Origin of the sequence: Hahella sp. CR1 (genome assembly GCF_029813005.1) — a bacterium.
Lineage (GTDB): Bacteria > Pseudomonadota > Gammaproteobacteria > Pseudomonadales > Oleiphilaceae > Hahella.
In genome coordinates, this window is record NZ_JAPELK010000004.1 from 56607 (window position 1) to 114277 (window position 57671).

At 49.5% G+C, this 57671-nt stretch carries 55 protein-coding genes (1 of these 55 only partly in view); 28 read left to right on the forward strand and 27 right to left on the reverse strand.

The annotated features are described in order from the left end of the window. Both ONV78_RS10850 and ONV78_RS10855 read left to right on the forward strand, forming a co-directional pair. Window positions 1-881, forward strand: the 3' portion of a protein-coding gene (locus tag ONV78_RS10850; RefSeq protein ID WP_279503149.1) for a DUF1302 domain-containing protein. The gene continues 922 nt to the left of window position 1, outside the view; the window shows 881 of its 1803 coding nt (coding positions 923-1803); the start codon falls outside the window, past its left edge; the stop codon is at window positions 879-881. Between the two features lie 39 nt (window positions 882-920). Further along, a complete protein-coding gene (locus tag ONV78_RS10855; protein ID WP_279503150.1) occupies window positions 921-2297 on the forward strand; it encodes a DUF1329 domain-containing protein in 1377 nt (458 codons plus the stop codon). Between the two features lie 132 nt (window positions 2298-2429). Here ONV78_RS10855 and ONV78_RS10860 read toward each other — a convergent pair whose 3' ends face one another. The 7 genes from ONV78_RS10860 to ONV78_RS10890 all read right to left on the reverse strand — a co-directional run bounded on the left by ONV78_RS10860 (window position 2430) and on the right by ONV78_RS10890 (window position 11183). After that, entirely contained in the window at window positions 2430-3332 is a 903-nt protein-coding gene (locus ONV78_RS10860; protein ID WP_279503151.1) for an acyltransferase, read from the reverse strand. 163 nt (window positions 3333-3495) lie between these two features. Further along, complete coding sequence (locus ONV78_RS10865) at window positions 3496-3912, reverse strand: YkvA family protein (protein ID WP_216735037.1); 417 nt, start codon at window positions 3910-3912, stop codon at window positions 3496-3498. Between the two features lie 107 nt (window positions 3913-4019). Further along, window positions 4020-4712, reverse strand: coding sequence for a glucosaminidase domain-containing protein (locus ONV78_RS10870; RefSeq protein ID WP_279503152.1), 693 nt, complete (start codon window positions 4710-4712; stop codon window positions 4020-4022). 266 nt (window positions 4713-4978) lie between these two features. Then, entirely contained in the window at window positions 4979-7303 is a 2325-nt protein-coding gene (locus tag ONV78_RS10875) for a hypothetical protein (RefSeq protein ID WP_279503153.1), read from the reverse strand. A gap of 212 nt (window positions 7304-7515) precedes the next feature. Beyond that, a complete protein-coding gene (locus ONV78_RS10880; RefSeq protein ID WP_127969011.1) occupies window positions 7516-8079 on the reverse strand; it encodes a YfaZ family outer membrane protein in 564 nt (187 codons plus the stop codon). 200 nt (window positions 8080-8279) lie between these two features. After that, window positions 8280-9281, reverse strand: coding sequence for a DUF3187 family protein (locus ONV78_RS10885; protein WP_279503154.1), 1002 nt, complete (start codon window positions 9279-9281; stop codon window positions 8280-8282). 114 nt (window positions 9282-9395) lie between these two features. Next, window positions 9396-11183 carry a sodium:proton antiporter gene (locus ONV78_RS10890; RefSeq protein ID WP_216735032.1) on the reverse strand — a complete coding sequence of 596 codons (1788 nt, stop codon included), beginning with the start codon at window positions 11181-11183 and terminating at the stop codon, window positions 9396-9398. Window positions 11184-11545: 362 nt separating this feature from the next. Between ONV78_RS10890 and ONV78_RS10895 the strand changes: the two genes are divergently transcribed. Continuing rightward, window positions 11546-13822 (forward strand): response regulator, encoded by a 2277-nt coding sequence (locus ONV78_RS10895; protein WP_279503156.1) that lies wholly within the window; start codon window positions 11546-11548, stop codon window positions 13820-13822. A 494-nt stretch (window positions 13823-14316) separates the two neighbouring features. After that, window positions 14317-14673: a PilZ domain-containing protein gene (locus ONV78_RS10900; protein ID WP_279503666.1), complete on the forward strand. Its 357-nt coding sequence runs from the start codon at window positions 14317-14319 to the stop codon at window positions 14671-14673. Here ONV78_RS10900 and tsaA read toward each other — a convergent pair. The 7 genes from tsaA to pilB all read right to left on the reverse strand — a co-directional run bounded on the left by tsaA (window position 14663) and on the right by pilB (window position 21244). Then, entirely contained in the window at window positions 14663-15379 is a 717-nt protein-coding gene (gene tsaA / locus ONV78_RS10905; RefSeq protein WP_279503157.1) for a tRNA (N6-threonylcarbamoyladenosine(37)-N6)-methyltransferase TrmO, read from the reverse strand. The genes ONV78_RS10900 and tsaA overlap by 11 nt on opposite strands. 9 nt (window positions 15380-15388) lie before the next feature. Next, window positions 15389-16258 carry a hypothetical protein gene (locus ONV78_RS10910; protein WP_279503158.1) on the reverse strand — a complete coding sequence of 290 codons (870 nt, stop codon included), beginning with the start codon at window positions 16256-16258 and terminating at the stop codon, window positions 15389-15391. A 227-nt stretch (window positions 16259-16485) separates the two neighbouring features. Continuing rightward, the gene (yacG, locus tag ONV78_RS10915; RefSeq protein ID WP_279503159.1) at window positions 16486-16722 is read right to left on the reverse strand and encodes a DNA gyrase inhibitor YacG; all 237 of its coding nucleotides are present in this window, start codon (window positions 16720-16722) and stop codon (window positions 16486-16488) included. Next, window positions 16712-17338, reverse strand: a complete 627-nt coding sequence (gene coaE / locus ONV78_RS10920) for a dephospho-CoA kinase (protein WP_279503160.1) — start codon at window positions 17336-17338, stop codon at window positions 16712-16714. The genes yacG and coaE overlap by 11 nt, the downstream gene beginning before the upstream one ends. A 19-nt stretch (window positions 17339-17357) precedes the next feature. Further along, the gene (locus ONV78_RS10925; protein ID WP_279503161.1) at window positions 17358-18236 is read right to left on the reverse strand and encodes an A24 family peptidase; all 879 of its coding nucleotides are present in this window, start codon (window positions 18234-18236) and stop codon (window positions 17358-17360) included. Window positions 18237-18304: 68 nt separating this feature from the next. Continuing rightward, the gene (locus tag ONV78_RS10930) at window positions 18305-19525 is read right to left on the reverse strand and encodes a type II secretion system F family protein (protein WP_279503162.1); all 1221 of its coding nucleotides are present in this window, start codon (window positions 19523-19525) and stop codon (window positions 18305-18307) included. Window positions 19526-19528: 3 nt separating this feature from the next. Beyond that, complete coding sequence (gene pilB, locus ONV78_RS10935; protein WP_279503163.1) at window positions 19529-21244, reverse strand: type IV-A pilus assembly ATPase PilB; 1716 nt, start codon at window positions 21242-21244, stop codon at window positions 19529-19531. 319 nt (window positions 21245-21563) lie between these two features. Here pilB and ONV78_RS10940 point away from each other — a divergent pair, with 319 nt between their 5' ends. The 7 genes from ONV78_RS10940 (at window position 21564) to ONV78_RS10970 (ending at window position 29483) form a co-directional block, all read left to right on the forward strand. Next, on the forward strand, window positions 21564-21989 hold the full coding sequence (locus ONV78_RS10940; RefSeq protein WP_279503164.1) for a pilin: 426 nt from the start codon (window positions 21564-21566) through the stop codon (window positions 21987-21989). Window positions 21990-22162: 173 nt separating this feature from the next. Then, window positions 22163-24094, forward strand: a complete 1932-nt coding sequence (locus tag ONV78_RS10945) for a hypothetical protein (protein ID WP_279503165.1) — start codon at window positions 22163-22165, stop codon at window positions 24092-24094. A gap of 35 nt (window positions 24095-24129) precedes the next feature. Continuing rightward, complete coding sequence (locus tag ONV78_RS10950) at window positions 24130-25077, forward strand: glycosyltransferase family 2 protein (RefSeq protein WP_279503166.1); 948 nt, start codon at window positions 24130-24132, stop codon at window positions 25075-25077. After that, window positions 25078-25956 (forward strand): hypothetical protein, encoded by an 879-nt coding sequence (locus tag ONV78_RS10955; protein ID WP_279503167.1) that lies wholly within the window; start codon window positions 25078-25080, stop codon window positions 25954-25956. Beyond that, a complete protein-coding gene (locus ONV78_RS10960; protein WP_279503168.1) occupies window positions 25953-27095 on the forward strand; it encodes a glycosyltransferase in 1143 nt (380 codons plus the stop codon). Before ONV78_RS10955 ends, ONV78_RS10960 begins: the two co-directional genes overlap by 4 nt. Next, window positions 27095-28906, forward strand: a complete 1812-nt coding sequence (asnB, locus tag ONV78_RS10965) for an asparagine synthase (glutamine-hydrolyzing) (RefSeq protein WP_279503169.1) — start codon at window positions 27095-27097, stop codon at window positions 28904-28906. The genes ONV78_RS10960 and asnB overlap by 1 nt, the downstream gene beginning before the upstream one ends. A 1-nt stretch (window position 28907) precedes the next feature. After that, window positions 28908-29483: a class I SAM-dependent methyltransferase gene (locus ONV78_RS10970; RefSeq protein ID WP_279503170.1), complete on the forward strand. Its 576-nt coding sequence runs from the start codon at window positions 28908-28910 to the stop codon at window positions 29481-29483. On the opposite strand, the gene ONV78_RS10975 is transcribed toward ONV78_RS10970, so the two are convergent. The 4 genes from ONV78_RS10975 to ONV78_RS10990 all read right to left on the reverse strand — a co-directional run bounded on the left by ONV78_RS10975 (window position 29476) and on the right by ONV78_RS10990 (window position 32446). Beyond that, window positions 29476-30594, reverse strand: coding sequence for a DegT/DnrJ/EryC1/StrS aminotransferase family protein (locus tag ONV78_RS10975; protein WP_347815411.1), 1119 nt, complete (start codon window positions 30592-30594; stop codon window positions 29476-29478). The genes ONV78_RS10970 and ONV78_RS10975 overlap by 8 nt on opposite strands. A gap of 5 nt (window positions 30595-30599) precedes the next feature. Then, a complete protein-coding gene (locus ONV78_RS10980; RefSeq protein WP_279503171.1) occupies window positions 30600-31175 on the reverse strand; it encodes an N-acetyltransferase in 576 nt (191 codons plus the stop codon). After that, the gene (locus ONV78_RS10985; protein ID WP_279503172.1) at window positions 31172-32140 is read right to left on the reverse strand and encodes a Gfo/Idh/MocA family oxidoreductase; all 969 of its coding nucleotides are present in this window, start codon (window positions 32138-32140) and stop codon (window positions 31172-31174) included. Before ONV78_RS10985 ends, ONV78_RS10980 begins: the two co-directional genes overlap by 4 nt. 105 nt (window positions 32141-32245) lie before the next feature. Continuing rightward, window positions 32246-32446, reverse strand: coding sequence for a SlyX family protein (locus tag ONV78_RS10990; protein WP_279503173.1), 201 nt, complete (start codon window positions 32444-32446; stop codon window positions 32246-32248). A 401-nt stretch (window positions 32447-32847) separates the two neighbouring features. Between ONV78_RS10990 and ONV78_RS10995 the strand changes: the two genes are divergently transcribed. Next, a complete protein-coding gene (locus tag ONV78_RS10995) occupies window positions 32848-33324 on the forward strand; it encodes a cold-shock protein (RefSeq protein WP_279503174.1) in 477 nt (158 codons plus the stop codon). A gap of 45 nt (window positions 33325-33369) precedes the next feature. Here ONV78_RS10995 and ONV78_RS11000 read toward each other — a convergent pair whose 3' ends face one another. The 8 genes from ONV78_RS11000 to map all read right to left on the reverse strand — a co-directional run bounded on the left by ONV78_RS11000 (window position 33370) and on the right by map (window position 41633). Further along, window positions 33370-33765, reverse strand: a complete 396-nt coding sequence (locus tag ONV78_RS11000; protein WP_279503175.1) for a hypothetical protein — start codon at window positions 33763-33765, stop codon at window positions 33370-33372. Window positions 33766-33768: 3 nt separating this feature from the next. Continuing rightward, complete coding sequence (locus tag ONV78_RS11005; RefSeq protein ID WP_279503176.1) at window positions 33769-34071, reverse strand: hypothetical protein; 303 nt, start codon at window positions 34069-34071, stop codon at window positions 33769-33771. A gap of 31 nt (window positions 34072-34102) precedes the next feature. Continuing rightward, a complete protein-coding gene (dapE, locus tag ONV78_RS11010) occupies window positions 34103-35254 on the reverse strand; it encodes a succinyl-diaminopimelate desuccinylase (RefSeq protein WP_279503177.1) in 1152 nt (383 codons plus the stop codon). A gap of 116 nt (window positions 35255-35370) precedes the next feature. Beyond that, window positions 35371-36396, reverse strand: a complete 1026-nt coding sequence (dapD, locus tag ONV78_RS11015; protein WP_279503178.1) for a 2,3,4,5-tetrahydropyridine-2,6-dicarboxylate N-succinyltransferase — start codon at window positions 36394-36396, stop codon at window positions 35371-35373. Between the two features lie 75 nt (window positions 36397-36471). Continuing rightward, window positions 36472-36822 (reverse strand): ArsC family reductase, encoded by a 351-nt coding sequence (locus ONV78_RS11020; RefSeq protein WP_279503179.1) that lies wholly within the window; start codon window positions 36820-36822, stop codon window positions 36472-36474. Window positions 36823-36887: 65 nt separating this feature from the next. Further along, window positions 36888-38081: a succinyldiaminopimelate transaminase gene (gene dapC / locus ONV78_RS11025; RefSeq protein WP_279503180.1), complete on the reverse strand. Its 1194-nt coding sequence runs from the start codon at window positions 38079-38081 to the stop codon at window positions 36888-36890. A gap of 44 nt (window positions 38082-38125) precedes the next feature. Then, window positions 38126-40846, reverse strand: a complete 2721-nt coding sequence (locus ONV78_RS11030; RefSeq protein WP_279503181.1) for a [protein-PII] uridylyltransferase — start codon at window positions 40844-40846, stop codon at window positions 38126-38128. 16 nt (window positions 40847-40862) lie between these two features. After that, on the reverse strand, window positions 40863-41633 hold the full coding sequence (gene map, locus ONV78_RS11035) for a type I methionyl aminopeptidase (protein WP_279503182.1): 771 nt from the start codon (window positions 41631-41633) through the stop codon (window positions 40863-40865). A 365-nt stretch (window positions 41634-41998) separates the two neighbouring features. Between map and rpsB the strand changes: the two genes are divergently transcribed. The 16 genes from rpsB to ONV78_RS11115 all read left to right on the forward strand — a co-directional run bounded on the left by rpsB (window position 41999) and on the right by ONV78_RS11115 (window position 57170). Next, a complete protein-coding gene (gene rpsB, locus ONV78_RS11040; protein WP_216735005.1) occupies window positions 41999-42760 on the forward strand; it encodes a 30S ribosomal protein S2 in 762 nt (253 codons plus the stop codon). 84 nt (window positions 42761-42844) lie between these two features. Next, window positions 42845-43705, forward strand: a complete 861-nt coding sequence (gene tsf, locus ONV78_RS11045) for a translation elongation factor Ts (protein WP_216735004.1) — start codon at window positions 42845-42847, stop codon at window positions 43703-43705. Window positions 43706-43840: 135 nt separating this feature from the next. Continuing rightward, window positions 43841-44575 (forward strand): UMP kinase, encoded by a 735-nt coding sequence (gene pyrH / locus ONV78_RS11050; RefSeq protein WP_011398989.1) that lies wholly within the window; start codon window positions 43841-43843, stop codon window positions 44573-44575. A gap of 4 nt (window positions 44576-44579) precedes the next feature. Further along, a complete protein-coding gene (gene frr, locus ONV78_RS11055; RefSeq protein WP_216735003.1) occupies window positions 44580-45137 on the forward strand; it encodes a ribosome recycling factor in 558 nt (185 codons plus the stop codon). Between the two features lie 33 nt (window positions 45138-45170). Next, complete coding sequence (gene uppS, locus ONV78_RS11060) at window positions 45171-45995, forward strand: polyprenyl diphosphate synthase (RefSeq protein ID WP_279503183.1); 825 nt, start codon at window positions 45171-45173, stop codon at window positions 45993-45995. Window positions 45996-45997: 2 nt separating this feature from the next. Beyond that, entirely contained in the window at window positions 45998-46828 is an 831-nt protein-coding gene (locus ONV78_RS11065) for a phosphatidate cytidylyltransferase (RefSeq protein ID WP_279503184.1), read from the forward strand. A gap of 4 nt (window positions 46829-46832) precedes the next feature. Further along, a complete protein-coding gene (gene ispC, locus ONV78_RS11070) occupies window positions 46833-48044 on the forward strand; it encodes a 1-deoxy-D-xylulose-5-phosphate reductoisomerase (RefSeq protein WP_279503185.1) in 1212 nt (403 codons plus the stop codon). Window positions 48045-48086: 42 nt separating this feature from the next. Next, complete coding sequence (rseP, locus tag ONV78_RS11075) at window positions 48087-49439, forward strand: RIP metalloprotease RseP (RefSeq protein WP_279503186.1); 1353 nt, start codon at window positions 48087-48089, stop codon at window positions 49437-49439. Between the two features lie 44 nt (window positions 49440-49483). Then, complete coding sequence (gene bamA / locus ONV78_RS11080) at window positions 49484-51802, forward strand: outer membrane protein assembly factor BamA (RefSeq protein WP_279503187.1); 2319 nt, start codon at window positions 49484-49486, stop codon at window positions 51800-51802. Between the two features lie 192 nt (window positions 51803-51994). Continuing rightward, window positions 51995-52507 (forward strand): OmpH family outer membrane protein, encoded by a 513-nt coding sequence (locus tag ONV78_RS11085; RefSeq protein ID WP_127969051.1) that lies wholly within the window; start codon window positions 51995-51997, stop codon window positions 52505-52507. Between the two features lie 19 nt (window positions 52508-52526). Further along, window positions 52527-53573 carry a UDP-3-O-(3-hydroxymyristoyl)glucosamine N-acyltransferase gene (lpxD, locus tag ONV78_RS11090; RefSeq protein WP_279503188.1) on the forward strand — a complete coding sequence of 349 codons (1047 nt, stop codon included), beginning with the start codon at window positions 52527-52529 and terminating at the stop codon, window positions 53571-53573. Between the two features lie 104 nt (window positions 53574-53677). After that, window positions 53678-54112, forward strand: a complete 435-nt coding sequence (gene fabZ, locus ONV78_RS11095) for a 3-hydroxyacyl-ACP dehydratase FabZ (RefSeq protein WP_011398979.1) — start codon at window positions 53678-53680, stop codon at window positions 54110-54112. Beyond that, window positions 54112-54885, forward strand: coding sequence for an acyl-ACP--UDP-N-acetylglucosamine O-acyltransferase (gene lpxA / locus ONV78_RS11100; RefSeq protein WP_279503189.1), 774 nt, complete (start codon window positions 54112-54114; stop codon window positions 54883-54885). Before fabZ ends, lpxA begins: the two co-directional genes overlap by 1 nt. A gap of 9 nt (window positions 54886-54894) precedes the next feature. After that, complete coding sequence (gene lpxB, locus ONV78_RS11105; RefSeq protein WP_279503190.1) at window positions 54895-56085, forward strand: lipid-A-disaccharide synthase; 1191 nt, start codon at window positions 54895-54897, stop codon at window positions 56083-56085. A gap of 1 nt (window position 56086) precedes the next feature. Beyond that, the gene (gene rnhB, locus ONV78_RS11110) at window positions 56087-56695 is read left to right on the forward strand and encodes a ribonuclease HII (protein WP_279503191.1); all 609 of its coding nucleotides are present in this window, start codon (window positions 56087-56089) and stop codon (window positions 56693-56695) included. A gap of 31 nt (window positions 56696-56726) precedes the next feature. Continuing rightward, window positions 56727-57170, forward strand: a complete 444-nt coding sequence (locus ONV78_RS11115) for a DUF4124 domain-containing protein (protein ID WP_279503192.1) — start codon at window positions 56727-56729, stop codon at window positions 57168-57170. Between the two features lie 69 nt (window positions 57171-57239). Here ONV78_RS11115 and fdxA read toward each other — a convergent pair whose 3' ends face one another. Beyond that, entirely contained in the window at window positions 57240-57563 is a 324-nt protein-coding gene (gene fdxA / locus ONV78_RS11120; protein WP_011398974.1) for a ferredoxin FdxA, read from the reverse strand. Window positions 57564-57671 lie beyond the last annotated feature (108 nt).

Sequence of the window (57671 nt, forward strand, 5' to 3'; positions counted from 1 at the left end):
TTGGGATTGCTGCGCGCTGGTATGCCGCTGATCTTGGCGATACTGAGTTCGGCTTTTACTTTGTGAATTATCACAGCAGATTGCCCTACGCGTCGTTTCTTGTTCAGGATGCATCGACAGGGCAAGGCGCTAAATACTTTATTGAGTATCCCGAAGATATACAGTTGTTTGGCATAAGCTTTAACACTAGCACTGACAGCGGCTGGTCTATCGGTGGTGAAATTACTCACAGGCCAAACTTGCCTATTCAGAAAAATACTTTTGAATTAACCGCCGCCAGTCGTCAAGCTCCGTTTAGCGCTTTTGCTGATGAGGCGGTAGCAGGGCAGGTGCTGCGTGGCTACGATGAATTCGCTGTCACTCAAGCGCAAGTAACCTTTATCAAGTTTATTGATCAGGTTCTGGGCGCAAGCCGGTTGACGTTTGTGTCTGAAGTTGGCGCTGTGTTTGTACATGATTTACCGAATGACTCCCGCTATGGGCGGGATAGCACATATGGAATCGGGCCAGTGAAGAATGGTTCAGGGCTCAGTTGTGAGAACCCTGCGGTGAACCTGAATCCCAGCTTTTGTGAAGATAAAGGATATGTCACTGACTTCTCCGCAGGCTATCGCATGCGCTTCACGCTTGATTATCCGAATGTTTTCGCAGGCATTAACTTAGAGCCGTCACTGGCGTGGAGTCACGACGTTAAAGGTTATGCGCCGGAACCCGGAGCGCCTTTCAAAGAAGGCTCTAAAGCGGTAGGTCTGACTCTGAAGGGCGTCTATCTGAACAAATACTCCGCCTCCATTGGCTACACCAACTACTTCGGGGGCGAGCCGTACAATTACCTCAATGACCGGGACAACGTTTCTGCAAGCGTATCGGTATCATTTTAGGGTTTAGACAAGTTATTTAAGGTTTATGAGGTAGCCTCAATGAGATTGAATGCAATAATAAAACTCAGCGCATTAGCGCTGGCGATATCGTCTTCTCTCGCCTGGGCCAAAGTCCCAGCGGGCGAAGCCTCTAAATTGGGCGATACGTTGACGCCTGTCGGTGCGGAAAAAGCGGGTAATGCTGATGGAAGCATTCCAGCCTGGGATGGTGGGTTAAAGACAATTCCTGCTGGTTATGACGGCGTTGATTACATTAATCCGTTCGCGGCTGAAAAGCCCAAGTTCGTGATAAGCGCGTCGAATGCTGATCAGTATAAAGATCACCTGTCCGCCGGCCAGATGGCGATGCTGAAGAAATACCCGGGCAGCTACAAGATCAAGGTGTATCCCACCCATCGTACTTCCGCCTATGATCAGAAGGTCTATGATGCGGCGAAGAACAACGCGACTTCTGTAGAGCTGGTGGCGGACGGCAACGGCATCACTGACTACCAGATGGCGGTGGCGTTTCCTATCTTGAGCGGCAGCTCATCTGATCAGGCCAAACAGATTATCTGGAACCACATCACCCGTTGGCGCGGCGGCTCGTTGAGTCGACGCGTGGCGCAGGTGACGCCTTTGGCGAACGGCGATTTCACGCCAGTTATCTTCTCCGAACAGTTAAGTTATGTGAGCTCGTTGTCTGACTACAAGTCAGGCGCGGACCCCAACGTTATTTTCTATTTCAAGCAGGAAATAGAATCTCCCGCGCGACTGGCGGGCAATGTACTGTTGGTGCATGAAACACTGAACCAGGTCAAGGAGCCCCGTCGCGCGTGGATCTATAACGAAGGCCAGCGTCGAGTACGCCGCGCCCCTCAGGTCGCCTACGACGGCCCGGGCACCGCTTCCGACGGCCTGCGCACCACTGATAACTTCGATATGTTCAACGGTGCGCCGGATCGTTATGACTGGAAAGTGCTGGGCAAGAAGGAAATTTATCTGCCTTACAACGCCTACGATCTCAGCTCGAAAAAAGTGAAGTATTCTGAACTGGTGCAGCCTGGCCATTTGAATCAGGATATGGCGCGTTACGAATTACACCGCGTATGGGTGGTGGAAGGTACTTTGAAGTCAGGCGCCAGACATATCTACGCGAAACGCGTTTTCTATGTTGACGAGGATACCTGGCAAATCGGCCTGGCGGATCATTATGACGGCCGTGGCGAGCTATGGCGCGTTGCGGAAGGACACCATGTGTACTTCTACGATCAGAAGATTTCCTGGTTCTCCGCAGAAGTGTTGTATGACCTGCTTTCCGGACGCTATTTGGCTCTGGGTTTAACCAATGAAGAGCCGAAGGGGTATGAGTTCAATCTGGACGCCAGCTCACAGGACTTTACTCCTGCGGCGTTGAGACGGTCGGGAAGGAAATAAACTCGTCATACGTGGCATGAGGCAGTATTAGAAAAAGGAGGGATATCCCTCCTTTTTTGGTTTTTAGTGTTCGCTGTGAAAGTGAATAATCGCGTTCAGATTATTCACTTTCACAAAGTCTATTTGCTGGCTTCAAGATGCGTATTGCTGGTGAAGCTGCTCCAACTGCTCGTCTTTTCTTCGCCATAGCTGTGCGATCCACTCCTGAAATTCTGAGCGAAACTCCTCATCGTTCATATAGTCCCGGCTGAGAAACTGATCAGGAATACGGATTTTCTCAATGCGTATCACGACCTTTTTGATTCGCCCTGACGCTAGCCCCCAAAATCCAAGCGCTTTGCCGGGGTAATGAATGGTGATATTGAGCATCGTATGCAGGTGTTCTCCCATCGCCCCCAAAACAAACGCGGCGCCGCCGGCTTTGGGCTTTAGCAGGTGCTTATAGGGCGATTTTTGATGATCGTGCTTGGCTTGGGTAAAGCGCGTGCCCTCCAGGAAGTTGAACACGGTGACAGGAGTGTATTTAAACTTCTCACAGGCTTTTTTGGTAGTTTCCAGGTCTTTGCCTTTCAATGCGGGGTTGCGCTCAATTTGTTCCCGGGAGTAGCGCTTCATAAATGGAAAATCCAGCGCCCACCAGGCCACGCCAATTAACGGCACCCAAATCAGCTCCTGCTTAAGGAAAAATTTCAGCATCGGAACCTTGCCGTTCAGCACCCGCTGTACAATGGGAATATCAGCCCAGGTTTGGTGATTGCAGGTAACCAAATACCAGTCATTGGGGTTGAGGTCGCCATCCCCCTCCACATCCCACTGAATGTTGTGAAGAAGATACAGCAGCCCATTATTGATATTGATCCACAGTCCAGCGATGCCGATCAGCATGATGGTGCAGTATTTACGTGTAACGCTAATCGGTATCAGCAGCTTGATAAAGGCCAGCGCCAGCACGAAAGGAAATAAAATAGTCGTTGAAAGCAGGATCAAGAGGACGGCTAGAACGCCTCTTAGCCAATGTGGAAGAAAGCTCAACATTCGTCGAAATATCTCGTTATTGTGTTTTCAGGAAGTCTTATTTTTGATTATCCAGGCGAATGTTTTCAGGTCGCCTGTCGCTCTTTCGGCGTTTATTCTCCGGCTGGGCGAGTCGCCCTCCGGTTCTTATGTGGTGTGGGTCAGTGTACTTGCGATACCGGCATCAATTGCTCCCTTGCTGAGATGTCTGCTTCTTATCGGTTTTGAACCAGGCTGCCGTTTTTTCCTGCGCCTGGCGTCGTATTTCAGGGGTAATATGTGCAGCGATCGTGGCGATAGCGCCGGCCATAACCGTGAGGTCGTCGGTATAGCCCAGAATGGGCGTCAGGTCAGGAATGCCGTCTATCAGCGATATAAAATACCCCAGAGCGCCGTAGATGACGGTTTTACACCATACCGGCGTGTTGGGCGATGCGGCGGTGTAATAGAGCGTCAATGCATGCTCTACCGTTGTAACGCCGGCGGCGGAGGCGGCCGCGCCCAACTTTTTCCACAACTGGGCGCCAGAAACCGGTGGCGGATTTTCTGATTCGAAACGAGCTGTCTCGGAAAAGCGGTTACGGGCTAGATTGATGCTCATAGTGTGTCCCATCGTCGGGTGGAATCCATTTCATTTTACGCAACCCCGGCAGGAATTTCTGAATTAAATAACCAATGGTCGCGTTTTTGTCCGGTAACTTCGGTTGATCAAAGTGTTGCGGCGTCACTGGGTTGGTCGTACTTCTCAAGGTCGTTGGCGCGGATCATACCCTGTATTTCCGCAATATAAGCTTCTCCCCGGGTAGAGTATTTCGCCAGGCCTGGGGTCAGGCTTTGTCCGGTGACGGCGAGCCCTTGAGCTCGGAGTTTTTCTCTGGTTTTACGAAGGTCGATATAGTGCAGATTCCGGTTGAGGTTGCGCATGTAGCTCATCACAGAGTGGTAAACCGTATCGAAACGCGCGACTTCGTGCTGCAGGTGAGAGGCGCGCTGCGCAGGCTCAATGCCGCATCCGGGCTTGAAGCACCACTGTCCGAATAAGTTGTTGCCTTCACGGGCGAAGCGGGAGCCCCCCCAGCCAGACTCATTGGCCGCCTGCGCCAGCACCAGAGAGGGAGGAATTGTATCCACTCGGCGCAGCATCAGTTTGAAAAAGTCGTTGTTGAAAGCGTCGTCAAACGGCACTCGATAAGTTTCCGCCAAGCGTTGCAGACGAGCGGTATCTTCCGTCGAGAATGTGGTTTGACGCTGCATCTTCTGGATGAATTGGCGCTCTTCTTTGATTTGTCGATTGGCTTGTTGCACCAATGGCAACAAGTAAGAGAAAAACGCTTCTTTCTTTTCACCGACATCTTCATAGCTGCTGAAATCAGGAAGAGGCGCAGTGGGTATCAGATTCACGTTCGAGGCCTTGAGCTCTTTTTTATCATCCTTAACCACCAGAGCATGTAAGTCATACCAGAGTGAAAATGTAAAAAGCCAAACTAATGCGCCGCTAAAGGCAATAACGGCATAACTGCGGTAATTCTTCATGTACTACCCATCGTTTTTGCTAGCAGATTTTATTTTGCGTATTTAGTTTAGCTGATTCAACACTTTGGGCAGGAAGGAGGGTGAGCTATGGCCTGCTCTCCACAACGTCAATGTGGAGAGCAGGAGAAGGGCGTTTAATCTGAGTTTGCGGTCAACGCTTGTTGCTTGAAGCCATATACCAATCCGATACGGTCGCCGTAACGCACCAGTAAAATCAGCAGATTGCCGCCGCTGGCGGCGAATCCTTCCATTGTCAGCGTTTCTCCACCTGCGGGCTGCGGGTCGGTGAAATCCAGCTTAAGAAGGTTTCTGTCCGCTCCCGTGTTGGCGGCGGGAGACGCTTGTGGCGTTAAAGAGTAATCCACATCGTGATTTTCAATATCGCTGAGTGTCTGGCTGCCAATGGTCTGCGTCACCCGGCGCTCGTTCAGATGGAGGGTTGCGACCGAGGCGTCGTCGAAGGTCAGGGTGGACAGGTTGTGATTCCCGAATAAGGTCGCGCCTCCGTTGATGCCCAGGCTATTGCCATATAACACATAGCTGGCGCCGGCGTAGTTGATGTCCGTGTCTGACAACTTCACCGCATGAATGATGCCTTGGCCGTCCGTATCGCTGTCTATATTGAACGACAGGACATTGCCGGAAGGATCGCTGACGCCGCTGGCTGAGCCAGCTTTGATTCGTCCGGTATATTGCGTTTCATAAACTTTATCAGCGTTGTTGTACTTGATGGTCGGCAGGCGCTCCAGCGCCAGAGACGCGGGCGTTTCCGTTGACATGCCGACGCCTGAGGCGGAGCCGTCCGCGCTGCGGCTCATCTGATAGGTATGGTAGATGTCGGGATCGCCTGCAACCGGAGCGGGTTGCGTTTGCGCAATATCGCTAGAGGTCGCTTGCCAGTGGTGAATCGCGCCAACGACAGTCATGACCGGGTCGGTGGACAGGTTCTGGCGCAGGCTGATCACGCCATAATCGCCGCCATTGATCACGTCCGTGCTGAAGTTCGAGGATTGTTTGCTATGGAAAAGCCAGCCGAAAGTGTTCAGTTTTTCCAATGTCAGCTCACGGCTATACCCACCCGTTGACTTGGCGGCCAGTTCAATCGCAAATCCATCGCTCAAGTAAGCGGAGGCCATGGAAGGCGAGGATGTGCTGTCGTCATTGGTCGATTTTGTGGTGTACAGGCGAGTATAGAAGGGGTTGGTCAACCAGCCGGTAGGGCTGGCGCTGTCGTCCCGGGTAATGTATTGAGTTTGCAGACGCGCCATATCGAAAAAGCCGCTTGGAGACAGATAGGTCAGTGTTGAACCGACATGGGCGTTAATATCATCCTCTTCCGCCTGCGCGCTCTGGTTGAAGACGTCGTCAGAGACTTGAGTCAGGCTATGGCGTTCCCAGGGAACCTGTTCGACGATAATGTTATTGACGATCCCCAATACGGTAGCGGTGAAGCTGGCGATGGGGTAGGAATAGGTCGTGACTTCCGCGGACGTATTGGTTTTGATCGTGGCGATGCGGTTGGAGAACACCACGGTTTTAGCGCCATTGGGCAGGCCCTGGTTCAGTCCGGCGGCGAATAATACGGAGTTGTACAGGCCTGCTCGGTTTTCCAACACTGGCGCAATACTGGTTGATGTTGTGCCGTCGATCTTTTTCTCACGGATAGTGGCGATGAACTGGTCGACGAAGTCGTCAAATAATACGTTGTCGCCAAGAAACGCCATCGTCTCTTCCAGATCTGCATTGTCCGGTAAGGTGACTTCGAAATCCTGCACGCCGTTCATCAATGCGGCCCAGTTCAGCATGCGTGCGTCGGCCTGTGAGCCGCAGGAATCCGTACTGTCGTTACAGGGCATCATTCCGTCCAGCTCGGCCTGAGAACTCAGGCTGCTGAAGAGATCTCTAACCGCATATTCCGACGCGGCGGTAATCAGTATCCCTTTGTTAGCGTTGGGCAAACCCGTGCGAATGACAGAGCCGTTACTGAGCTCCGCGGCGATAACCAAGTCAATTCTTTGCGGAATGGAACCGTCAAAGGTGATGGTGTAGCTGCCGTCGCTGGAGCGATTGACAGAATAGTCATTGCTTGAGATGACCCCACCGGAAATAACATTGCCGCGATAATCTAGCTGTTGAATGCTCAGATTGGCCGCCACCTTGTCTCCGGCTGAGATGGCGTAAGCTGAAGCTGGCAGGAAAGCGTTCAGTATCTTTTGGGCGATGGTGGCTTCTTGCATGCCCGGGGTGGCGAGTACTGCGACATTGACCTGTCTGCCGTCAATGGGATCGGGGGGCGTTTCTCCGCTGGCGTCGCCGGCAGGAGGATCAACTTTGTTGTCGTTCTTGGGCGGCGTGTAACCGCCGTTGCCATCTAGAGATTCATCGCCGCCGCCACAGGCGGAGAGTATGGATACAAGCAGCAGGAGCCCGGAAACTTTTTTCAGCTCGCGCAATGACATAGGCAATTCCATTGTTAATTCTTATTGAGGCTGTTGGGGGCTAGTCTAAGGGTTTTTACGGAGAGCGGAAAACCCTGGTTTGAGGAATCTGTGAAGCAGTCCCAGCCGGGGAAGCGCAGGAGTGAGGGTGGTGAAATCGCCGCAGACGACGAAGAAGCGCGTTCTGCGGCGAGAGATTGTCTTGCTAAACGCTATAAGTCGTTTACAGAGACTTAGAACTGCAGGGCGAAGCCGACGTTTACGCCTTCGTCTAGTGTGATGTCATTATTGCGTTCAATGTCCGCTTTGATGACGCGGTATCCCAGATAAATATCGGCGTTGGGAATCACGCGGTAAGTGGTTTTGACGTCAAAACGAGAGAACTGCTCGGCGTCCTGAAAGGACGTGATGGACGGCGCGAAATGGCCCGCTAGTTTGACTCCCAATCCTGGAACGGCGGGAATTTTGATGTGCGCGTATCCACCTAATGCAATGGCTGAGCCGTCGACGTCACCTTCGGTAAAAGCGTCCAGCTGGGCGCCAATGCCAACCGTTGTCGGCAGATTGCCGATAGCAGTTTGCCCTCGTGCATGCAGGTCGCCGTTGAGCAGGTGACCGCCGCCTTTGTGGTACAGGTAGCCAAGGCCTGTTTCAAAATCTCTGGATTGCGGCAGCATATTGACCTGTACATTAACGGACTCATCGCCAATGTTGAAGTCTAATTCGGAAGCGGTTGCGATGTTGGCTCCCAACAGTGCGGCGGCGCCGATAGCCGCGTTAAGCCCTAAAAATCTCATGGATATGGTTGCTCCTGGTTTAATCATTCTGAGAAAAAGTTTCCGGCGAACTTCCGTTTGCGGAATGTGTCCATCTACGGAATATCTTGTAGCGGATTGCGGAAATACGCCCTCAGGCGCTAAAGGCGACAAGCCGACATCTTAACCACAGGCGAATGTCGGCTCAAATTAATAACAGGTTATCTGGAGCTCTGACTCAATCACCAGCCGTAGGTCATACCCAGAATGGCGACAAAGTCCGGCGTGATAGTGGTGTTAAGGTCCTCTGCGATTGCGATGTTCAGTACAAGCGAATCACTGAGGGCGATTTGTCCGCCGGTGGTCAACTGCAGGGAGAAATTGCTCAGTTCGCGCAACTGGCTATGGTAAAGCCCGGAGTGGCTGTCTATCTGCGCCGTAAGCGTGAGATAAGGCAGCGCGCGCCAATGGCCGCCAGCCCGTAGGGACAGCGCCCAGTTTTTCTGTAGTGGCGCAAGCTTGAGGTCGCTATCGCCCAGGTAGCTGACAGCGGCGCCGGCGAATGGAATGAAGCGTTGCTCGGGACCCGTTACTGCTCCTTCCCAGCCCATGCCTGCAGAAAGGTCCCAGGCTCCGCTGCCGGTGAGTTTGTCAGCGTCTCCTGTCGGCGCTTTAACTTCCAGTTGCGCCAGCCAATCCTGCTCCCAGAAATGCAACTGTTGGGAGTAGCCAAGGCGAATATCGCCGATTCCGGAGGCTTCTTCGCGAAAATTCAGCAGCCTTTCGCCATTGCGCTGGTACACATAGGCGAATTGATCGTTGGTGTCCTGCGTCCTGCCGCCCTGGGGAAGGCCGAACCATTCGTGCCAGTCGTAGATGAAGTCGTCCCACAGGCCTTTGCTGTGGTCGACATAGGGCGCTCTCAAGGTAAGTTCGGCGTCGTTTGTGAAACGCCAGCGCAGCGATAACGAGGTTATCGCCACTTCGCCGTCAAAATAGGAAATTTCGTTGATGTTCTCGTGTGTGACATAGGTATTGGCGGTGGCGTGCTGCAGGCTGGCCTCAAAGCCGGATGGCGCGGTGTTCAGGGCTGTTTGAATAGACGGCAGCCCAAATATCTGCGCGAGAGGAGAGTAGTTCCCGACCTCAAAAGGTGTAGGAGAGAGGGCCATTGCAGGGGAAGATAATAGTGCGCAGACGCAGGGGTAAACGATCCGGTGAGTTATTTTTTTTAACGACGTCATCGGTTGGATGATTCCTTCATGTCATGCCAAGTTGTTTAAACAGGCTCTTTAAAGCGTCAGCATCTGCCTGATGTTGAGCTAAAAAGAGCGCTTTAGAAAGTTTAGCAGCAGACGCTAGCCAACGAGGCTGATCAACACCTGTCCTGGCTTGGGTTGCAGGTTTTTCTTTACGGTGAAGAAGTTCAATGTTCCGTTTTCACCCACTAGGCATAGCGGTAATGGATCTTGATCCTGGTTCTTTTCCTTAAACTGTTCGTAGGTGAAGTCTTTGGTAAGAGGAGTGCGCTTGATGACGGCGCCATGATTCAGTCTCCTCATGATGTGGTTGTAAGTAGCCTGGGTGGAGAACAGGGCGACGCCGGACAAGTCTTCGGGAATCCACTGGGCGGGTTTGTCCTTATCTTCGGGTTCGCCGAGCTGGTAGACCTCTTTGACGCCGAATATGTCGGAAAAACGAATACAGGCGAGGGAGTTCAATTCCAGGTTGGGCGTCAATGCCAGAAAGCGTCCCATCCCTGTGTAATTGACGCGCTCCAGTAACTGCTCGGACAGGACGTTGCCCAGCAGTGTCGGCGTTCCTTCCATACGGGCTTCTTTAATGTTGCTCCACCGGGCGTCGACGATCAGCACGCTCACATTTTCATTCTTCAACGCTTTGGCGAGCGCATTGGTGAAGGCGTTGGAGCCAAGAATGATACAGCCTTGCGGGTTATCGTCGGACAGCGCCAGTTTCTTCGCCAGCGGTCTGGCGCCCAGGCCATATATAAGAATTGTACCCATGATGATCAGAAACATCGTGGGGGGTAATGCTTCCGCCTCTTCATAACCGATGCCTTGCAGGCGTACAGCGAATAGAGAGGCCACCGCCGCGGCGACGATGCCTCGGGGCGCCATGGAAGATAAGAAGACTTTTTCCTTCCAGCTCAGATTGCTTTTTACGGTTGAAGCCCAAACCGCCGCTGGACGCACCAGAAACACCAGCAACAGCAAGAAAGCGAAACTTCCGGCATGGATGTGCTCCAGGTCTTTTACATCCAGACGGGCGGCGAGAACGATAAACATAGAGGAAAGCAGCAGTACGCGGAGGTCTTCTTTAAAGCCCACCAAGTTGCGTATCGACACCAGGCGCTGGTTGCCTAAATAGATCCCCATGATAGTGACGCTGAATAGACCGCTTTCATGCTGTATCAGGTTGGAGGCGGTAAACAGACACATGACCATCGCGAGGGTGAAAGTGTTGCCCAGAAACTCAGGTATCCAGTGATGACGTAGCGCTGTCGCCACCAACATCCCGGCAATCAAGCCCATCAAGCCGCCTACTACGACGGTCAGCAAAAAGCCGGATAAAAACAGGGTCGTCGCTTTGCCCACGCTGGTGGACACGACGGCCTCATACACCAATACGGTCAGAAGTGCGCCAATGGGGTCGTTGAGAATGCCTTCCCATTTCAGGATGGAGTTAACCTGACCTTTGGGGCGAATCAGCATCAACAAAGGCAGCACCACGGTGGGACCGGTGACGGTAAGAATCGCGCCGATCAGCAGAGCGAGAATCCAGGGAACGTCGAGAGTAAGCCAGGACAGGAAAAAGGCGAGAAACCAGGTAATCAGGATTCCCACGCTGACGAGGCTGCGAACAGCGGTTGAGCTGGTTTTGAGTTCCGCCAGTTTAAGGCTGAGTCCGCCTTCGAACAGGATGATGGCGACGGCGAAAGAAATAGCTGGAAACAGGAAGTCGCCGAAAATTTCGTCAGGGTTCAGTACGCCGGTCGTTGGGCCCAGAACTATACCGCTCAGCAATAACAACAGTATTGAAGGCAGTTTCAGTTTCCAGGCTATATACTGAGATGCGACGCCGAAAAACAGGATGGCGGCGAGGGCTACGACGACATGTTCGTTCAAAAGGGGAGCTCCGAACCGGAAGAGTTGAGGTTTAGCAGTCAGTTTTTCCGCTAAAGATAGCAGTTGATCCCTGGTGTGGCCAGCTTAAAGCCGATGCGGTGGTGGTTTGAACAACGCGCTGTCCGATGCTCTTGGTCGCTGCTGAATACGTAGGCGGGATGGATTATTGACGGGAACATATATAGAGTTGTCGCTGTCCCAAGGGCGGGCGGCGAATAGGCGACTGGACGTCAAAGTGTCAAAGTAAGGTTTTGCTACAATATCGATAGCGCTCTCAACGGTAGTAGGCAAACAGGGAGTTTAGGGGTTTGTGGGGTAAATTTAGTAAACGGCTGCGAAAGTATCCTTTAGGATCGAAGGTCGTGGCGAGCGTCCTGCTGTTCAGCACAGCCGTCGCCCTGGTCTCCACCGGCGTACAGTTGTGGCTGGATTACCGTGCGGAAGTGGCGGCGCTCAACACCAGGCTGGACGATGTCGCCAGTACGTTCGAACCGGGATTGGCGAATAGCCTGTGGAGCATCAATCACGATAACCTGGATGTGTTATTGCGGGGATTGCTGCGCCTGCCAGAAATTTACAACGTCTCCCTGGTCACCAACTACCAGGATGTGTTTACCGCTGGCACGCCGCCATCCGGTGAGCCTTCCTTCAGCAAGGTGTATCCCATCTATCAGCCGGGCATGGACAATTACTGGCTGGGAGATTTGACGCTCATCGCCACACTGGAGCCAATCCAGCACAAAATCTGGGACCGGCTGCTGATTATTCTGATTACCCAGAGCGTCAAAACCTTTGTCGTCGCTATTTTTTTCTTGTTGATCTTCTGGCTTTTGGTCAGTCGGCATCTGGAAAAGATGTCGCAATATTGCCGCCGGTTGGAGATTGATAACCCGACGGCGACATTAACCCTGGACCGCAAGCCGCCGTCCTCATCCGACGAGCTGAGTCAGGTGGTCACCGCCATCAATAATCTGCGTATTCGCATGCTGGAGCAGACGCGCATTCTGCGGCAGTCCGAGCAACGCTCTCAAGTCGAGCGCTCCCAGGCGGTAAAGGCGAATCAGAGCAAGAGCGTGTTTATCGCCAATATCAGCCACGAGCTGCGCACGCCGATGAACAACATTCTTGGCTATACCGGCCTATTGCTGGATGCCCCCGTTTCTCAGGAGCAACGTGAATATTTGCTGGCGGTGCAACAGAGTTCAGAGTCTTTGTTGACCCTGTTTAACGATATGCTGGACCTTTCCAAACTGGAAGCCGGCACGACGCAAGTGGATTTGGCGCCTACCGAATTGCGAGCATTGCTGCAGGCGGCGGTGGCGCGTGTTTCGGCGGTGTCGGAAGCCAAAGGCCTGAACGTTGAAACCTTTGTGGATGCAGGCCTGCCGACGCGGGTGCTGACGGATCGCAATATTCTGTTGCGCGTGCTGGAAAGTCTGCTCTCCGTTGCGATTACGGTCACGGTTAAAGGCCAGGTGGTGCTGCATGTGCATCCGGTGGCGTTTGACGAAGATCGGGTGCGCATACGATTTACCGTAGAAGACAGCAGCCCGGGAATCAGCCCCAATGAAATTGATACCTTGCTGTCCAACACCTTTGAAGCGCCGGTTTCGCAGGGGCTCAACGAAGTTGGCACAGGTTTGAGGCTAGCGTTGTGTAAACAGTTCGTGGAGTTGATGGGCGGCTCTTTCGGCATCGAAAGTGAGGAAGGTAAAGGCACGACCTACTGGGCGCAACTGTCCTGTCAGCGCGTGCAAAGTTATAGCCCTCAAATTCTCAATGAAGAAAATATTTTCAGAGAAAGCCGCATCCTCGTGGCGGACGCCAATGAGCTGAGTCTCAAGGCCACTCTGGATATTTTCTCCGAAGAATCCCTGCTGCATTGCGATATTGCTAAAACCTCCGAAGAGGTCAGGGCGCTGGTGAATCAGGCGGTGGACTCCAAAGCCCCTTACAACGCGATGATTCTGGACGAATTGCTGCCGGGTGATGACTTTATAGATCTGATTAAGTTCATCAAATCTTTGGACTTGCAGAAAAATGCGCCGATTTTGGCGCTGTCCTCACATCCGCAAAGAGAACATGTGTCTGAATTGAAGGGCGCGGGAGTATCCGGGTATCTCAGTAAGCTGGACAGAGAGTCGCACTTACGCGACGCCTTGTACTCGGTTTTGGTGGAGGAGCCGAATGAAACTTCGATTATCCTTTCTCCAAGCCTGATGACCTTTGAGGATCGCAGGGATTCAAGGCGTTCCGGGTTACGTGTTCTGCTGGTTGAGGACAATACCGTCAATCGCAATCTCGCCCGCAAGATGTTGGAGAAGTGCGGCTGCCGAGTGGACTTTGCTGAAAACGGCGAAATCGCCATCCAACAGCTAGGTTCAACCCATTTTGATCTGATATTCATGGACTGCTGGATGCCGGTCATGGATGGCTATGAGACGACCAAGCGTATTCGTGAGAGTGCCCAAAGCTTTTCTCATATCCCTATTGTGGCGCTCACGGCGAACGCCTTCCCCGGTGAAAAAGAGAAATGCATGCAGTGCGGGATGGACGACTTCCTGACCAAACCTATCCGTTTCGAAGAACTCAGCGCTATTGTTCGTCACTTTGAGGAAAAAGTGTTGGAACAGGCTTGATTGCTTCCTTTGTGACAGATTGTCGGATGATGCTGTTAAATTTTGAAAAATTAATCAAAAAAGTCACCGTAAGTGGGGGAGTCTGGTTGAAAAAGACTACATTTTCCCCTAAATCTTAAATTAAGGATTGTTGTCGCGCGTCAGAAGCTGTGTTCTATCGGCCTTCAGCTTCAAGCGTCAAGAAGTGGGAGCGGTATGGCAAAGGAGAAGCGCAGAGTTTTACACTGAACACGAACGCCAACGGATGAGCTGTAAGAAGGTCAATTTAACGCTGACATTGAATAGGCGATGTGCTTATGAACATGTTTGTGACTGGAGATACAGCGATGCGTCAGTTTATACGTCATCCTACAGATATCCCTATTCTGCTTGAAAAGAAACGCCCCTCCAAAGAAGACTCATACTCCGAATCTGGTGTTTGTACTGACACGATAATTCATAAGAGCCCCGCCACCGTGGGCGTCGGTTGTTGTCCCGCCGCGTCCTCACACTGTATGCAAAACATAAGTTGTGGTGGAGTTTGCTGTATGTCGCCAACGTCCTATGAGGTGGGAGAGAAGGTGATGGTGGTTATCGCTTTTGTACGCCCAACCTTTAGAACGCCAGCTCAGGTAATCTGGTGTAATGATGTAGGTAACGGTTTTGAAATAGGGTTGCGTTTCATGAGCGAAAAAGACGCATTTGCCGCTCGAATGGTGGAGCAGGTGTGCCACATTGAGCATTACAAACGGGAAGTGTTGGCGACGGAAGGTCGCCGTATGTCAGGGGAAGAGGCGGCGAGAGAGTGGATTGAAAAGCATGCGCCGGATTTCCCCGAGTTTGACTCAGGTCCGGAAGTGACTACTCATTAACTGCCAGGGGCGCGACAGCGCTGATAAGCGCGTAATCGTCATGGACACGCCAGGAAATATTCAGGTCGTATAAAGCCAAGCCATAGACTTTCGAGTCGGCTTGGCTTTTTTTATAACTGGGCCGCGGGTCCAGCCCAATGGTCTCAATAATCAGCTCTCGCAGGTTGGGATATTGAGGGCTTAATTGACGCAAGCTATGTTCTGCTTCTTCTGTAAAACGCACTTCTAAGCAAGGTTCCGGCTTCTCAACCGCATAGCCGCCTTCCGCCTCTATTGCGTCGACATAGGGGATATAAGGCTTTATGTCTAATACAGGAGCGCCATCCACAAAGTCGCCCCCTTCCACGCTGATTACCTGTAAACCCTCACGCTCCTTAACAGAGAGCAGGCGTACGGCGGAGAGTCCAATGGGATTGGGGCGAAATGGAGAGCGGGAGGCGAATACGCCGACTGACTTGTTGCCGCCGAGCCTCGGAGGGCGGACTTTCGGCTTCCAGCCTGCAGCGGCGGTTTTATGGAAATGAAACAGGACCCAAATATGGCTGAAAGCCGTCAGTCCCGACACGGCTTCTACGGAAGAAAACTCCTGTGTGAGCACGATTTCCGTGATGGCGTGTTTGATTAACCCGGGTTGGCGCGGCGCCCCGAACTTTTCCGGGAAGCAGGAGCGGATATGGCCAATGGGGCGGTAGATTAGATCTTCCATCGCTATGATTTACTCTGAGAAGATCATCTCAATTCCCAGCGTTAGCGACGGATTGGGTTTGAAGTTATCGTCTCTGGGAAACAGCAGTTCTGGCGTGCTCTCAAGGAATAGCCAGTCGCTATAAAGCCGTTGACGATAGGTGGTGTTTATAAAATAGGCGCTGGTGCGTGGGTTGGGGCGGCTTTCTCCCAGCCATCCCAATTGGTGATTCATCGCTCGCTTTTCGTCAATCTTTTGAGAAAGTGAAAAGACTTCCGCAAACTCCCAGCCGTCTCGATTATCCACCCACTGCGCTTCTGACTTGGAACGGAAGAACCAACGGTCTGAAATGGCGTTCTCAAAGTAGAAGGCGCTGGTGTGACCCCAGCCATCGGAATGGTAGTAATAAACCGATTCGTCTACCCGGAAGTCCCAGGTGTCAGAGAGCGCCCACTCTTTCTCCGCTTTCGCCCTGGCGAAGGGATCCAGTGGGATTTCCAGCTTGATACCCAGGTCGCCTTTGAACTTCCACTCTTTCAGGGCGGCAATTAAGCGAAAGAAGCCCGTACTGGTGGTGTTGGTGGTTTCATTTTCCTTTAACACCCGGTTCCGGTTTTTTTCCGCCAAAGTTTTGGTTTCATCCGGGTCGTTCTCGATCACCAGTTTGAACCGGTCCTGGGTATAAGGAAGGTCCAAACGAAACTTGAAGCGTGGTTCGGGATCAATCCCTTCTTCTTTTCGCCAAACACCAAACAAGCCAACTTTCAAGAAGCTGCCGTTGGCGCTCAGTTCAGCCTCTTTGCCGCCAAAAAAGCCGTCAATATTGCGTCCAAGCGAACCGATTCTATTTGACCAGGCGTTGCGTTGATCTACGATCCAGCTGAAGGAACGCTCAGTCATAGTTTCTTTTTCTGCGTTTTCCTCGTCTTCTATCGCTTGAACGCTCTCCTCGGCAGGGACGGAGGCTTTAGTTTCAATAGCTTCCTCTGTTTCCTTGGCATGAGAAAGGGAAGCGGATATGAATTGGAATGAGACGGCGGCAAGGGCCGCACAAAGGTATTTGTACGCGAACGTCACCGGCTAATACATCCTGGTATGTGAATAGGAAAGGTCGCAGAGGCTGGATATCAATGGGCGTCCTTGGGCCGATCGTCGCCGGCTTCAGACCACTTGTCTTTCTCCTCGGCTTCTGGAATTCGATACTCTTCGGACGCCCAGGCGCCCAGGTCGATCATTTGGCAGCGTTTGCTGCAGAATGGACGAAATTCATTTTCCTGAATCCATGGGACTTTCTTTCCACACGTCGGGCAATCCACTTTCAGGGATGTGCGCGTGGCTGAGGAGGTAGAAGATTTATCGATCATGCTGCGCCAGTTCTAAATAGTATTCGTGCAACTTGGCGACCTCCTGGTTCAGGTGGGCCAAGTCCTTATCGTTCAGGATGATATCATCCGCATGTTGGCGTTTATACTCTCTGCCGCTTTGAGTCGCAATAATCCGGCGGACCAAATCCTCGCTATTTTGATCTCGCGCCATCGCTCTGGCGATTTGTACTGGCTCAGGAACATCTATGACCAGTACGCGTTCCACCAGCTCGTGTTGCCGGGTTTCCAGCAACAAAGGAGATGCCAGGATGCAATAAGGCGACGCGCATGCACTTAACCAATTGCGTATGCGCTGATTGATGAGCGGGTGCAGCAGGCTCTCAAGCCATTTCTTCTGCTCAGGATCATGGAACACCAGCTTGCGAAGCGCTGCGCGATCCAGAGCTCCGCTCGGCGTGATCAAGGCGGAGCCGAAATGTTCTGCAATATGTTGCAGGGCTGGCTCGCCTGGCTCGACTACGTCGCGGGCGACTTGATCGGCGTCGATACAGGGAACGCCTAATTCGACAAACATGGCTGCTGCTGCGGACTTACCGCTGGCGATGCCGCCGGTAAGTCCGATGACTAATGAGTTATGTTGAGTAATCTGGTTCATGTAGGGAAAGATACTGCGACTAAGGCGCAGGATACATCCCCAAATAGGCGGATACGATATCATTTCCCCAGATCATCGCGATCCAGCCGGCGATTGCCAGATAGGGGCCAAAGGGGATCGGGATATTTTTATCTCTACCTAAGGTAATGATCATAGCCAGGCCAATAACGGCCCCAACCAGTGACGAAAGCAGAATAATGAGCGGGAGCATTTTCCAGCCCAACCATGCCCCAAGCGCGGCAAGCAGCTTGAAGTCGCCGTAACCCATGCCTTCCTTGCCAGTCAAAAGCCGGAATAAATGGTAAACCGACCACAAAGCCAAATAGCCAATCACTGCGCCAATCACGGCTTCTGACAGGGGAGCGAAAATACCCTGGATATTGATTAACAACCCCGCCCAAAGCAGAGGAAGCGTGAGGTCATCAGGAAGCAGCTGGGTGTCGAAGTCAATCAATGACAACGTAAGCAATGTCCAGCTTAAGCCAATAGCCGCCAGTCCCGCCCAACTCATCTTGAAATAGCAAACGGCAATAACCGCCAATAAAGCGGTAGCGATTTCCACCAGTGGGTAGCGTATCGAAATGCCAGTTTTACACGAGGAGCACTTGCCCCCAAGGAACAAATAACTGATTACAGGAATATTCTCCCAGGCTCTGATTTTATGCCCGCACTTAGGGCAGGTTGAGTCGGGTTTGGAGAGCGTGATCAGAGGCTCATCTATTTTAGGGCAGTCGCAGCCTGGAATTTCAGCGCACTGAGCGCGCCACTCCTGCTCCAGCATTTTCGGCTTCCGCAGAATCACGACATTCAAAAAGCTGCCGACAACCAAGCCGAAAACAATGACCGTGGTATAAAGCAGCGCAGGGTTATGATTGAATTGATTAAAGATTTCTAACATCGGTTATATAAGGGTACAGTTAAAAAAAGACCTCGCCGGTGCGAGGTCTTTTGAGGATAAGTATTTGATTAGACCACAGAGCCCAATTGGAATATGGGGAGGTACATGGCGATGATCAGTCCACCGACCAATACGCCAAGCACAGCCATGATCATTGGCTCCATGAGGGCCGTAAGGTTGTCGACTGCGTCATCGACTTCCGCCTCATAGTGATCGGCAACCTTCTCGAGCATGTCATCTAACGCGCCAGATTCCTCCCCTATTGAGGTTAGCTGAACCGCCATAGCAGGGAAGACTCCAGTGCCCTTCATGCTGTATTGCAGCTGGGTGCCGGAAGATACCTCGTCACGAATTTTGTTGACTGCCTTTCTGAATACCGAGTTACCGGTTGCGCCTGCGACTGACTCTAATGCATCAACTAAGGGTACGCCGGCAGCAAATGTGGTGGCTAAAACCCTTGCAAATCTGGCGACAGCGGATTTGTGTAAGATATCCCCCATAATAGGAAGCTTTAGAATGTACTTATCTAAAGCGTCTGCAAATGCTGGCGACCTTCTCTTTGCTTCCGTAAAGGCGACCACTACAGCTATCATTATACCAAGGACGATATACCATGAACTCTGTAGAGCCTCAGACATATTAATAACTACCTGAGTGAAGGCCGGAAGGTCTGCGCCGAAGCCTTGAAAGAGTTCTTGAAACTGAGGGACCACTTTTATTAGAAGAATACCGGTAACGATAACTGCCACGACTAGCACCGCGATTGGATAGGTCATAGCTTTCTTTACTTTTTTCTTCAGGGTTTCTGTTTTCTCCAGATAAGTTGCAATTCGATCCAGCATTGTTTCTAGAGCGCCAGACTTCTCGCCTGAGTCAACTAGGTTGCAGAATAGATCATCAAAATATTTGGGGTGTTTTTTTAAAGCCCCTGCGAAGCTATTGCCAGCAGCCACTTCGTTTTTAATGTCTAGTACTAGTTCCCTTAAAGAGGGGTGCTCTAACCCGTCTGCGACAATATCAAAAGACTGAACCAACGGAACGCCAGCTTTCATCATTGTGGCCATTTGTCTAGTAAAAATAGCGATGTCAAAGGGTGTGATCTTCTTGGTATGCTTCCCTAATATACTCTCAGCTTTTTTCTTTACTTTTATTGGGTTTATGCCTTGTTTTCGCAGCTGAGCTTTAACTACTGCGACATTGGAACCACTTACTTCCCCTTTTGTTTTATTTCCTTTTCGGTCGGTGCCTTCCCAAACGAAGGTAGAACTCTTACTTGCTGCCTGGGCCATAATTTAATCCTTCGTTACACGGTTTGCTTCTTCTAGGCTAGTTACGCCCTCAATCACTTTTCTTAGCGCTGACTGCCTAAGATTTCTAAAGCCTTCTTTTTGCGCCTGTTTTGCCAAATCTATCGAGCTAGCCTCATTCATAATTAATTCTTGCATTGCAGGAGTTATCCTCACCACTTCATAGATGCCAACACGCCCTTTGTAACCATCTTTGCATTTACCACAGCCCTTGGGGGTGTGCAATGCAAAGCCGGTTTCAATTTGTTGGTCTGTGAAACCCTCCGCCTTTAGCACATCTGTGGGGACAGTAATAACCTGTTTGCATTCAGGACAAAGTCGCCTCGCAAGTCGTTGTGCAATAATTAAACTCACAGACGTGGCAATGTTGAAAGCCGGTACGCCCATATTGCGGAGCCGAGTTAGTGTTTCGGGGGCGCTGTTTGTGTGTAGGGTGGAGAGAACTAAGTGGCCAGTCTGAGCAGCCTTTATGGCAATGGAGGCTGTATCCAAATCACGAATTTCTCCCACCATCACTACATCGGGGTCTTGCCTTAAAAAAGCTCTTAGGGCAGAAGAAAAGTCTAAGCCAACCCGTGTATTGACATTAACTTGGTTTATACCTTCAAGGTTTATCTCGACAGGGTCTTCGGCTGTTGAAATGTTACGTTCAGTAGTGTTTAGGATATTTAAGCCTGTATACAAAGAGACTGTCTTACCACTTCCTGTTGGCCCTGTAACTAGAATCATTCCTTGTGGTTGGGCAAGCGCATCCAAGTACATCTTTTTCTGGTCTTCTTCGTATCCTAGCGCGTCTATTCCAAGTTTGGCGCTACTAGGATCAAGAATCCGTAAAACAATTTTTTCACCCCATAATGTGGGCAAGGTGTTTACACGGAAGTCAATTGCTTTGGTTTTTGAGAGTTTCATTTTTATGCGTCCGTCTTGCGGAACACGCCGTTCAGATATATCAAGCTGTGACATAACTTTCAGTCGGGCCGATAGTTTGGCTGCTAATTTTATAGAAGGCTTAGAAACTTCGTTCAATATGCCATCTGTCCTAAATCTCACTCGATAGGTTTTCTCGTAAGGCTCAAAATGGATATCAGAGGCCCCGCCCTTAATAGCATCCAACAGCATTTTATTGATGTATTTAACAATAGGTGCGTCATCTTGTTCTGCGCCTCCTCCATCATCATCTGCATCAACATCATCGCCTGCTGATATATCAATATCGTCTAGGTCAGTGTCTCCCAGGTCCCCTAGAGGCTGTTCATGGGATTCCAAATATTTATCAATAAAGGTAGATAGCTTGTCTTCTTCTACAAGTATGGCGTCGGTACCTAGGCCCGTGTGAAACTTGATTTCGTCAAGCGCTTGTAAGTTGGTTGGGTCTGCCACAGCAAGGAATAGTCGATTCCCCCGCTTGAATACGGGCAGTGCGTGATGCTTTCTGATCAGCTTTTCATCAACTATTTTGTCCGGTATCTGTTCAATTGCTATGCTGGAAAGATCCAGCAGAGGGACGCCAAACTCAGCTGAAGCTGCGTAAGCCAATTGAGTTGAATTAGCAAGCCCTCGTTTTACGATATGGCTTACGAAAGGTTCTTTTGCTTTTTGTGCGCTTTGCTGGGCTTCTCTTGCGATGCTTTCATCTAGCAAGCCATCCTGCACAAAGCGTCGCGCCAATCCTGTAAGGGGAGGAGTGATTTGAGTGTTCATTGCTACTTTTCAAAAACAGTGCCAGTGTAAAAAGAATGTTCTTTCAAAAGTTTAGAAGTAATCCGGCAGCTTGGAAAGGTGTGCTTGAGATTTAGTTTGAGAGGTGACAAAGTTTGTCACCCATGGACCTAATTCGTCATTCCTGGGCGTGGGCTTAAAGGGCTAGTCCTTTTTTCTTTAGGGGGCTAAGTTACTGACAATTAACAGAGAAGCTAAAATGGAATTAAGTTGGCACAGGTTGTGCTTTGTGTCAGATAAGGCGGCGGACGAAGCGCTGAACCGAAAATTATCTGTCGAAAGACGATTAGGAGAATGTTACATGAAAAGCATGCAAAAAGGTTTCACCCTTATTGAATTGATGATCGTTGTTGCGATTATCGGTATTTTGGCGGCAGTGGCGATCCCTGCTTATCAAGATTACACTGTGCGCACTAAAGTTTCTGAAGGTTTGTCCTTGGCTGCTGGAGCCAAAGCCGCGGTTGCGGAAACTCGTTTGTCCTTGGGGCGCTATCCTACGGCAACTAATGCAAGCTATGCGCTGGCTCCTTCCACCAGTATTATTGGGAATAATGTCGGGAGAGTGGCTGTGGGCGCCAGCGGAGAGATTACTATCACTTACAGCAATGATAATGCGATTTCAGGTAAAACAATGGTTCTTGTCCCATCCTTGACGGGCGGTGGCATTAAATGGGCCTGTACACGCGGTAGTGTAGACGATAAGTATAAGCCAGCTAACTGTAGATAAGGCTGGTTGTTTAAAAAAAGGCCTCCAAATGGAGGTCTTTTTTATTTGTGCTATATTAGTTATTCAAAGTATGGAGTGGAGCTGGAAGGTATATTTAAGTTAAAGTTCATTCGCTTTCTCATTTGTTGGAGATTGTCTTCTGTTATAACGCTAGTAATGGAGTTGTTTCTGAAATGCTAAAACCATTACGGTTTCATGCTTTTTTTCTATTTGCATTAGTCATTTTTTTATTCTTGATAAGCTTCATATATTGGCCAGGGTTAAATGGCCCTTTTTTGTTCGATGATTATCCAAACTTGTCGCCTATGAACAACTATGGCGGGATAACTTCTTTCGATAATCTTCTTCGATTCCTATTTGAGACGCAGGGATCTTCTGGCCGTTTTATCAGCCTGCTCACTTTTGTCATGAATGACCAGGCTTGGCCTGCCTCACCTTTTTCCCTCAAATCCACCAACTTGGCGTTCCATCTAATCAATGCTTTACTCTTCGTGTTGGTTGTTAAGCAACTGTTGACTCTGGTAAATTTTTCCGGTGGCGAAAAGTATAGGTATTATATCGCATTGATTGTTGCACTGATTTGGGCGCTTCATCCAATTAATGTGTCTACGGTCCTGTATGCAATCCAAAGAATGGCGCAAATCTCAACGCTATTCTCACTGATTGCAATGTATGTAACGCTTAAGTTCTGTTCTGAAAGTGCTCTGCATAGTAACCTTTGGGCGTGGGTGAAATATTCATTCGTCTTTGGGTGTATAGTGGTTGTTGGCGTTTTTGCTAAAGAAAACACGTTTGTAACGCTATTTATAGCGGGGCTTTGTATAGCTGTCTTTGTTTCTAATGCAGAGGAACGGTGTCACTACCGGTCGCTTTGGTTGTTGATATTTGTATTTATCCCGTTGTTGCTTTTTTCTCTATTTTATTTTTACTTTTCGGCAGAAACGATGGGTGCTGCCTGGCTTCGCAGACCTTTTACCATGGACGAAAGGTTGATGAGCGAAATGAGAATCGTTGCTAGATATATATGGTTGATAATAAGTCCGACGTCCGTTGGAGGGGGGTTGTATCATGACGATTATGACATATCCAGGTCGTTTACAGCACCGTTATCAACATTTTATTGTTTTCTTCTGAATGTTTTTATTATTGCTATAGCTATTGTCTTTAAAAAGAATAGGCTTTTTTTTATAGGGGTGCTTTGGTTTTATATAGGGCACTCGCTTGAAAGTACCTTTGTTCCATTGGAATTATACTTTGAGCATAGAAACTATTTTCCCATGATGGGGCTTTTTATTGCTGTTCTGGGAATGATTCAACCTTTGCTCGGTATGCAGAGATTGAAGTGGTTTTTTGTTGGGGTGGCGCTTCTTCTTTTGCCGCTCCTTGGTTTTTTGACGCAGCAGCGAGTACTTCTCTGGGGAGATGAAGGAAGGCTGTTTTATACATGGAGTAAAGAAAAACCTACATCTAGCAGAGCTCGATCACAGTATGTTGGCTACTTGGTTAATCAAGGCTACTTCGACGAAGCTAAAAAAGAGGCCCTTGATATTAGGGAGAAAATACCTGATGAGTTATCTAGCTATATTTTAAATATTTATATCGAGTGTATTTCTGGAGAAACCATAGAGGAAATTAGTGTTGCTAATGCAATATCTGTGGCAAGGGTTTCTGGCTATGAAAACTCTAGCTATGTAATGCTTCGCTCACTCAGTAAGCGGAATCTTGTTGATGAGTGTGGCGGCTTTTCTAATGTTGACATTCTAAGGGTGTTTCAAAGCATTGGGGATAATCCTAAATATATGGCGGGTGGGTTGTACGCTAGTAACTATTACTATTATCTTGGTGAGCTTTACTCTCGGCTGAGACAGCTAAGCCCTGCTGTTATTAATTTGGATAAAGCCTATGAAGCTCGCCCGAATATTACTTTTCCCTTGATTCAGGCTCAATGGTTGGCAGATGCGGGTCTATTTAAAGATGCTTATAGATACTTGGATAAGGCGAGAGCTGCACCTCCTCAAACGAGATATATAAAAGTTAGTGATGATTCGCAGATTCATAATGTGGAAAAGTACATCGAGAATAGTAAGTCTCGCTGGGAAAAATAGCATCTTACGTTATGGGTATAAGGTAAAGGTTATTTATGTATAAAGATGCAAGAGTATGTGTTGTTGTTCCTTGTTATAACGAGGAAACTCAAATTGCAAAAGTAATAGAAACTATGCCTGGCTTTGTTGATGGTATTGTGGTTATAGATGATAAAAGTCAGGACTCAACGTGTAAGGTCGTTGACGCATTAGCCAAAGCAGACTCTAGGGTTGAGCTGATTCGCCATGAAGTAAATCAAGGCGTTGGTGGCGCGATAGCAACGGGATACAAGTACGCAAGAGATAACAAATACTCTGTGGCTGTAGTCATGGCTGGAGACGGGCAAATGCACCCAGAAGATCTACCAAGCATTTTGGATCCAGTGGTGGCGGGAGAAGTGGATTACTCCAAGGGAAATAGGCTTTTTTCTGGAGACGCGTGGGAGATGATTCCTCGTGTCCGATATTTAGGTAACTCCATGTTATCTTTGCTAACGAAGATTGCTTCTGGCTACTGGCACGTTGCTGATTCTCAATCTGGTTATACTGCCATAAACTTGAAGGCCCTTGAAACGATACACTGGGATGAGATGTATAAGACTTATGGGCAGCCGAACGATTTGTTGGTTCGTTTGAATGTGTATGGGTTTAGGGTGCGTGATGTTCCAATAAAGCCAGTCTATGGCATTGGGGAAAAATCGGGTATTAAGCCACTGAGAATGATACCTAGGCTTTCTTTGTTAATTACTAAGCTATTTTTCTTTAGATTGCTTCAGAAGTACATTATCCGCGACTTTCATCCCCTCGTTTTCTTTTACGCGCTTGGTCTTTTTCTGTTTCCTTTAGGTATGCTTTCTGGGGGGTATTTGTTTTTGTATCGAATATTTCTGGGATCAGTGGAGGCTACGAGTGCTTTATTTAGTGTTTTTTTGGTGATCATGGGACTCCAGTTTTTGCTGTTTGCCATGTGGTTCGATATGGAAGCTAATAAAGACTTGAAATAGATGGTTTCCTCTAGAATAGTGCGAAGGGCGGTTGCTCTTCTGAGAGGAGTGTTTACTCCTCTCGCGCTTATTTTTCTTGCTTTCTATATTGTGAAATATAGAGAGCAGCTTTGGCGGTCTGTTTCCCTTGTCTCTCTTGATGAGTTAGCTATAGCTGTGCTTCTAATTCTGGTTAGTCATTTGGTGGCGCCTATTGTCAGCCAAAGAATTTTGGCGATAAATGGAGTAAAGGTTAGTTATAAGAAAGTTTTATATATCCACCTCTCTCGTCTCCCTGCAAGATATTTGCCCGGCGGAATCTGGCAAACTGTCACAAAGTTACTGGATTATGATCGACTTGGAGTTGGCAAAACGGGGTTGCTGAATATATTTTTATTTGAAGTGCTAATTTCCGTTATCACCGCTTTAATTGTTGGTGGTGGACTTATACTTCTAAGTGATGGCGAACTTTTTTACTTCTTTACCTCCATTCTTGTGATAGTTGCCCTGCTTGGGTTTTGTCTTGTATTTGTTCTAAGGGGGAGTATTAAGCTTTCTTGGACTATAGTAAGCCTGTCTTTGTACTCTATTGTTTGGTTGGGGTATGGACTTTCGTTTGCTATTTATGCAAGCGAGGCGTTGGGTTCGGATTTTAGTCTTTTAATATTAGCTGGCTCATATCTCCTCTCCTGGGTTGTTGGTTTTTTGGCCTTTTTTGCTCCTCAGGGTATAGGCGTAACAGAGTACGTCTTGCAGCTACTGATTGCGTTCAAGGGAGAGTTGTCCTTGGTCTTAGTGTCCCTATTTGGATTTAGGCTTGTCGTGTTGGTTGGAGATATGCTCGGTTGGATATTTTCCTTTCTTTTGAAATGGACGGGCTTGCGTGAGGAAAAGGTATGAGAGTGACTATTGTGACGACATCTTATCCACTCTCGTCGACCTCAGTTAGCGGTATTTTTCTGAAAAATTTGGTGGACAGATTAGATGAGCTGTTAGATTGTTATGTCGTATGTCCTGCGGATAAGGACGAGTGCGATATAACGAAGGTGGCTCAAGTTCGCTATGCGCCGTCAAAATTTAGATTTTTGTTCCATTCTTCAGGAGGATTACCTTCTGCTATTTCGCGGCATAAGGTATTAGGACCTTTGCTTTTGGTTTCTTTCATAATGGGAACCTTTTTTTCCTGTATGAGAGCAGCCAGGGCTACAGATGTATACTTTGCAAATTGGGCGTTGATGGGGGTGGTGACAGGTATGGTAGCTAAGCTGCTTGGAAAACCTTTGGTTACTACTATACGAGGCTCGGATACATCTGGCGGTAGGCTTAATAATTCGATATTGAAATTATGCTTTAAGTGTTCTGATGCGATAGTCTTTGTAAGCCAAGGTTTAAAACTACGCTATGACAAAGAATATCCTGAATATTGTAATAAATTTCACTTTATCCCCAATGGTGTCTCTACTTTTGATGGCATCCCTGAAAGGAAGAAGGAGATGCAAATAATTACGGTTGGGAGTTTAATTCCTAGAAAGGATATTAAAGTGCAGCTGGAGGCAGCGAAGCTTCTGTTAGAGGAAGGGCTAGGCTTTAAGTGGCTTATAGTTGGAGGTGGTGAACAATTCGAATCGATAAGATCCTTTATTTCTCGTAACTCCATGGAGGATCATGTCGAGTTATTGGGCGAGTTGCCTCATCATGAAGTTCTAAGATTGTATTCTGAGTCGCAGATATTTGTCCTTTCTAGTCTTTTAGAGGGGCGTCCTAATGTAGTTGTTGAGGCGATGGCAGCAGGGTTGTGTGTAATCTCGACCGATATTCTTGCGGTTAAAGATGTAATCACAGATGGAGATAACGGCCTTTTATTTCCCTGTGGTGATGCGGTAATGTTGAAGGAACTGGTTTATAGAGTGGCATTGGATCAGGAGAGGCGGGAGCTCATTGCGGATAAGGCGGAGAAGTGGGTTGTGGAAGAAAATCTCACATGGCGTTCAGCAGCAGAAAAATACAACCTTCTGTTCAGGGCTGTTGGGGCTGACTGATGTGTGGCTTTTCATTTGGTTATAGCCTATCAATGCATGAGGTCGAAATGCGTACTAATATGGCGCATTCCCTTAATTTGTTAAAGGAAAGGGGGCCGGATCAAGCAGGTTGTGTGCTCAGGGATGGGGCTATTTTTGGGCATCGTCGCCTCTCTATAATAGATATACACTCAAGCTTACAGCCGCTGACCGATGAGACGGGTCGCTATACATTGGTATTCAATGGTGAAATATATAACTATAGAGAGTTGCGTGGGGGCCTAAAGGACACTTGGACCTTTAAAACAGATGGAGACACTGAAGTATTACTGGCAGGGCTTGTGCTTGAGGGCGTCTCGTTTCTAAAAAAAATGGAGGGGATGTGGGCCTTCTGTTTGTGGGACTCTAAATTACGCAAGCTGCTCATGTCTCGTGATAGGTTTGGCAAGAAGCCTTTATTCTTTTCAACAAATGGAAAGGAGCTGTGGGCCAGTTCGGAGCTGCCTGCCTTAAAGGCTCTAATTCCTTACAGCCTGTCTGAAAACCCAAAAAGCTTAGTGAGCTACCTTGAGTATGGGTTTTGCCCTGCTGGGAGTACGTTTTATAGCGAAATTGGTGAGGTTAAACCTTCTCATTACATGTGGTGGTCAGAGGGGGCGGGCATTTCTTCAATGGCCTATTGGAACCCTTTTGATCATAAAATGGGGGGGGCGTCTTATGATCTTAAAGATTTATTGGAAAGCTCGGTTTCTAAACGTTTGGTTGCTGACGTCGAAGTGGGAGCTTTTCTTTCGGGAGGGGTAGACTCTTCGATCATTTCTTCAATTGCGGCTCGACATCAAAAGATTAAGACTTTCTCTATAGGCTTTAGAGATCCATCTTATGATGAATCTAAGTACGCACAAAGCGTGTCAGCCTGGATTGGCTCTGAGCACCACGCTGAGTATTACGAGGAGAGTGCAATAGGGGATGTTGGTGATTTAACGCTGCGTCGCTTGGGGCAGCCATTTGCTGATGTGTCTTTGGTTCCTTCAATGCAGCTGTGCCGTTTAGCAAGTCGTTATGTAAAAGTGGCTTTGTCTGGTGATGGCGCGGATGAGTTATTCTCTGGTTATCAAAGATACCAGGGGGCTGCATTACTTCAGATATACTTTAAGGCTCCTGTGATTGTTAGAAAGGTGATAGAGAAGCTTGTCCGAAGCCTGCCTGAAACCTATGTCCATCATAGTGCAAGTCTCTTGAAAAAAGCTCAGTTGTTTATTGCGCAATCAGAAAGTTATGAAAAAGGGGGTTATGTTGCGCCCCGAAACTGGCGGCGTTCTGAGGTGTATGAGCTATTTGGTTTGGCCGGTGAAACTCACCTAGAAGGGGCGGAGTTCGATCTTATAAAGAGTCCTGATGATATATTGGAGATGATGCACAGGGACGCCTTTAATTACATGGTCCAGAATATACTGCGAAAAGTGGACGCAGCATCAATGGATTCATCTCTGGAGGTTCGGTGCCCATTTCTTGACTCTAAAGTTGCTGAGGCTGCACTTCAGGCGCCTCTTCATATGCATAGGGGCTTATTCGCGGGTAAAAAATGGCTTAAAAGTTCTTGTTATTCACTGATTCCCAAATTTGTGTGGAAGAGGCGAAAGCATGGTTTTTCTGTCCCGGTGGGTGAGTGGTTGTTGTCCTCTCAGGCTAGAGAGGTTCTATTATTTAGTGGGCATGATCTTAATCAGAAGAGTATTGATAGGTTGCTCGCAGAACACTCAAATGGCAAGGATCATAGTCAGCGCTTATGGGCTTTATACATGTATTTGTTGTGGAGGCTGAAGGGGTAATATGATAAGAGAAAAGATTATACTTGAGCGGACTAAAGGAAAAAAAGTATTAGATATAGGGAGTGTTGGGCAGTCAGACGAATATTGCTTGTGGGCAATTTTGAAGAAAAATGCTCGTAGTTTGACAGGGGTTGATCTACCCAATGCGACAACAGTACTTGCTGACAAGTTTGATGTTTCGCCTCAGGGCTATGAGCATAGTCAAGACGATAAAATTGTATATGATAATATGGAGACAGTTGATTTAGGTGATAAATATGAAGTTGCTGTTGCAGGGGATGTGATAGAGCATGTAAGCAACCCAGGGCTTTTTTTGGATAATATTAAACGACACTTGGAGGAAGATGGCGAGCTGATTATTACGACTCCTAATGCAAAATGGTTAACTGTGCTATTTAAGCCTAATGCAACTCATACTCTTTGGCATGATATTTATACACTGAGAGCTCTTTTGGAAAGGCATGGCTATAGTATTACGTACTGGCGCTATTATGTTGGTAATAAGCCTTACTATAATTTCTTTAAGCGATTGCTTGCGTGGCGACAGCAAATATTGGTAATAGCCAAGCCTATATAGACTGGCTTTGGACTTTTTCGGATACGGTAATTAACTTCTCTATAACCTTTACTTGGTCGTTATATGTTAGGTATGGGCCAAAAGGTAGGCTGGCCACAGATCGGGATGCAATATTGCTGGTGGGGTGAGTCTTGTTGAATTTTTGGCTGCTCATTAACTGTTCCGGTATTGTTCGAGGATAGTGGATAAATAGAGGCGTCTCATGCTGTCTCATGAGTTCTACTACCAAGTCCCTGTCTTTATGAATGAGAACCGTATATTGGCCAAATACATGGCTGTTTTCATCTCTTGTCATGGGAAGTGTTAATGACGATGCGCTCTTTAAGTGCTTATGATAGTTGGCTGCTTTTCCCTCGCGTAACAAAATTTCATCGTCTAGGATATTAAGTTTTTCTAGGAGTACTGCTGCCTGGATGGTATCTAAACGACCATTAATACCAAGCCGAGTGTGGTTATACCGCTCAGACTGGCCATGAACTCGAATTTGTCTCAATGCCTCAGCCAGGTCGTCGTCATCTGTAAAGCATGCTCCACCATCACCATAGCAGCCTAGAGGTTTGGTGGGAAAAAAGCTTGTGCAGCCAATTGTGGATAATGAGCACGACTTTCGGCCATGATGCGTAGCCCCAAAGCTTTGTGCAGCATCTTCGATTACTGGCAGGTTGTGTTTTTGAGCAATATCGTTGATGCTTTTGAAGTCTGCACATTGTCCATATAGGGACACGGGCATAATGGCTTTAGTTCTCTCCGTTATAGCAGACTCGATTTGGGATGCGTCAATATTATATGTTTTCGGATCTATATCTACGCATACAGGAGTTGCGCCTAAGAGCAGTATGACCTCTGCTGTTGCATAAAAGCTAAAGGCTGGAATAATAACTTCGTCATTCGGTTTTATTCCTAGCGCCATGAGTGACATTAGTAGTGCATCTGTACCGCTTGAGCAAGTTATGCAGTGCTTTACACCTACATAATCCGCAAGCCTCTCCTCTAGTTCATATACTTCTGGCCCCATAATAAACTGTCCATGCTCTAGCACACTTTGTATTCTTTTATTTACATTTTTCTTTATGTGCTGGTACTGCATCTGTAGGTCTATGAACTTCATCATATATGTTACTTTCGAGTAAGGGTGTCGGTATTAAGAGTGTAAGAAAAATTGGTTTTTGGGCAGGTGTACTCGCCGAAGCCTTCTAGAGGTAACGGAATTCTCTCACCGTATTCGCTCATCCATCCTATTTGCTTGGCGGGAACCCCTGCCATCAGAGCGTAATCCTTTACATTTTCCCTAATTACTGCGCCTGCTCCAATAAATGCGTACTTTCCGATGGTTACTCCACATACTATTGTGCAATTGGCTCCTAATGTGGCCCCTTGCTTTATATGGGTGGTTCTATATTCGTCCTTTCTGGAAATGGCCGAGCGAGGGTTGTAGACATTAGTGAATACCATGCTCGGACCGCAAAATACATCATCGTCCAGTTTCACACTGTCGTAGACTGAGACGTTGTTCTGTATTTTTACGTTGTTTCCTATGAGGGCCTTACCGCTAATGTACACATTTTGCCCTAGCGAGCAGTTTCGACCTATGTGAGCGCCGCTGCATACATGGGTCCAGTGCCAAATCTTTGTGCCTTCACCAATTATTGCGCCAGTATCAATTATAGCCGTGTCGTGTACGGTGACATTCATAGCTTATTCTTTGCAAAAGGGTGGGGGGATGAAGGAGAAGGGCGGCATTTGCTATTCCGAATGTCATGAACAATTTGTATGGCTGTTCGAGCGTCATCGATACCAAATCCACCACCAGAGAGAATGTCTTTATAACTCTCTGTGTGAAGGTCTGTAAACCCACCAGAAAACTCAATTTCTTCGCCGTCAACCGTTATTGAACGGTAGGTTCTTTGTCCATTGGATACACATTCTTCTGGTAGATCGTTCTCGTCAATGGATAAATACCACCTAACATTTGCATTCTCGTACTCTAGATAACCAGAAGCTTTCGTTGGAGAATATAAGTGAACTTCATTTCGTTGTACTTTACCGAAAAGCCAAAACAGCATGTCGAAAAAGTGTACACCGATGTTTGTTGCAATTCCGCCGGACTTTGACTCATCTCCTTTCCATGAAGAGAGATACCAGCTTCCACGTGATGTGACGTAAGTTAGATCGACCTGGTGCTTGTGGGGCTTTTTCTCTTTTTGAATGCTTTGCCTTAAGGTAAGTAAAGCTGGATGTAACCTAAGTTGTAAGATGTTATATACTTTTCTGCCGGTTACTTGCTCAATCTCCTGTAGGCCATCTAGATTCCACGGGTTCAATACTATTGGCTTTTCGCAAATGGCGTGGGCTCCAGAACGGAAGGCGAAGCGCACATGGGCGTCATGTAGATAGTTTGGCGAGCATATGGAGACGTAATCTAGGGACTCATTAGAAAGGGGGAGACGTCTTAGCTTTTCAATGTGTCGATCAAACCTTTCGAATTCTGTGAAGAAACGGGCCTCCGGAAAGTAAGAGTCGATAATTCCGACGGAGTCACTCTTATCTAGAGCAGCAATGAGCTTGTTGCCAGTATCCTTTATGGCCTTCATATGCCTTGGAGCAATGTATCCAGCTGCGCCAATTAAAGCGAAATTTTTAGGTTGGTCACTGTTCATGAGAGGTGCTTTCAATAACGTATTTGAATTTAAGGGATAATTTATTCTACATATACTTATTAAAACTTCTGTGCCAAATTGTATATGAGAAAGGAGGGGCTGTTTTTAGTAGTGCGGAGGCGGCCCCTCTTCTCCATCTTCAGGCAACAGCTCTCTCACGCTCTCAAGTTGTTCGCGCAGGTTACCCAGCTGGCTCTCCAGTTTTTCAATCCGCCTGTCTTGTTGGTAGATCGTGTCGTTGAGCGATGTGATCAGGTCGTCCAGGAAAGCAAGCTTGGTTTCCAGGTCGGTGACTCTTTGTTCCATTCGTTAGCCCTTAACCTCAGTCGAACGTCTGGTAGGAGCGGGCGGCCGAAAAATATAGGCCATAAGTCATAAAGTTGTACCCGCGTACTACGTAATATATGTCTCGATTTGCTATTATAAGGACTTCTTAGATGATTTCGATTCTAAATCATCGAGAGCAGAGCGTTCGGAGAAGCCTTTTTTATTTTGTCGGTCGCTTTTTAGTCTAGCTGGTTTTCTAAAGATTTCCGCCCGGGTCTATATGCTGACCGAACCGGCGCTCTGATGTTTAGGCTTGGTGGAGGGGGCTTTCGGTATCATCCATGCCGTATTCGGAATGATATGAAACACACTCGTAAGTCTCTCCATCTCAGCCATTGGGGTGTTTTTTGTTCCAAAATAATTATTTGTAGAGTTAATAAATGAAAGATAATAATTCAGTAAAAATGATGATTGCAGTGATTGCCGGTCTTATTCTTCCTATCGTGCTTGGCGTTGCGCTGAGTCTTTTCGGTATGCAGCCCACTTTTTCCTTCATGGCGGACGGCAGTGGATTAACGAGCCTCTTAACTTCTGGTGCAGGTATTGGCGTTTATTTGATCACAGCTGCGCTATTCATTCTGGCTGGCTTTTTGCCGGCGATATTGTCTGGAAGCTCGGAAGAGGCTTATGAGGAAGATAACGCTAATGACGAGCGCGAGTCGGGTATTGTTAAGTGGTTTAATCCGAATAAGGGATTTGGCTTTATTACGCGTGAAGGTGGCGATGACATATTTGTTCACTTCCGCTCAATTCGGGGAAGAGGTCATCGTTCTTTGCGTCAGGGACAGAAAGTAAGGTTTCGGACAGTAGAAGGGGATAAAGGCCTTCAGGCGGAGGATGTTTCTCCCGTTCGCTGATAGCTACTTTACAGGTAGACGTTAAAAGGGCGGTTTAACCGCCCTTTAATCTTTCCAGTTACACTGTTTCTCGCCGTGCTGATTAATTTTCCACCACAAATCAGGCGCATCTTCTTCCTCTTCTTCGATCCAGCCGCTTGCAGAGCAGCGCACCTCTTTATTGAGGGCTGAGAATGCGCTGCGAGCACAGTCCAGATCTGTTTCCCAGGGGGTGGAGGAGGAGTCGAACCAAACGCTTGTGAAGCGTTTGCCGGAAGCTTTTTCAACAACGATGACAGGAATGTCGGCTCCGTTATAGTTGGTGTGGATCTTGTGTGTGTTTCCCTCCACCAAGGGGGCTCCCTTAATCGTCAGATGTTTCTTTAGCCATTCGCATATATCTGGAAGATTTGTGTCCAGAATATAGATTTCGATATCGGGATAGCGGGGGGGATTTTGCATATATCAGGACTCTTTCCGGTTGCCACTGTCGTTGGCGAAATTGGATAAACGTATAATAAGTAAGCGAATATAGCCATACGCCGCCATTACTAGGCCTAAAATAAGCAGCGCAAGCACGATCAGGTTTAGCAGGTCTTGAGGCAGTGTGGCGGAGTGCGTCGCATTGGAGATCACCAGCGTCGCCATGGCGCATATTGCTGTGACGCCTCCGCACAGAAAGCACTGAAAAGCGCGCGCCTGATCGTAATCCCGTTTTCGCAATCGCTGCATCAGTCGCTTCATGATACTGGGATTGGGCGAGGTCATAGGCTCAGCTCCTGCCTGCTAATTATTGAGTCTACTTAGAGTCGACTACCAGTAATTCTTCCAGAATATGTTCATAAATGCTGCTGAGTTGGTCAATTTCGCTGACCAGAACCTGTTCATTTATGCGGTGTATGGTTGCATTGCAAGGCCCCAGCTCCACTACCTGTGCGCCGGTTGGTGCGATAAAGCGTCCATCTGACGTTCCGCCGCTGGTGGAAAGTGTCGTATCAGAGCCGCGAACATGTTTGATCGCTTTCTGAGTGGCTTCGATTAATGGCCCTTTGCTCGTCAGGAAGGGCTCGCCATATAGGCGCCATTCTATATCGTAGTCCAGGCCATGCTTTTGAAGAATCGCTTCACTTCTTTGCTTGATGATATCTGCGTTTAGTTCGGTCGAAAAACGCAGGTTAAACATGACGTTGAGTTCGCCCGGAATCACATTGGTGGCGCCGGTTCCGCCATTAATATTCGAGATCTGCAGACTAGTGGCGGGAAAGAAGTCATTGCCCTCGTCCCATTTTTCATTCGCTAACTCGGTCAGTGCTGGCGCGGCTTTGTGAATTGGGTTGTCGGCGAGATGAGGATAGGCGACATGTCCTTGAATTCCTTTCACTATGAGTGTTGCGCCAATGGAGCCACGACGACCGTTCTTAATGACGTCGCCAACAGTATGGGTGCTGGAAGGTTCGCCGACGATGCACCAATCGATGACTTCGCCTTTGTCGACCAGATACTCCACTACCTTAACCGTGCCGTTCACTGCATGGCCTTCTTCATCGCTGGTGATCAACCAGCCAATGGAGCCCCGATGGTTGGGGTGTTTTGCAACGAAGCGCTCGCAGGCGGTCATAAAGGCCGCCAGACTTCCCTTCATATCTGCGGCGCCTCTACCGTGTAGCACGCCATCTTTTACTTCGGCGGCGAAGGGAGGGTGCTCCCACTTTTCTTCCGGTCCTGTGGGTACGACATCGGTGTGGCCGGCGAAAACAACCAATGGGGCTTGAGAGCCGCGTTTGGCCCAAAAATTTTGCACCTCTCCGAAAGGGAGGTCCGTTATTTCAAATCCGATGGTTTGCAACCTCTGACTTAATAGGTCCTGGCAGCCTGCGTCATGAGGAGTGACGGAAGGGCGCCTGATAAGGTCCACCGCCAGTTCCAGAGTAGGGGAAAGGGAATCGGTCATGATGCGCTCAACGAGTAATGGGTTGCGATTGAAAATAAGGCGGACGACTGGGAGTCTGTCCGCCTTGCTGCATTTTATATCATTCGAGGGGAGGGGAGTCCCCTGCCGCATTGATATCAGTTATTCGCGTGCAACGCTTCGTTCAACTGAATCGCGGTTTTATTGGTGACGACTTCGATTCTGCCTGTTTCAGAGTTGCGGCGGAACAATAAGTCATTTTGGCCAGCTAGTTCACGGGCTTTGACGATTTTTGCAACTTCGCCTTTGTCATCCATTACCGCCACTTTAGAACCAGCGGTGATGTACAGGCCAGCCTCAACTTTGCAGCGGTCGCCCAGAGGAATGCCAATCCCGGCGTTGGCGCCGATTAATGAGTTCTTGCCGACTGAGATAATAATCGCTCCGCCGCCGGACAGTGTGCCCATTGTGGAGCAGCCGCCGCCAAGATCGGAGCCTTCGCCGATCATTACGCCTGCAGAGATGCGGCCTTCGATCATGGATGCGCCTTCGGTGCCAGCGTTAAAGTTGACGAAGCCTTCGTGCATGATGGTGGTGCCTTCGCCGACATAGGCGCCGAGCCTGACTCGGGCGGTATCAGCGATGCGTACGCCTTTGGGTGCTACGTAGTCAGTCATCTGCGGGAATTTGTCTACGGAAAATACGCGCAGGGTTTCACCATTGGCGCGAGCGCTCAGTTGACGTGACGAAAGTTCATCAATGTCGATAGCGCCCTGTGATGTCCAGGCTACATTGGGAAGTAGGGCGAAAATACCTTCCAGATTAATCCCATGGGGCTTCACAAAGCGATGGGATATCAATTGCAGCTTCAAATACACTTCGGGTGTGGAAGAAGCTTTGCCGTCTTCTTCAATCATGACGGCTACTGTCGGGCGTTTTGAGTCACGTAACGCCTTGGCGGTTTGCGCTTGTTCGGGCTGGTTTGCCTTGTCGAACGCAGCGGCCAGAGCTTCCAGCTTTTGAGCGTCAAGCTCCAGCGTCTGGTTGCCGCCGGCGTAGCCCAGTGAATCCTTCAACAGCTCTTTTACTTCTGCAGCGGGATTCCACAAGGGAGCGGCGAAATAGGTTTCAAGCCAGTCTCCTTTGCTGTTCTTGGCGCCTACGCCAATGCCAAATGCCAACATGATAGTACCTTCTTTGTTTAGTGTTTAATGTCTTGGAATGGTCTGTTGCTCCGGTGCCGGGAGACGGCAACTCGTTCAGGCGTATTTTTCCAGTTGGGATGGTGTGAAGCCTGTAATGATGTCTCCTGATGGCGTCTCGATTACCGGGCGTTTGATAACGGAGCTGTGCTCCGACAGTAATTCTTTTGTCTTGGCCCCTGATTCTATATCGGACTTATCTGAGTCCGAGAGTTTGCGCCAAGTGGTCCCTCTTTTGTTGACTAACGTTTCCACGCCCACTGCGTTAAGCCAGGCTTCCAGGTTGTCTTGGGGAACGCCGGACTTTTTAAAGTCGTGAAAAGTATATTCAATACTATTGGCTTCCAACCACTTTCGGGCTTTCTTTACGGTGTCGCAGTTGCTGATTCCGTACACTTTCAAACTCATTGGACCATTTCACCTGTTGTTTAACGGTTGTACCCGCTTTGAGTTGCGCGCTCGTAACGAGCTGTTCACAGTGATTCTATAAATGACTTGATGCGCTGGGCGGCCTCAATGCATTCATCCTCTGAGGCGACTAGCGCCATGCGGATGCGTCCTGCTCCTGGGTTGACGCCTTCCTGCTCACGCCCCAGAAAACGTCCGGGTAAAACGGTGAGATTTTTCTCCGCATAAAGACGTTGTGCAAAGATATCGTCAGGAATTGGCGTCTGCGCCCAGAAGTAAAAGGCGGCGTCAGGCATCTCAAGTGGCCAGCACGGAGCAAGTATCTCCTTGAAGCTATGAAATTTGCTTACATACTGGGCGCGATTTTGTCGTACATGTTCCTCGTCGCTCCAAAGTGCGATGGAGGCAAGCTGCGTCGGGATGGGCATTGAGCAGCCATGGTAAGTGCGGTAACGAAGAAACTCTCGAAGTATGTTCGCATCCCCTGCAACGAAACCTGACCTTAGTCCTGGAACGTTTGAGCGTTTTGACAGGCTGTGAAATACAACGCAACGACGGTAATCGTGTCTGCCCAATTTGGCGCAGGCTTCCAGCAAGCCAATGGGCGCGGCGGGCTCATCGAAATAAATCTCCGAGTAGCACTCGTCTGAGGCAATAATGAAATTGTACTCATCAGCCAGGGAGATCAGTTTCTGTAGTGTCTCAACAGGGAGAACACGACCGGTCGGGTTGCCAGGAGAGCAAAGAAACAGGAGCTGGCAGCGTCGCCAAATGGAGCTTGGGACGGAGTCAAAGTCCGGGATGAAACCATTGCTTGCGTCACAAGGCAAAAAATAGGGCTCTGCCCCAGCCAGGTAAGCGGCGCCTTCATATATTTGGTAAAACGGATTTGGGCTGACGACAAGGGCGTCCTGGGTAGGATCGATAACGGCCTGCGCAAAGGCGAACAGGGCCTCTCGAGTGCCATTGACTGGCAGTACTTGAGACTCCGGATCTATTCCTCCCGCCAGACTGAAGCGTTTCTCCAGCCAACTGGCGATGGCCTGGCGGAGCTCAGGCTCTCCTTTGGTCGTGGGATAGCGTGAAAGAGCGCTCATATTGTTCCGCAACACGTCCAGGGCAAACTCTGGCGGTGCGTGTTTGGGCTCGCCGATAGAAAGCGCTATATGGGGCAGATGCTCTGGCGGTTGGGCGGATTGCTTCAGCTGCGCCAGTTTTTCAAACGGGTACGGCTGTAGACGAGAAAGGTTTGGGTTCATATCTTTGTCGTTACTCCAGAGCCTGTCGTCAATCAGGGAGATGACTATAGTTCTTTACTGTTCTGTTGGTCCAATTGCCCGCAGATATCGTCGCGCAATGTTCGGCATAGCTCAGGGTCGCTCAAGGGAGCCCCATTAATATCTGTCAGAACGAAAACGTCTTCCACTCGCTCGCCAAGTGTTGCGATGCGGGCTGTGACGAGTTCGACCTCATGCTCCAGCAGAATGCTGCCGATACGGGCGAGCAGCCCTGGGCGGTCTGGAGTGATAATCTCCATGACCGTGCGTTGGTTAACGGTGTCATTGCTGAAAGTGACTTCAGTCGGAAAGTAAAAATGTTTCAGCTGTCGGGGCGTCCGCCGCTTGATGACATTAGGGTAGTGTTCGGGGTTGCTTAACTCCCTTTCCAAACGCTGGGAGATCTGCTTCTTGCTGACTGAGCCGCTTGTGTCCGCATCAGCGCTGCTGACCACAAATGAGCCAAGACTGAATCTGTCAGTGGCGCAGTTAATGCGGGCTTCGGCAATGTTCAGGCGTAGTTGTTCCAGCGTGGCGGTGGTGGCGGCGAATAAATCGTCGCGTGCCCGCTGATACACCATGATTTGCATGAACCCTTCCGCTTCACCGCCCTTGGCGTCGCGAATTAATACGAGTGGCTCGGTGGAGTGGCCATGCCGGATGATGGCGGCGGTCTGCCATGCTATCTCGCCGGTGGAGTCCTGCAAAAAATACTCTTCTTCCAGAGCGTCCCAGATGGCGTCGATATTGTCGTCGCCAAAATCCTGCGAGTGTAGTATCTCGCGGGCTTCGGTCTGGGTGTCCGCCACCCACTGACTGCGGTCGGGCGGCGTATCCAGGCCACGGCGGATTGCGCGTTTGGTTTCGCTGTAGAGCTGTCGCAAAAGAGCTGCGCGCCAAGTGTTCCATAATTTGGGGTTGGTGGCGCTGATGTCGCAAACGGTCAATGTATAGAGGTAGTCCAGATGTATTTGCGAGTCGATCTTGCTGGCGAACTCATGAATCACTTCAGGGTCTGATGGATCTTTGCGTTGCGCCGTCATCGACATCAACAAATGGTTGCGCACCAGCCACGCCACCAAGCTGGTGTCCCGCTGGCTGAGATGATGCCTTTTACAGAACGCCTCAACATCTTCTGCGCCCAGTTCCGAATGATCGCCGCCGCGTCCTTTGGCTATGTCGTGGTATATGCCGGCAATGTATAGAAGCTCAAGCTTGGGCAGTCGATACACCAGTCGGGTCGCCAATGGGTAATCTTTGACACTTTCGGGGTTGCGCAGGCGGATCATGTTGCGAATCACGTGAATGGTGTGCGCATCCACGGTGTAAATATGGAATAGGTCGTGCTGCATCTTGCCGACAATGCGACCAAATTCCGGGAGATACTTGCCTAGCACGCCATAGCGCTTCATGGACGAAAGTGTGCGATGCAGGGCGTGAGGTGTTTTTAAAATCTCCATGAATAGAGATGTGTTGGCCAGGTCGCTGCGGAACTTGTCGTCTATCAGGTGTCGGTGCGCTCTGATCGCACGGATGGTGTTGGCGCGAATACCTCTGACCTGAGGGCTTTGCGCCATCAGCAGAAAAACTTCCACTAAGGCGAAAGGTTGATAGGCGAAGGTCTGGTTGTTGATGGCCTCTATATAGTCATTGCGGATATGAAAGCGTCTGTTGAGCGGTACGATGACTTCCTCGTCATCGGCATGCAGGATAATTTCGTCGAAGTATTGCAGCACCACGTCGTTAAGTTCGCCTAGCGCCATGGCGTAGCGGTAGTACTCCTGCATCATCTGTTCGACGCCGAGTTCATCTTCGCGGTCAATATATCCCAATAGATTGGCCAGTGAGCGTTGATGGTCGAATAGCAGTCTGTTTTCGTTACGTCCCGCCAGCATCTGCAGGCCGTACCTTAGGCGCCAAAGATAGGCTTCGCCCTCGCGCAAAGTGCTGTACTCATCGGCTGTCAGGAAGTCGTAAGCTGCTTCGCTGTCGCTGCTTTCGTTACAGAAATGGCGTTTGGTGATCCAGCCGATAGTCTGAATATCACGCAGTGTGCCTGGGGATGTCTTGATGTTGGGCTCAAGATTATATTCGGTATCGCCGTACTTCTGATGCCTTTCCAGCTGCTCGTCGCGTTTGGCGCTGAAAAAACGTTGATCCGTCCAGGATTCATCTGAATAAGCGCGACGACTGAGCTGGCCCCGAAGCTCTGGCGTCCCCGCGAGTGTGCGAGTTTCCAGTAAGTTGGTGGCGATGGTGATATCTGTCGCCGCTTTGGCTATCGACTCCGATACCGTGCGGACGCTATGCCCAATATCGAGGTTGAGGTCCCACAGCAGGGTAATGAATCCCTCAATTGCTGGACCGAATTCGCTGATATCGGCGTCATCATCAAGCAGGATTAATAAATCAATGTCAGAGTGGGGGAGGAGCTCGTTGCGCCCATACCCACCGACCGCAAGAAGGCATATTTTATCTGGATCAGACCAGTCTGCGCCTAGCCACAAGGCTTTGAGCACCTGATCAATATAGGCGGCCCGGCCGGAAACCAGCTCTCTGATAGGGGCGCCGGATTTGAATTGTTCGTGCAGTCGCTCTGCGGCGCTCTGTAGAGATTGCTTCAGAAAGCCCAGGGAGGGCTTTCCTTCTCTTAGAAGCGTGGCGTAGGCGTCGGCGTCAAATATGAGACGCGGATCAAGCCTGATTGGCGGCGCTTCCGTTAATGCCTGGTCGCTTTGTTCAGTCATAAACCGGATTTATTGACTAGAAAGACTCTTCGCTACGCTTGGTAAGAACTTCGTATCCGTCTGCGGTCACCAGGATGGTGTGCTCCCACTGAGCTGAAAGCTTATGGTCCTTGGTGACGACTGTCCAGCCGTCAGGAAGCAGTTTGCAGTGGCGCTTGCCCTGGTTGATCATCGGTTCAATGGTAAAAGTCATGCCTTCTTTGATTACCATGCCTGTTCCGGGCGTGCCGTAGTGCATTACTTGCGGTTCTTCGTGAAATACCGCGCCGATACCATGGCCGCAATACTCCCTCACGACAGAATAATGCTGACTTTCCGCATATTGCTGGATGACATGGCCAATATCGCCAAGGCGAACCCCGGGCTTGACCAGCTCAATGCCCTTGTAAAGACATTCCTGGGTAACGCGCACCAGTCTCTCTGCGGCGATGGTGGGCTTGCCGACAAAAAACATCTTGCTGGTGTCGCCATGATAGCCCTCTTTTATTACGGTGATGTCTATATTAACGGTGTCGCCGTTTTTCAGTACTTTTTTGTCGCTGGGTATGCCGTGACAAATAACATGGTTGACTGAGGTGCAGATGGATTTGGGGAACCCCTTGTAGTTCAGCGGAGCAGGTATAGCCTGTTGGACTTCAGTGATATATTTATGGCAAATCTCGTCCAGCTCGCCGGTAGTGACTCCTGGTTTCACATGCTCTTCAATTATTTCAAGCACTTCAGCCGCAAGTCGGCCGGCGATGCGCATTTTTTCGATTTCTTCAGGGGTTTTGATGGTAACTTTCATGCTCGCTTCTGAGGGTTCCAACTGCCTACAAGGGCAAAGTGTGATTCTGTTGATTGTAAACGCTGCCGTATTGTAACCGGTTCGCAGAGTGAATAAAAATCCGAGTTCTTTGCTAGGCTATCGTTTTCCTGCGTGCTTCGGTCGTTGAGGGCTCTGCGCTGGAGAGGCGGAGGGTGATTTTGGTCTTTAAAAAAACGGGTGTTTGTGGTATAAAGCGCGCCGGATTGAAATGCATCCTGAAATCAGGGGCGTTGAAACCATAAAAAAACACACATGCGTCGACACATGTTTCGGGTGCCGCCCAGATGCGGTTGGAGCATGGGATGCATGGAGGTTAAACCCAAACATTTTAAAGAGTAAAAGATATGTCAGAAGTTTCAATGAGAGACCTGCTGAAGGCAGGCGTTCACTTCGGTCACCAGACTCGTTTCTGGAACCCCAAAATGCGCAAATATATCTTCGGTGCGCGTAACAAGATTCATATCATTAACTTGGAGCACACTGTACCTGCTCTGAATGATGCTCTGCGTTTCGTTTCCAATCTGGCTGAAAAGAAAAATAAAATTCTTTTCGTTGGCACTAAGCGTGCAGCCGGTAAGATCATTAAAGAAGAAGCGGATCGCGCCAGCATGCCTTATGTCAATCACCGCTGGTTGGGCGGCATGCTGACTAACTACAAAACCATCCGTCAATCCATCCGTCGCTACCGTGACCTGGAAACTCAGAGTCAAGACGGTACTTTCGACAAGCTGACCAAGAAAGAAGTGTTGATGCTGAATCGTGAGATGGACAAGCTGGAAAGAAGCATTGGCGGTATCAAAGATATGGGCGGTCTGCCTGACGCGCTTTTCGTGATCGACGTCGATCATGAGCGTATCGCTATCAAAGAAGCCAACAAGCTGGGCATTCCTGTTATCGGCGTAGTTGATACTAACAGCGATCCAGACGGCGTTGATTATGTTATTCCTGGTAACGACGACGCCATTCGCGCAATTCAAGTCTACGCCAAGGCTGTTGCTGACTCTTGCCTAGAAGGTCTGTCCTCTGCGGCGGGCAATGGCGATGAGTTCGTAGAAGTTAACGAAGCAGCTGCTTCCGCCGAAGAAGCTGCCGAAAAGTCAGAGTAATCTTAGGCATATAGAATGATTAAAAAGGGGACGATCTCCCCTTTTTTTTCAATTTTTCTGAACCTGACAAGTGAGGATTAAAAGATGGCGGCTATTTCAGCATCCATGGTAAAAGAACTGCGCGAGCGCACCGGTCTGGGCATGATGGAGTGCAAGAAGGCGCTTGTTGAGGCGGAAGGCGATATCGAGAAAGCGATTGAAGACCTTCGTAAAAGCAGCGGCATGAAGGCTGCTAAGAAAGCCGGCCGTGTATCCGCGGATGGCGTGGTTGCAGTTAAAGTCAGCGATGACAACAGCTATGCAGTTGTTGTTGAAGTGAATAGTGAAACTGACTTCGTTGCTCGTGACGAAAACTTCCTGGGCTTTGTTGGTGGCGTTGTTGGCGCAGCCTTTGACAAAAAGTCCGCTGACGTGGCGGCTCTGATGGAGTCTGGTCTGGAAGAGAAACGTCAGGCTCTGGTTCAGAAAATTGGTGAAAACATCAATGTTCGTCGTGCTTCTATGTTGTCTTCCGATGTGGTTGGCGCATATGTTCACGGCAACAACCGTATTGCTGTTCTGGTTGCTCTTAATGGCGGCAGCGCTGAACTGGCCAAAGATATTGCTATGCACATCGCGGCAGTGAACCCACAGTTCGTTTCTCGTGATGACGTTAGCGATGAAGTGATCGCTAAAGAGCGTGAAATTTACAAGGCGCAAGCTGACCAGAGCGGTAAGCCTGCAGAGATCGTCGACAAAATGGTTGACGGCCGCATCAACAAATTCCTGGCGGAAATTAGCTTGCTGGAGCAGGCTTTTGTTAAAGATCCTGACGTTAAAGTTGGCGATCTGGTGAAGAAAGCCGGCGCTCAGGTAGTTGCTATGGTGCGCTACGAAGTTGGTGAAGGTATTGAAAAAGAAGAAGTGGATTTCGCTGCAGAAGTTGCTGCTCAGCTGAAAGGCTAATTTCTTCTTTTTGTATGAATTTGTGGCGAGGGCGGTATACTCTGCTCTCGCCACATTAGTATCCGGAGGTTGTAAACAGCCTCTCAGCGTTTCTTCAACTTGCCAAGCTAGCGTGCAACACAGGTGAAACTACATATGCCCCCGTCTGCTCAAACTCAACCCAAATATAAGCGTGTACTGCTAAAACTCTCAGGTGAGGCGCTCATGGGAGAAGAAAACTTCGGAATAGATCCGAAAGTGCTCAATCGCATGGCGTTGGAAATTGGTCAGCTAATTGGTATAGGGGTTCAGGTCGGCCTGGTTATTGGGGGAGGGAATCTTTTCCGCGGTAAAGCGCTACAAGATGCAGGTATGGACAGAGTGACCGGCGACCATATGGGTATGCTGGCGACTGTAATGAATGCGCTGGCTATGAGGGATGCGCTGGAACGTTCCAATATCGCGACCCGTGTTATGTCCGCCATACCTATGAGCGGTGTTGTTGAGCATTATGATCGTCGCCGTGCTATTCGTGATTTAAAAGAAGGCGACGTGGTGATCTTCTGTGCTGGTACCGGCAACCCGTTTTTTACAACCGATTCCGCTGCCTGTCTGCGCGGTATTGAGATTGACGCGGACGTCGTCTTGAAGGCCACTAAAGTGGATGGCGTATACTCCGACGATCCTATGAAAGTGGCGGATGCAGTAAAATATGATCGACTCACCTATGATGAAGTGCTCGAGCGTAAGCTTGGAGTCATGGATCTAACAGCGATTTGTTTGTGTCGCGACCACGGTATGCCTGTGCGGGTATTTGATATGAATAAAGCTAGCGCGCTGATCAATATCGTGGTGGGTATGGAAGAAGGTACATTGATAGAGCGAGGGTAAAGCCATGATTAATGATATTAAGAAACAATCTGAACAAAAAATGAAAAAGTCCATGGAGGCGCTTGGTCATGCCTTCGCTAAGATCCGGACTGGTCGGGCTAACCCTGCGATTCTTGAATCGGTCATGGTTTCATACTACGGCTCTGACACGCCTTTGACCCAGGTCGCTAATGTGGTGGTTGAAGACGCCAGAACTCTGAGCGTAACGCCATGGGAAAAGAACATGGTGCCACAAATTGAAAAAGCCATTCTGAAGTCTGACCTGGGTCTTAACCCATCTACCGCTGGTACAGTCATTCGGGTGCCAATGCCTGCGTTGACGGAAGAGACTCGTAAGGAGTTGGTGAAGACGGCTCGCGGAGAGGCGGAAAACACCAGGGTGGCGATTCGTAATCTGCGTCGCGACGCTAACGCAGATATCAAAACACTGCTGAAAGACAAAGAAATTTCTGAAGACGAAGAGAAGCGCGGGCTGGACGATATCCAGAAGCTGACCGACAAGTATATTGCTGAGGTCGATCGCGTTCTTGCTGAAAAAGAAAAAGACCTGATGGCTGTATAAGTCATGAATGGCGGCTGGATGTTGGAGGGTTAAATGTCGACGGCTGATATTCCTTTGGTTGGAACCAGCAAACCTCGCCATGTGGCGATCATCATGGATGGTAATAATCGTTGGGCGAAGCAGCGTCGACTCCCTGGAGTTGCGGGTCACAAGGCTGGCGTTGATTCTGTGCGGGCCGTCGTTGAAACCTGCGCTCGTCACGGTGTGGAAGTGCTGACCCTGTTCGCCTTCAGTAGCGAAAACTGGCGTCGTCCCGAAGAAGAAGTGGGTGCGCTGATGCGCTTGTTTCTTGTCGCGCTGCAACGTGAGGTTCGTAAGCTTAATCGCAACAATATCCGGCTGCGAATCATTGGCGACCGTTCCAAATTTAACTCTACTCTGCAGCAACATATGCAGGACGCAGAAGGGTTAACCGCCGGTAACACAGGCATGACGCTGGCGATAGCGGCCAACTACGGCGGGCACTGGGATATTACTCAAGCGACCCGTCGTGTTGCTGAAAAAGTTGAGCGAGGCGAGCTTCGCACTGCTGATATTGATGATCACCTGATCCAGCAGTATGTCGAATTGGGTGATCTTCCTCCTCCAGATCTGTGTATCCGCACCGCGGGTGAGCAGAGAATCAGTAATTTCCTCTTATGGCAGCTTGCCTACACGGAACTGTATTTCGCGGATGTGTTCTGGCCAGATTTCCGTACTGAGCAGATGGAGTTGGCGTTAGCTGCATATAGCCACCGGAAAAGACGGTTTGGGCAAACTGACGACCAAGTTGATCGTCGCTTGGCGGAAGATGGCGGGTCTCAGGCTGAGCATTCTTCCTCTTTCGAATTCGCCACTAATCCAGCTGCAAAGCGTTAATTGTGCTAAAACAAAGAATAATCACCGCGTTGATTCTCCTGCCTTTATTTCTGGCGGGGGTGGCGCTGACCGATGTGTTCGGCTTTTCTCTTTTTATTGGGGCGATTGTTACCTTGGCGGCGTGGGAGTGGGCGCAGATCTGCGGTCTCATGTCTCAAACTTCCCGAGTGAGTTACGCAGCCATGACGGCGGTGGTCTTGCTGGCCTGTTCTCACTTGCCCGCCATGTTGATTCTCTCCATTGCGTTGCTTTGGTGGATAGGCGCATTGGCGATAGTTCTAACATACCCTGCATCTAAAGCTTTCTGGACGCCATCTATGACCCGGGCTGTCGCTGGGTTATTGATCCTGGTCCCGGCGTGGAAGGCGCTGGTGGCGATTCGCGGCGGGGTGTTTGTGCTTGAGCCTGGCTTCGACACAAAGTGGATAATCCTCTATATCTTTCTCATCGTTTGGTTTGCCGATGTTGGCGCTTATTTTGCTGGTAAGACTTTCGGTAAGAACAAGCTTGCCCCTCATGTCAGTCCTGGAAAATCATGGGAAGGCGCAGTGGGTGGGATGCTGGCTGTTTCGGTTTTGCCTTTCGCAATGAACTCGTTTTTGACTCTTACCTTACCTCAGCTTGTTGTGCTTTGGATGATGACCCTGTCAGCTGCGATTTTTTCCGTTGTGGGCGACTTGATAGAAAGTCTTGGTAAGCGCTTTGTTGGCCTGAAAGACAGCAGTCAAATTCTTCCAGGACATGGCGGTATTTTTGACCGCATTGACAGTGTTACGGCTGCGGCTCCTGTATTCCTAGTGCTAGCCATGTTTTCAGGCTGGATGCAGGGGTAGGTTTATGAAGCGAGTTACTGTTTTAGGAGCTACGGGCTCTATTGGGCGCAGCACCCTGGATGTGATGGCCCGTCATTCCGGTCGGTATGAGCTTTACGCCGCCACGGCTCACAGTAACCTGGACGAACTCCTTTCTATCTGCATTAAGCATCGGCCAAAATTCGCTATATTGGCGACTGATGCGGGCGCAGCGGATTTTAAGCAGCGCCTTCGTGACGCAGGCCTCTCTACTGAGGTTAGAGTGGGCGTTGAGGCTATGTGCGAGGCGTCGTCCGCTAAGGATGTTGATGTTGTCGTTGCCGCTATAGTCGGAGCGGCTGGATTGACTCCCACATTAGCGGCGGTGAACTCCGGAAAGCGTATACTGCTCGCCAACAAAGAGGCGCTGGTAATGACTGGTGGGCTGTTCATGGACGCTGTGAGAAAGCATGGCGCTGAACTCCTTCCTATTGATAGTGAGCATAATGCGATATACCAATGCCTGCCAGAGGCGGCGCAACGCTTAAACGATTCTGCATCACTTGCTGCACATGGGGTTACTCGTGTCCTATTGACTGCGTCCGGGGGCCCGTTTCGCCACTTTTCTCGGGAGCAATTACAACAGGTAACGCCGGTGCAGGCGTGTAAGCACCCGAACTGGTCTATGGGGCGTAAAATTTCAGTTGATTCCGCGAGCTTGATGAACAAGGGGTTGGAGTTGATCGAAGCATGTTGGTTATTCGATTTGGCTCCAGGCTCAGTTCAAGTACATTTGCATCCAGAGTCGATCATCCACTCCATGGTTGAGTATGTGGATGGTTCTATTTTGGCTCAGATGGGCAACCCGGATATGCGTACGCCTATCGCCTATGGGTTGGCGTGGCCGGAACGGGTTGACGCAGGTGTTGAGCCGTTAGATCTGTTTTCTATTGGGAAGCTGCATTTCGAAAAGCCGGATAAGGAGCGTTTTCCCTGTTTGAGGTTGGCTGAAGAAGCTTTTGCGCTTGGTGGAACTGCGCCGGCGGTAGTGAACGCTGCTAACGAGGTGGCGGTAGATGCGTTTCTTCAAGGCGGCATCCGGTTCGTCGATATTCCCGTTGTTATTGAGAAGAGTTTGCTGAAAGGTTCTATTGTGCGAGCGGATTCTGTCGAAACTGTAATTGAAGCTGACAGAGTAGCCCGTCAATATGCCTCGGAAGCCATTAATGAGTTGGCTGGCGGAGTTGTCATTCCGTAAGTCTCACTAGAAGGTCGCTCAGATACATTTACAATAGAGAGCATGGAATTTTTTCAAAAAGCTTTAGCGTTTATAGTTACATTGGGGGTGCTGGTCACCATCCATGAATTCGGTCACTTTTGGGTGGCGCGGCGCTGTGGCGTCAAAATTTTGCGGTTCTCCGTTGGCTTTGGATCTCCTCTGCTGACATGGCGGGATAAGCAAGGCACTGAATTTGTGATTGCAGCCTTACCTTTGGGCGGCTATGTCAAAATGCTGGATGAGAGGGAAGGTGATGTCTCCGATGAAGAAAGGCATCTGACTTTCAATCAGCAGGCGGTGGGCAAGCGTATAGCCATCGCGGCTGCAGGGCCCGTGGCGAACTTTATATTCGCTGTCTTCGCCTATTGGTGTATGTTTGTACTTGGTATCCAAACGCTGGCGCCAGTCGTAGGAAGCGTCTCTAACAACTCACCTGCGCAGCAGGCGGGGATTGTCGCGGGCGCGGAGCTGACCAGCGTTGATGGATCTCCAGTATATAGCTGGGGCGACGTCAACATGCAGTTGGTCGGGCGTCTTGGTGATACTGGCGCTATTGAATTCGGTTATCGCCTCCCTGACGAAAGTCTCCCTCACGACGCGACTGTGCCGATTAATGATTGGCTTATCGGAAAAGTTGAGCCTAACCCTGTATTGGAACTGGGAATGAGAAGCTTCGTTCCTGATGCGCCTGCGGTGGTTCACGGCGTGACTCAGGGCGGACGCGCTCAGCAAGGAGGGATGGAGCCTGGCGATAGAATAGTGGCGGTTGAAGGCCGCCCTGTCGGCAACTGGTCTGACTTTGTTCGTGAAATAAAAGCGTCTCCTGAAAAACAATTAACGTTGTCCCTGGAAAGAGCTGGTCGGTCGCTGGATATTAGCGTTCGCCCGGAGGCAAGGGAGCACAATGGTGAGACCTACGGCGTAATTGGGGCGGAGGCGAAAGCGACTGAATGGCCGCCTGGAATGCTGCGCGACGTGAAGTATTCGCCATTTGTAGCGGTAGGCAAGGCGCTGGAAGAGACCTTGGATATGTCTCTACTGACGTTGACCGCGCTGAAAAAAATCGTAACCGGACGGATTTCGGTCGAAAATCTTGGCGGGCCTCTTACCATTGCTTCGGCTGCCGGAATCTCTGCTAAATCCGGTTTGGAGGCGTTTCTTGGCTTTCTTGCATATTTAAGTATTAGTCTGGGTATCCTGAATTTGTTGCCAATACCGGTATTGGATGGCGGGCATTTATTGTATTATTTTGTCGAACTTATTCGGGGCAAACCCTTATCTGAAGAAAAACAACAGCTTGGGATAAAAGTCGGGATGGCCCTCATTGCTTTCGTAATGTTGTTAGCGTTCTATAACGACCTCTCCAAATTGTAGTAAATAATGCTGAATCTTCGGCTCCCATCACGTGTGTTGATTACATGAGAGTATTGCTTTTTATCTTTGTTTGGCTCACGGCCGCTTTTTCTTACGCTGCAGATGATCAATTCGACATTTCCGATATTCGAGTGGATGGTTTGCAACGAGTGTCCGCTGGAAGCGTCTTTACCGCGTTCCCTGTCAATGTGGGAGAGAGCGTTGACTCAAAGAAGCTTGCGGACGCTACCCGCTCGCTTTTTAAGACGGGACTGTTTACCGATATCAAGCTGAGCCGGGAAGGCGATGTGCTGATCATCAATGTGACTGAGCGTCCATCGATCAGCAAGATTGAAGTTGAGGGAAATAAAAACCTACCCACCGAAGATTTAATGGAAGGCCTTAAGTCCGCCAAGCTTTCGGAAGGGGAGGTGTTTCAACGCTCGACGCTGGAGCGTATTGAGCTGGAAATTTTGCGCAGCTATGTCGCGCAGGGGCGCTACAATGCTTCTGTGAAAGCGGAAGTGGAGGAGTTGCCCCGTAACCGCGTGCAGTTGAATATCAAAATCAAGGAAGGTCCGGTTTCAGCCATCCAGCATATTAATTTTGTCGGTAATAACGCCTTTTCGGATGACGAGTTGCGCGATCTTATGCAGCTCAAGTTAACTGGGTTTTGGGCGTCGATTTTCAGCAGTGATAAGTACTCCAAGCAGAAATTGAATGGCGACTTGGAGCGTATTCGCTCACATTACCTGGATAATGGATACATCAAGTTCAGTATCGAATCTACTCAGGTCTCCGTTTCTCCAGATAAAGAGCAAGTGTTCATCACGGTTAACGTGAATGAAGGGCCTCAGTACAAAATTCGCGACATTGCTTTAAAGGGCGACTTGAAAGTCGAAGAAGAAGAGTTACGCAAGCTGATTGTAGTGAAGCCTGGCGATACATTCTCCCGTCAGCTTCTTACGGTAACGTCGGACATCATTTCCAAACGTCTGGGGAACGATGGTTATACATTCGCGAGTGTGAATGCTATTCCTGAACCGCACGACGATAATACCGCTTCGGTTACCTTTTATGTTGAGCCAGGCCGTCGTACGTATGTGCGCCGAGTCAACTTCAGCGGCAACACTTCAACCAGCGATGAGGTGCTGCGTCAGGAAATGGTGCAGATGGAGTCTGCGGCGGCTTCGACAGACTTAATCGAAGCGTCCAAATCAAGGCTGGAGCGTTTAGGGTTCTTCAAAACCGTTACTGTGGAAACGCCTCTGGTTCCTGGAACCAACGATCAGATAGACGTGAACTATTCTGTGGAAGAGCAGCCTACCGGTAGCCTTTCCGCAAGTTTGGGTTACTCGCAGGATGGCGGCGCGACTGTCGGCGCCAGTGTGGCGGAGAAGAACTTCCTGGGAACCGGCCGTCGGGTGTCATTCGGAGTTAACAAAAGCAAGAGCGTTCAGAGCGCCAACTTCTCATACACTAACCCATATTATACCGTTGATGGGGTAAGCAGAGGCTTCAGTCTGTTTTACAAGGAAACAGACTATGACGATGATGACAATGATGTCGCCGCATATTTGAAAGACAGCATGGGCGGCTCCGTTAACTTCGGTTATCCAATTGATAGATTCTCAAGGCTGACCTTTAGCTCAGGCTATACTCACACCCGTATTAAGCTGCCCAAGTACCCTGTTCAGGAAATCTCTGATTTCACTAATGAATTTGGCTCTAGCTACAGCTTCTTTGATTTGTCCGCTGGGTGGAGTCGCTCCACTCTAAACAAAGGGTTATTCCCAACTTCAGGTAACTCGCAGTCTTTCTCAGTGAAGGTCACGTTACCAGAGTTGAGTGACTACAATTTCTACAAGTTGAACTACAACAACACCCAATACTTCCCATTGTCAGAAGACCAGGAGTGGGCGCTTAAGTTAAGGGCTGACTTGGGGTATGGCGATGGGTATGGCGACAATGATCGCTTGCCGTTTTTTGAGCATTACTATGCTGGCGGATTTGGATCTATACGCGGCTTCAAGGCCAATACGCTAGGACCAAAGAGTACGCCGCATCCTAGTAATCCGGACAGAGATCAGGATCCCTTTGGCGGTAATGTACAGGTTGAGTCTAGCCTTGAGTTGATAGTGCCTTTTATCTTTGTAAAAGACCGCTCCCAGATCCGTAGTGTGGTGTTTTTGGATGGCGGAAATGTGTTCGACACAGCTAGGGGATACGATCCCTCCTTCGATGAGCTTCGTTTTTCTGCTGGCGTCGCGATGACGTGGGTAACGCCTATCGGTCCTTTGTCCTTCAGTCTCGGAAGAGCCCTGAACGACAAGGAAGGCGATAAAACCCAATTCTTCCAGTTCTTGCTGGGGCAAACGTTCTAAAGAACGAAATGATTTTTCCTGGTGCGTCGTCTAGTACGCGCACAGGATTTTTCTGGTCTTTGCGGCAATAACCAAGGTAGTGAAGGCTTGGCGGTGTTAGCCAAGTTACGCAGAACTCTATAAACTCTGCGTCCTCACTGGTGGTTTCCAGTCAGCCGATAGAGATAAATGTTTAAGTTTAAGGAGCCCAATATGAAATTGATTCGAATTGCCGCTTTGGCGTTGGCGTTAGTAAGCACAGGATACGCTGGAATGGTGAGTGCGGCTCAGAAAGTGGCGGTAGTTGACTTGCGTACGGCGTTGCTTTCTTCTCAAGCGGCCAAAAAGTTTGGCGAGAATCTTAAGAAAGATTTTGCTGACGAAGAAGCCAGATTAAGAGAAGTTGGCGAGCAGGCGCAGAAAATGCAGGAGCGCTTGAAAAAAGACTCCGCCATCATGAGTGAAACTGAGCGCACTAAGCTTAATGCAGAGCTGGAAGAAAAAGCGCAGGAATTCAATTTTCTGAAAAACAAATATCAATCTGCGATCTCTAAGCGGGAAGAACTGTTTTTGCAGGAATCCAAGCCCAAGGTTGACGACGCGCTGAAGAAAATAGCGGAAAAAGAGAAAGTGGATGTCATCTTACCCAGCAAATTGGCGGTGTACGCTAATCCTTCTCTGGATTTGACTGCAAAGTTGATCGAAGCGCTTAACAGCGCCAAATAAGTTTCAGAGGCTGGAGTTCATGGGTAAGACAGACCTTTCATATACGCTGGCGGATATCGCTTCTCGGATTGGCGCTGAGCTGCGGGGCGATGGCTCAATAGAAGTGAAAGGGCTGGCGACGTTGCAAAAGGCTCAGGCTGGACAGATCAGTTTTTTGGCTAACAAGAACTATCTAAAGCATTTGAAAGATACTTGCGCATCCGCCGTCATCATTCCATCCAGCCTCGCTGATCAGTGTTCGACCAATGTACTGATGATGGAAAACTCATACTTCGGGTATGCTCTTTGTAGTCAGTTATTTGCCCCTCAATGGTCGAGTATGAGGGGGGTATCTCCCTCCGCCGCTGTATCAGAAAGCGCCAAGCTTGGCGACGGCGTGACCATTGGAGCGAATGCAGTCATTGAGGATGACGCGGAGATAGGCGATGGGGCGGTTGTTGGCCCCGGGTGTTATATCGGCGCGGGTTCTGTCGTTGGGGCGAATACTCAGCTCCGTCCCAATGTTACTGTCTACCACGGCGTGAGTATTGGTGCGAGAGTGCTTATCCATAGCGGCGCTGTTATTGGCTCGGATGGCTTTGGTTTTGCTCCTAATAGGGGAGACTGGGCCAAAATCGCCCAGCTTGGTGGTGTTGTTATTGGCGACGATGTTGAAATAGGCGCCAATACAACGATCGACCGCGGCGCATTGGATGATACGGTCATCGAAACCGGGGCGAAGTTGGACAACCAGATACAAATCGCCCACAACGTCAGAGTTGGCGCATATACTGTTATTGCGGCCTGTGTAGGCGTTTCGGGAAGCTCGTCGATAGGCAAGCATTGCATGATCGGTGGCGGCGTAGGCATTGCCGGCCATCTGGAAATAGCGGATCAGGTGCAAATTACGGGAATGACATTGGTGACTCATAATATTAAAGAGCCAGGAGTTTATTCTTCTGGCACTGCGGTTGAGCCCAATGCCTCGTGGCGAAAAAATGTGGCCCGTTTCCGACAGTTGGATCAGTTGGCGCGTAGGGTCAGGGTGCTGGAACAGGGCGGCCGCCGAAAGTCCGATGCGGATTGAAAGCGAACTGTAAAGGATCGAGAATCCGGGCCAACGGCTCTGTATAATCGATATTCATAAACTTATCCGGCATTGTGCAATCATGTTGTTGAGGCTTTCCAAATATGGAAATTAATGAAATTAAAGAATACTTACCTCACAGATACCCATTCCTGTTAGTGGACCGGGTGCTGGAGATTAAGCCGGGCGAGTTTATTGCTGGTGTGAAGAACATCACTTACAACGAACCGCAATTTACTGGTCACTTCCCTGATCACCCTATTATGCCTGGCGTGCTTATTATTGAGGCAATGGCTCAGGTGGCCGGAATTCTTGGGTTTGTCACCACAGGCAAAAAACCTGCGGACGGTTATACCTACTATTTGGCCGGGACGGATAAAGTGCGCTTTAAAAAGCCTGTCGTTCCAGGAGATCAATTGCGTCTAGAAGCGGAAATTGTGACTGACAAGCGTGGCATATGGAAATTCGCCTGCCGGGCGCTGGTTGATGGAAATGTCGTTTGCAGCGCGGAAATTTTAACTGCTGAGAGAAGGCTTTAATGTCCATTCACCCTCAGGCGATTGTTGAACAGGGAGCCAAAATCGCCGCTGATGCGGAGATTGGGCCATGGAGTTATATCGGAGCCGATGTTGAAATTGGCTCTGGGACAGTGGTCAATTCTCACGTAGTGATCAAAGGCCCCACAAAGATAGGAAAGAACAACCGTATCTTCCAATTCGCCAGCGTGGGGGAGGAATGCCAGGACAAAAAATACAATGGCGAGCCTACCGTTTTAGAGATCGGCGACAATAACGTCATCCGTGAGAGCTGCACGATTCATCGAGGGACGGTGCAAGATCTCGGCGCTACCAAGATTGGCAGTAATAACCTTTTCATGGCGTACGTTCATGTCGCTCATGACTGTGTGGTTGGGGATAACTGTATTCTGGCGAATATGACGACCCTCGCAGGGCATGTGTATATTGGCGATTGGGCGATTCTCGGCGGCGGAACCATGGTGCACCAGTTTTGCAAGATTGGTGAGCACAGCATGTGCGCTGGCGGCAGTATCGTTTTGAAGGATATCCCTGCTTATATCATGGCGGGAGGACAATCCGCTAAGGCTCATGGTCTGAATGTCGAGGGATTGAAGCGTCGCGGCTTCTCCAGTGAGATAATCCTGGAGTTGCGCCGTGCTTATAAGACGCTGTACCGACAAGGTTTAACGCTTGAGCAAGCAATAGAGAAGCTTAAAGAGCCAGCCGAGGAGTTTGCCGAAGTAGGCGTCTTCCTACGCAGCGTACAATCTTCTGCCCGAGGCATCGTTAGATAATCTCCTAAAATGACGCCCATATCACAACGACCGATTCGCATCGGCATTGTCGCCGGAGAGGCTTCCGGCGACTTGTTGGGGGCGGGCCTGATGCAAGAATTAAAGGCCCTATACCCTCAGGCGACTTTCGAAGGTATCGGCGGTGAGCGGATGCTGAAAGAAGGATTTTACACCTTCTTTCAAATGGAGCGCCTTTCAATTATGGGATTGGTGGAGGTGCTTGGCAGGCTGCCGGAATTATTGGCTATGCGCCGCCGCATAGTTGAGCACTTTACCGCGAACCCTCCCGATCTTTTTCTTGGTATTGACTCCCCAGATTTCACTATCGGCATCGAATTAAAGCTGCGTCAGGTGGGAATTAAGACCGCTCACTACGTTAGCCCTTCTGTGTGGGCCTGGCGACAGAATCGTGTCTTCAAAATCGCCAAAGCAGTTGATCTGATGCTGACGCTGTTGCCTTTCGAGGCACGCTTTTACCGCGAGCACAATGTGCCGGTAAAATTTGTTGGGCATCCTTTGGCGGAAATTATTCCGCTTCATCCCGATAAAGTGGCAATGCGCCATGAACTTGGTATTGATGCGTCGGGTGAAGTTGTCGCTGTGTTGCCCGGCTCTAGAGGCGGTGAGGTCTCTCGCTTGGGGCCCACTTTTATTGAAACCATTGCTTGGCTGCATCAACGACGCCCTGATGTTCGATTTCTGATTCCCGCCGCCAATCAAGCTCGAAGAGTGCAAATAGAGCAACAGCTGCAATCTCATGGCGGCCGACTACCTGTTACTCTGATTGATCAGCAATCACGTGAATGCATGATGGCTGCGGACGCTATACTGCTGGCCTCAGGAACAGCGACGCTTGAAGCGATGTTGGTGAAGCGCCCGATGGTAGTGGCCTATAAGCTTGCGACGCTCAGCTACTGGATTATGCGGCGCTTACTGAAAGCAAAGTATATCTCTTTACCGAATCTGCTGGCGGATAGAGCTTTGGTCCCTGAGCTGATTCAACACGACGCCACGCCTTCCAAGCTGGGAGGCGCGTTACTGAAAGAGCTGGACGTGGAGCGGCGAAGAAGTCTTGAAGGCGAGTTTGAAGGATTGCACAAGCTCATACGGCAAAACGCTAGTGTGGTCGCGGCGCAGGCCATTGCAGAGTTAATTGAAAAAGGGCGTGCCGAGGCTCAAGGCGCCAAAGAAGGACAATAACATGAGTAATTCGCAGATTGGTCTGTTCGATCAGGAAACTGGCGAGCTTGTAGCTGGCGTCGACGAGGTTGGCAGGGGGCCTTTGGCTGGCCCTGTCGTGGCGGCGGCGGTCATATTAAATCCAGAAAAGCCTATCGAAGGCCTGAATGACTCTAAAAAACTAAGTCATCGTCAGCGGGTTGCGTTGTCACAGGAAATCAGAGAAAAAGCGCTGGCGTGGGCGACGGGGTGGGCTACTGTCGAAGAGATTGATCAAATTAATATCTTGCAGGCTTCGTTGCTGGCGATGCAGCGCGCCGTAGCAGGCTTGCAGGTTACGCCGGATTTGGCTCTGATAGACGGTAACAAAATCCCCAAGTTGGAGATGCCAGCGGAAGCGATTGTTAAAGGCGATAGCAAAGTGGCGGCCATTGCGGCGGCTTCTATACTAGCTAAAGTAGAGCGTGACGAAGAGCTGGATAGATTAGACGCAATTTTCCCCGGGTACGGGCTGGCGGGGCATAAAGGTTATCCAACGGCTCAGCATTTATCCGCGTTGAAGGAGCTGGGGGTGACGGAAATACATCGGCGCAGCTATAAGCCGGTGCAGCAGTTATTGCAAGGTGACTAAAGTGGCTAGGCATATCGTTAGAAATCTTCCCATGAGCGGCATAGCCGTTGCGCTGCTATTCTGCTTTGGCGCGTCTGCGCAGGCGGAAATCTATAAATGGGTCGATGAGCATGGCGAAGTACATTTCAGCGATACGCGCCAGCATAAGGACGCCAAAGTCATCAAAGTTCAGCCCAATGTTTCAGATGCGCAAAAGCGCGATGCGGAGCAGGTCGGACAGCGTTACCAGCGTATTTATGAGCAGTATAAAGTTGAGGAAGCCGCGCGGGTCGCTCATGAAAAAGAGCGTGCGGCTCAAAAAGCCAAATTAGATAATTACTGTGCGGAGCTTAGAAAGGATATCAATCAGATTGACCAGGGATACGCCTTTGCGCGCATTAAAGATGACGGCACGCCTGAGTATGTCTCTGACGAAGAAATTGCTCAGCGGCGCAGTAAGTTGCAGGCGTTATATCAGGAAAAGTGTGCGCCGTAGCATTCGTTAAAAAGAAAAGAGGGCTTGAAGCCCTCTTTTTTTATGTCTGAAGCTGGACGCTAATTTGGATCAGCGCGCCAGATCTTTAAGTTTGCCCTTGACGCCTTTCCAGTCATCCGCATCAGCAGGCGCGTCTTTTTTCTCCGTGATATTCGGCCAGACGCGACACAGCTCTTCATTCAGCGCGATAAATTCCTTTTGATCTTCCGGCAACTCATCCTCGGAAAAAATGGCTTCGGCCGGGCACTCTGGCTCACACAACGCGCAGTCGATGCATTCGTCTGGATCGATGACGAGGAAGTTAGGACCCTCGTAGAAGCAGTCCACCGGGCACACTTCGACGCAATCGGTGTATTTGCACTTGATGCAATTTTCGGTAACAACAAAAGTCATGGTCTGATCCCTTATTATGAAACTCTGCGCGATTGCTCAGTGACCGTTGGGCCGCGCGATTTAGTATTGTAGAAAACCCTTTCGGCGCAAGCAACCCGAGGCGCTCTT

Bases quoted from the DNA above. Each gene is read 5' to 3' on its own strand.
- ONV78_RS10910 (WP_279503158.1), bottom strand. From the start codon at position 16,258: ATGACTGAGCGTTCCTTCAGCTGGATCGTAGATCAACGCAACGCCTGG.
- ONV78_RS11030 (WP_279503181.1), bottom strand. From the start codon at position 40,846: ATGACTGAACAAAGCGACCAGGCATTAACGGAAGCGCCGCCAATCAGG.
- ONV78_RS10960 (WP_279503168.1), top strand. From the start codon at position 25,953: ATGAGAGTGACTATTGTGACGACATCTTATCCACTCTCGTCGACCTCA.
- rpsB (WP_216735005.1), top strand. From the start codon at position 41,999: ATGTCAGAAGTTTCAATGAGAGACCTGCTGAAGGCAGGCGTTCACTTC.
- ONV78_RS10925 (WP_279503161.1), bottom strand. From the start codon at position 18,236: ATGTTAGAAATCTTTAATCAATTCAATCATAACCCTGCGCTGCTTTAT.
- ONV78_RS11005 (WP_279503176.1), bottom strand. From the start codon at position 34,071: ATGACCTCGCCCAATCCCAGTATCATGAAGCGACTGATGCAGCGATTG.
- fabZ (WP_011398979.1), top strand. From the start codon at position 53,678: ATGGAAATTAATGAAATTAAAGAATACTTACCTCACAGATACCCATTC.
- ONV78_RS11020 (WP_279503179.1), bottom strand. From the start codon at position 36,822: ATGAGTTTGAAAGTGTACGGAATCAGCAACTGCGACACCGTAAAGAAA.
- rnhB (WP_279503191.1), top strand. From the start codon at position 56,087: ATGAGTAATTCGCAGATTGGTCTGTTCGATCAGGAAACTGGCGAGCTT.
- ONV78_RS10900 (WP_279503666.1), top strand. From the start codon at position 14,317: ATGCAAAACATAAGTTGTGGTGGAGTTTGCTGTATGTCGCCAACGTCC.
- ONV78_RS10955 (WP_279503167.1), top strand. From the start codon at position 25,078: ATGGTTTCCTCTAGAATAGTGCGAAGGGCGGTTGCTCTTCTGAGAGGA.
- rseP (WP_279503186.1), top strand. From the start codon at position 48,087: ATGGAATTTTTTCAAAAAGCTTTAGCGTTTATAGTTACATTGGGGGTG.
- ONV78_RS10975 (WP_347815411.1), bottom strand. From the start codon at position 30,594: ATGATGAAGTTCATAGACCTACAGATGCAGTACCAGCACATAAAGAAA.
- yacG (WP_279503159.1), bottom strand. From the start codon at position 16,722: ATGATCGATAAATCTTCTACCTCCTCAGCCACGCGCACATCCCTGAAA.
- lpxD (WP_279503188.1), top strand. From the start codon at position 52,527: ATGGGTAAGACAGACCTTTCATATACGCTGGCGGATATCGCTTCTCGG.
- ONV78_RS10940 (WP_279503164.1), top strand. From the start codon at position 21,564: ATGAAAAGCATGCAAAAAGGTTTCACCCTTATTGAATTGATGATCGTT.
- ONV78_RS11115 (WP_279503192.1), top strand. From the start codon at position 56,727: ATGAGCGGCATAGCCGTTGCGCTGCTATTCTGCTTTGGCGCGTCTGCG.
- uppS (WP_279503183.1), top strand. From the start codon at position 45,171: ATGTCGACGGCTGATATTCCTTTGGTTGGAACCAGCAAACCTCGCCAT.
- dapC (WP_279503180.1), bottom strand. From the start codon at position 38,081: ATGAACCCAAACCTTTCTCGTCTACAGCCGTACCCGTTTGAAAAACTG.
- ONV78_RS10970 (WP_279503170.1), top strand. From the start codon at position 28,908: ATGATAAGAGAAAAGATTATACTTGAGCGGACTAAAGGAAAAAAAGTA.
- ONV78_RS10880 (WP_127969011.1), bottom strand. From the start codon at position 8,079: ATGAGATTTTTAGGGCTTAACGCGGCTATCGGCGCCGCCGCACTGTTG.
- frr (WP_216735003.1), top strand. From the start codon at position 44,580: ATGATTAATGATATTAAGAAACAATCTGAACAAAAAATGAAAAAGTCC.
- ONV78_RS10985 (WP_279503172.1), bottom strand. From the start codon at position 32,140: ATGAACAGTGACCAACCTAAAAATTTCGCTTTAATTGGCGCAGCTGGA.
- ONV78_RS10990 (WP_279503173.1), bottom strand. From the start codon at position 32,446: ATGGAACAAAGAGTCACCGACCTGGAAACCAAGCTTGCTTTCCTGGAC.
- tsaA (WP_279503157.1), bottom strand. From the start codon at position 15,379: ATGGAAGATCTAATCTACCGCCCCATTGGCCATATCCGCTCCTGCTTC.
- ONV78_RS10980 (WP_279503171.1), bottom strand. From the start codon at position 31,175: ATGAATGTCACCGTACACGACACGGCTATAATTGATACTGGCGCAATA.
- ONV78_RS10860 (WP_279503151.1), bottom strand. From the start codon at position 3,332: ATGTTGAGCTTTCTTCCACATTGGCTAAGAGGCGTTCTAGCCGTCCTC.
- ONV78_RS10945 (WP_279503165.1), top strand. From the start codon at position 22,163: ATGCTAAAACCATTACGGTTTCATGCTTTTTTTCTATTTGCATTAGTC.
- asnB (WP_279503169.1), top strand. From the start codon at position 27,095: ATGTGTGGCTTTTCATTTGGTTATAGCCTATCAATGCATGAGGTCGAA.
- lpxA (WP_279503189.1), top strand. From the start codon at position 54,112: ATGTCCATTCACCCTCAGGCGATTGTTGAACAGGGAGCCAAAATCGCC.
- fdxA (WP_011398974.1), bottom strand. From the start codon at position 57,563: ATGACTTTTGTTGTTACCGAAAATTGCATCAAGTGCAAATACACCGAT.
- ONV78_RS10855 (WP_279503150.1), top strand. From the start codon at position 921: ATGAGATTGAATGCAATAATAAAACTCAGCGCATTAGCGCTGGCGATA.
- ONV78_RS10995 (WP_279503174.1), top strand. From the start codon at position 32,848: ATGAAAGATAATAATTCAGTAAAAATGATGATTGCAGTGATTGCCGGT.
- bamA (WP_279503187.1), top strand. From the start codon at position 49,484: ATGAGAGTATTGCTTTTTATCTTTGTTTGGCTCACGGCCGCTTTTTCT.
- tsf (WP_216735004.1), top strand. From the start codon at position 42,845: ATGGCGGCTATTTCAGCATCCATGGTAAAAGAACTGCGCGAGCGCACC.
- ispC (WP_279503185.1), top strand. From the start codon at position 46,833: ATGAAGCGAGTTACTGTTTTAGGAGCTACGGGCTCTATTGGGCGCAGC.
- ONV78_RS10875 (WP_279503153.1), bottom strand. From the start codon at position 7,303: ATGTCATTGCGCGAGCTGAAAAAAGTTTCCGGGCTCCTGCTGCTTGTA.
- ONV78_RS11000 (WP_279503175.1), bottom strand. From the start codon at position 33,765: ATGCAAAATCCCCCCCGCTATCCCGATATCGAAATCTATATTCTGGAC.
- ONV78_RS10930 (WP_279503162.1), bottom strand. From the start codon at position 19,525: ATGGCCCAGGCAGCAAGTAAGAGTTCTACCTTCGTTTGGGAAGGCACC.
- coaE (WP_279503160.1), bottom strand. From the start codon at position 17,338: ATGAACCAGATTACTCAACATAACTCATTAGTCATCGGACTTACCGGC.
- lpxB (WP_279503190.1), top strand. From the start codon at position 54,895: ATGACGCCCATATCACAACGACCGATTCGCATCGGCATTGTCGCCGGA.
- dapE (WP_279503177.1), bottom strand. From the start codon at position 35,254: ATGACCGATTCCCTTTCCCCTACTCTGGAACTGGCGGTGGACCTTATC.
- ONV78_RS10950 (WP_279503166.1), top strand. From the start codon at position 24,130: ATGTATAAAGATGCAAGAGTATGTGTTGTTGTTCCTTGTTATAACGAG.
- ONV78_RS11085 (WP_127969051.1), top strand. From the start codon at position 51,995: ATGAAATTGATTCGAATTGCCGCTTTGGCGTTGGCGTTAGTAAGCACA.
- ONV78_RS10865 (WP_216735037.1), bottom strand. From the start codon at position 3,912: ATGAGCATCAATCTAGCCCGTAACCGCTTTTCCGAGACAGCTCGTTTC.
- map (WP_279503182.1), bottom strand. From the start codon at position 41,633: ATGAAAGTTACCATCAAAACCCCTGAAGAAATCGAAAAAATGCGCATC.
- ONV78_RS10885 (WP_279503154.1), bottom strand. From the start codon at position 9,281: ATGACGTCGTTAAAAAAAATAACTCACCGGATCGTTTACCCCTGCGTC.
- pyrH (WP_011398989.1), top strand. From the start codon at position 43,841: ATGCCCCCGTCTGCTCAAACTCAACCCAAATATAAGCGTGTACTGCTA.
- dapD (WP_279503178.1), bottom strand. From the start codon at position 36,396: ATGTTGGCATTTGGCATTGGCGTAGGCGCCAAGAACAGCAAAGGAGAC.
- pilB (WP_279503163.1), bottom strand. From the start codon at position 21,244: ATGAACACTCAAATCACTCCTCCCCTTACAGGATTGGCGCGACGCTTT.